Origin of the sequence: Parafrankia discariae, from assembly GCF_000373365.1 — a bacterium.
Classification (GTDB): Bacteria; Actinomycetota; Actinomycetes; order Frankiales; family Frankiaceae; genus Parafrankia; species Parafrankia discariae.
Genome location: NZ_KB891115.1, coordinates 55,512 through 113,182 on the forward strand (window position 1 = coordinate 55,512; position 57,671 = coordinate 113,182).

34 protein-coding genes (1 of these 34 only partly in view) are annotated in these 57,671 nt (G+C 72.8%); 14 read left to right on the top strand and 20 right to left on the bottom strand.

The window, feature by feature from the left end; translation table 11 throughout:
* Positions 1-2,923: 2,923 nt before the first annotated feature.
* Positions 2,924-3,346, bottom strand: a complete 423-nt coding sequence (locus B056_RS0105380; RefSeq protein ID WP_026239361.1) for a helix-turn-helix domain-containing protein — start codon at positions 3,344-3,346, stop codon at positions 2,924-2,926.
* A 112-nt stretch (positions 3,347-3,458) separates the two neighbouring features.
* On the bottom strand, positions 3,459-4,913 hold the full coding sequence (locus B056_RS0105385; protein ID WP_026239362.1) for an MFS transporter: 1,455 nt from the start codon (positions 4,911-4,913) through the stop codon (positions 3,459-3,461).
* Positions 4,914-5,106: 193 nt separating this feature from the next.
* Between B056_RS0105385 and B056_RS35260 the strand changes: the two genes are divergently transcribed.
* Positions 5,107-5,835, top strand: coding sequence for a TetR/AcrR family transcriptional regulator (locus B056_RS35260; protein WP_035750194.1), 729 nt, complete (start codon positions 5,107-5,109; stop codon positions 5,833-5,835).
* A gap of 161 nt (positions 5,836-5,996) precedes the next feature.
* On the opposite strand, the gene B056_RS0105400 is transcribed toward B056_RS35260, so the two are convergent.
* Positions 5,997-6,260, bottom strand: a complete 264-nt coding sequence (locus tag B056_RS0105400; RefSeq protein ID WP_154676844.1) for a hypothetical protein — start codon at positions 6,258-6,260, stop codon at positions 5,997-5,999.
* A 476-nt stretch (positions 6,261-6,736) separates the two neighbouring features.
* On the opposite strand from B056_RS0105400, the gene B056_RS0105405 reads away from it, so the two are divergent.
* Both B056_RS0105405 and B056_RS0105410 read left to right on the top strand, forming a co-directional pair.
* Entirely contained in the window at positions 6,737-7,609 is an 873-nt protein-coding gene (locus B056_RS0105405) for a hypothetical protein (protein ID WP_018500881.1), read from the top strand.
* Positions 7,610-8,012: 403 nt separating this feature from the next.
* Positions 8,013-11,426, top strand: coding sequence for an AAA family ATPase (locus B056_RS0105410; RefSeq protein WP_020572321.1), 3,414 nt, complete (start codon positions 8,013-8,015; stop codon positions 11,424-11,426).
* A gap of 141 nt (positions 11,427-11,567) precedes the next feature.
* On the opposite strand, the gene B056_RS0105415 is transcribed toward B056_RS0105410, so the two are convergent.
* The 5 genes from B056_RS0105415 to B056_RS0105440 form a co-directional block, all read right to left on the bottom strand.
* Positions 11,568-14,477 carry an FtsW/RodA/SpoVE family cell cycle protein gene (locus B056_RS0105415; RefSeq protein ID WP_018500883.1) on the bottom strand — a complete coding sequence of 970 codons (2,910 nt, stop codon included), beginning with the start codon at positions 14,475-14,477 and terminating at the stop codon, positions 11,568-11,570.
* Positions 14,474-17,074 (bottom strand): hypothetical protein, encoded by a 2,601-nt coding sequence (locus B056_RS0105420; RefSeq protein ID WP_026239363.1) that lies wholly within the window; start codon positions 17,072-17,074, stop codon positions 14,474-14,476. The genes B056_RS0105415 and B056_RS0105420 overlap by 4 nt, the downstream gene beginning before the upstream one ends.
* A 1-nt stretch (position 17,075) precedes the next feature.
* Positions 17,076-18,203 carry a hypothetical protein gene (locus B056_RS0105425; protein ID WP_018500884.1) on the bottom strand — a complete coding sequence of 376 codons (1,128 nt, stop codon included), beginning with the start codon at positions 18,201-18,203 and terminating at the stop codon, positions 17,076-17,078.
* Positions 18,204-18,228: 25 nt separating this feature from the next.
* Entirely contained in the window at positions 18,229-19,644 is a 1,416-nt protein-coding gene (locus tag B056_RS0105430; RefSeq protein ID WP_026239364.1) for a protein kinase domain-containing protein, read from the bottom strand.
* Positions 19,645-19,726: 82 nt separating this feature from the next.
* Positions 19,727-20,485 (bottom strand): hypothetical protein, encoded by a 759-nt coding sequence (locus tag B056_RS0105440; RefSeq protein ID WP_154676845.1) that lies wholly within the window; start codon positions 20,483-20,485, stop codon positions 19,727-19,729.
* 267 nt (positions 20,486-20,752) lie between these two features.
* Between B056_RS0105440 and B056_RS0105445 the strand changes: the two genes are divergently transcribed.
* The gene (locus B056_RS0105445) at positions 20,753-21,895 is read left to right on the top strand and encodes a hypothetical protein (RefSeq protein WP_195905839.1); all 1,143 of its coding nucleotides are present in this window, start codon (positions 20,753-20,755) and stop codon (positions 21,893-21,895) included.
* Positions 21,892-24,000 carry a hypothetical protein gene (locus B056_RS0105450; protein ID WP_154676846.1) on the top strand — a complete coding sequence of 703 codons (2,109 nt, stop codon included), beginning with the start codon at positions 21,892-21,894 and terminating at the stop codon, positions 23,998-24,000. The genes B056_RS0105445 and B056_RS0105450 overlap by 4 nt, the downstream gene beginning before the upstream one ends.
* Positions 24,001-24,010: 10 nt before the next feature.
* On the opposite strand, the gene B056_RS35265 is transcribed toward B056_RS0105450, so the two are convergent.
* The 5 genes from B056_RS35265 to B056_RS0105475 form a co-directional block, all read right to left on the bottom strand.
* Entirely contained in the window at positions 24,011-25,864 is a 1,854-nt protein-coding gene (locus B056_RS35265; RefSeq protein WP_035750197.1) for a hypothetical protein, read from the bottom strand.
* Positions 25,861-29,346, bottom strand: coding sequence for a hypothetical protein (locus tag B056_RS0105460; RefSeq protein ID WP_018500888.1), 3,486 nt, complete (start codon positions 29,344-29,346; stop codon positions 25,861-25,863). The genes B056_RS35265 and B056_RS0105460 overlap by 4 nt, the downstream gene beginning before the upstream one ends.
* Positions 29,343-30,389, bottom strand: a complete 1,047-nt coding sequence (locus tag B056_RS0105465) for a hypothetical protein (protein ID WP_230202828.1) — start codon at positions 30,387-30,389, stop codon at positions 29,343-29,345. Before B056_RS0105465 ends, B056_RS0105460 begins: the two co-directional genes overlap by 4 nt.
* 188 nt (positions 30,390-30,577) lie before the next feature.
* Positions 30,578-32,779 carry a hypothetical protein gene (locus B056_RS0105470; protein WP_018500890.1) on the bottom strand — a complete coding sequence of 734 codons (2,202 nt, stop codon included), beginning with the start codon at positions 32,777-32,779 and terminating at the stop codon, positions 30,578-30,580.
* Positions 32,780-33,036: 257 nt separating this feature from the next.
* Positions 33,037-34,605, bottom strand: coding sequence for a DUF4407 domain-containing protein (locus B056_RS0105475; RefSeq protein WP_018500891.1), 1,569 nt, complete (start codon positions 34,603-34,605; stop codon positions 33,037-33,039).
* Between the two features lie 768 nt (positions 34,606-35,373).
* On the opposite strand from B056_RS0105475, the gene B056_RS35270 reads away from it, so the two are divergent.
* Positions 35,374-37,428, top strand: a complete 2,055-nt coding sequence (locus B056_RS35270; protein ID WP_230202829.1) for a WD40 repeat domain-containing serine/threonine protein kinase — start codon at positions 35,374-35,376, stop codon at positions 37,426-37,428.
* Between the two features lie 171 nt (positions 37,429-37,599).
* On the opposite strand, the gene B056_RS35275 is transcribed toward B056_RS35270, so the two are convergent.
* Positions 37,600-37,992, bottom strand: a complete 393-nt coding sequence (locus B056_RS35275) for a choice-of-anchor P family protein (RefSeq protein ID WP_018500894.1) — start codon at positions 37,990-37,992, stop codon at positions 37,600-37,602.
* A gap of 548 nt (positions 37,993-38,540) precedes the next feature.
* Between B056_RS35275 and B056_RS0105490 the strand changes: the two genes are divergently transcribed.
* The 3 genes from B056_RS0105490 to B056_RS0105505 all read left to right on the top strand — a co-directional run bounded on the left by B056_RS0105490 (position 38,541) and on the right by B056_RS0105505 (position 40,943).
* Entirely contained in the window at positions 38,541-38,936 is a 396-nt protein-coding gene (locus tag B056_RS0105490; RefSeq protein WP_018500895.1) for an SRPBCC family protein, read from the top strand.
* Positions 38,937-39,251: 315 nt separating this feature from the next.
* Positions 39,252-40,649, top strand: coding sequence for a sensor histidine kinase (locus B056_RS0105500; protein ID WP_018500897.1), 1,398 nt, complete (start codon positions 39,252-39,254; stop codon positions 40,647-40,649).
* 54 nt (positions 40,650-40,703) lie between these two features.
* A complete protein-coding gene (locus tag B056_RS0105505; RefSeq protein WP_018500898.1) occupies positions 40,704-40,943 on the top strand; it encodes a hypothetical protein in 240 nt (79 codons plus the stop codon).
* Positions 40,944-41,170: 227 nt separating this feature from the next.
* On the opposite strand, the gene B056_RS0105510 is transcribed toward B056_RS0105505, so the two are convergent.
* Entirely contained in the window at positions 41,171-41,764 is a 594-nt protein-coding gene (locus tag B056_RS0105510) for a DUF6624 domain-containing protein (RefSeq protein ID WP_230202830.1), read from the bottom strand.
* Positions 41,765-41,789: 25 nt separating this feature from the next.
* Between B056_RS0105510 and B056_RS0105515 the strand changes: the two genes are divergently transcribed.
* The 4 genes from B056_RS0105515 to B056_RS0105530 all read left to right on the top strand — a co-directional run bounded on the left by B056_RS0105515 (position 41,790) and on the right by B056_RS0105530 (position 46,023).
* Positions 41,790-41,984, top strand: coding sequence for a hypothetical protein (locus B056_RS0105515; protein WP_018500900.1), 195 nt, complete (start codon positions 41,790-41,792; stop codon positions 41,982-41,984).
* A gap of 664 nt (positions 41,985-42,648) precedes the next feature.
* Positions 42,649-43,776, top strand: coding sequence for a sulfotransferase family protein (locus B056_RS0105520; protein ID WP_018500901.1), 1,128 nt, complete (start codon positions 42,649-42,651; stop codon positions 43,774-43,776).
* Positions 43,777-43,801: 25 nt separating this feature from the next.
* On the top strand, positions 43,802-45,052 hold the full coding sequence (locus tag B056_RS0105525; protein WP_018500902.1) for an aminotransferase class I/II-fold pyridoxal phosphate-dependent enzyme: 1,251 nt from the start codon (positions 43,802-43,804) through the stop codon (positions 45,050-45,052).
* A 47-nt stretch (positions 45,053-45,099) separates the two neighbouring features.
* The gene (locus B056_RS0105530; protein WP_018500903.1) at positions 45,100-46,023 is read left to right on the top strand and encodes an SDR family NAD(P)-dependent oxidoreductase; all 924 of its coding nucleotides are present in this window, start codon (positions 45,100-45,102) and stop codon (positions 46,021-46,023) included.
* An 11-nt stretch (positions 46,024-46,034) separates the two neighbouring features.
* Here B056_RS0105530 and B056_RS0105535 read toward each other — a convergent pair whose 3' ends face one another.
* The 5 genes from B056_RS0105535 to B056_RS0105560 form a co-directional block, all read right to left on the bottom strand.
* Positions 46,035-47,462 (bottom strand): TIGR02679 family protein, encoded by a 1,428-nt coding sequence (locus B056_RS0105535; RefSeq protein ID WP_018500904.1) that lies wholly within the window; start codon positions 47,460-47,462, stop codon positions 46,035-46,037.
* Complete coding sequence (locus tag B056_RS0105540; protein WP_020572322.1) at positions 47,459-51,847, bottom strand: TIGR02680 family protein; 4,389 nt, start codon at positions 51,845-51,847, stop codon at positions 47,459-47,461. The genes B056_RS0105535 and B056_RS0105540 overlap by 4 nt, the downstream gene beginning before the upstream one ends.
* Positions 51,848-51,864: 17 nt before the next feature.
* Entirely contained in the window at positions 51,865-53,205 is a 1,341-nt protein-coding gene (locus tag B056_RS0105545) for a TIGR02678 family protein (protein WP_018500906.1), read from the bottom strand.
* On the bottom strand, positions 53,202-54,875 hold the full coding sequence (locus B056_RS0105550; protein ID WP_051105547.1) for a TIGR02677 family protein: 1,674 nt from the start codon (positions 54,873-54,875) through the stop codon (positions 53,202-53,204). Before B056_RS0105550 ends, B056_RS0105545 begins: the two co-directional genes overlap by 4 nt.
* 491 nt (positions 54,876-55,366) lie before the next feature.
* Positions 55,367-56,791: an NAD-dependent succinate-semialdehyde dehydrogenase gene (locus B056_RS0105560; protein ID WP_076784643.1), complete on the bottom strand. Its 1,425-nt coding sequence runs from the start codon at positions 56,789-56,791 to the stop codon at positions 55,367-55,369.
* A gap of 395 nt (positions 56,792-57,186) precedes the next feature.
* Between B056_RS0105560 and B056_RS0105565 the strand changes: the two genes are divergently transcribed.
* A protein-coding gene (locus B056_RS0105565; RefSeq protein ID WP_018500910.1) for an FAD-dependent oxidoreductase crosses the window boundary here: on the top strand, positions 57,187-57,671 show its beginning. It continues 1,219 nt past the right edge of the window; the window shows 485 of its 1,704 coding nt (coding positions 1-485); its start codon is at positions 57,187-57,189; the stop codon falls past the right edge of the window.

A 57,671-nucleotide genomic window follows, 5' to 3' on the forward strand; every position in this document is an offset into this window, starting at 1 on the left:
GCCACGGTCGTACCACCCACGGTCGGCCCGCCAACCGCCGTACCGCCAGCGCCACCGGCGACGGTCGTACCACCCACCGTCGGCCCGCCAACCGCCGTACCGCGGCCACCGGCCACCGTCGTACCACCCACGGTCGGCCCACCAACCGCCGTACCGCCAGCGCCACCGGCGACGGTCGTACCACCCACCGTCGGCCCGCCAACCGCCGTACCGCGGCCACCGGCCACCGTCGTACCACCCACGGTCGGCCCACCAACCGCCGTGCCACCGGCGCCACCGATGGTCGTACCGCCGATGGTCGGCCCGCCGACCGCTATGCCACCGATCGAGACGCCGCCGCCTCGGCCGGAGGCGACGGTCGTACCACCCACGGTCGGCCCGCCAACCGCCACACCACGACCCCGCGAAACCGTCGTACCACCGACAGTGGGCCCGCCAACCGCCACACCACGACCCCGCGAAACCGTCGTACCGCCGACAGTGGGCCCGCCAACCGCCACACCACGGCCACCACCGGCCACGGTCGTACCGCCCACAGTGGGCCCGCCAACCGCCACACCACGGCCACCACCGGCCACGGTCGTACCACCCACAGTGGGCCCGCCAACCGCCGTACCACCGCCACCACCGGCGACAGTCGTACCACCGACGGTCGGCCCGCCAACCGCCGTACCGCCACCACCGGCCACGGTCGTACCACCCACAGTGGGCCCACCAACCGCCGTACCACCGCCACCACCGGCGACAGTCGTACCACCCACGGTCGGCCCACCAACCGCCGTACCACCGCCACCACCGGCCACGGTCGTACCACCCACAGTGGGCCCGCCAACCGCCGTACCACCGCCACCACCGGCGACAGTCGTACCACCCACGGTCGGCCCGCCAACCGCCGTACCACCGCCACCACCGGCGACAGTCGTACCACCCACGGTCGGCCCACCAACCGCCGTACCACCGCCACCACCGGCCACGGTCGTACCACCCACAGTGGGCCCGCCAACCGCCGTACCACCGCCACCACCGGCGACAGTCGTACCACCCACGGTCGGCCCGCCAACCGCCGTACCACCGCCACCACCGGCGACAGTCGTACCACCCACGGTCGGCCCACCAACCGCCGTACCACCGCCACCACCGGCCACGGTCGTACCACCCACAGTGGGCCCGCCAACCGCCGTACCACCGCCACCACCGGCGACAGTCGTACCACCCACGGTCGGCCCGCCAACCGCCGTACCACCGCCACCACCGGCGACAGTCGTGCCACCGACGGTCGGCCCACCGACCGCGGTGCCACCGCCATCGGCGACGGTCGTGCCACCGACGGTCGGCCCGCCAACCGCGGTCTGAGCAGAGGCGGGTGCTGCGAATGCGAAGGTCACAGCCGCCGGAACCGTGGCTAGCATTGCATAAACGCGGCTCTTGTTCAGAGTCATGACACTCCTCTACTCATTTTCTGGCAGGGCCGCCGCCGGAACCACGACTACTTGGCTTTGATCGCTGAACGGCGGCCTACGCTTAACCATCAGATGGAGAAGGGCGATGCACGGCCCGCTCGTCAGTGTCCCCGTCAGATGCGAAAAGAATGTCGAGAGAATGAGAAAAGATCTGCCGAATATCATCCTGGCCAATCGCCGCGCCAAACCTTGGCTCGGCAAAAGGCACCGCCGGCTTGGGTTGTGTCGTCGGGGACAGGGTGCTGTAGGACTTACCCGGAGCCGCCCGGGGTCCACACCCCCCATCGACACTTTCCGCACCCGTCCGACTTCGGAGTGTGCCGGAGGTGAGGCGGGTACACCCAGGCCACGGACCTGCGGCGGAGGGAGTAGACACGCATGACGGGACATAGGCGGTGGACCGCGGCTCCACGACGGCGTCGGACCTTCCGCGCGGGCCCGGATGAGGGCGGCGCTCCGGTTCGAGCCAGCTGGGCCGACCTGGCCCAGCTGGCCGCGTTCATGCTGCTGCTCGCCGCCCCGGACGCGGTCCCTGTCGCCACGGCCACGCCGGGCGACCCGAGGCCCGGGGCCGCGTGCGTGACGCGGATGACTCCGACGGATCCGCCGAGGTTCCTCCAGTCCGGCCCCGGTTGCGGGCGTGACTGAGCCACAGGTCGGCGGTGCGCTTCTCCCCCGAGGTCGATTCCCCCGGGTTCGACACGGCCGTCAACGCCGCACCGCCCGCCTTCTCGCGGATCAGTCGAGCGGGAGGTCGAGGATGGGCCGCGTCTGGCCGGTGATGGCTGTGTGCCAGGCCGGGAGAACCGTGGCGGTGGCGTGCGGGACGGGTACGGGTCACCCGGCCGACGGTCTCGCGGAAGTCGAGCAGCGCGTCGCGGTCACCGACGATCACAGGTATCGGCAGATCCAAGCGGCGCGGGGCGTCATCGGAGAACACCGGCAGACGCTCGGTACGGGGTTTGAAATGACGGTGGGTCAGCACCATGTAGTCGAGAAACTCCTGGGTACACGGCGTCTCCAGGCCGGTGGCGGTCTGTATCGCCGAGAAGAGGCGTTCCACGCGGTCCGGCCGTCGCCTCGCGTAGTCCAGCGCCAGCCACCCGCCGAGCGACGCTCCGACGACGGCCGCGCACGATCCCCAGCGCCCCGAGCACGTCGTCGAGCCGTCGCGCACGGGCCTCGGGGTTCAGCGGGGGACGTCCGGGCTCGCTCAGGCCCGGCTCGCCGATCAGGTCGACCGCGTGGACGCGGAAGTGCTCCGCCCACAGCGGGACGTCACCCATCCACACCGCCGAGTTGCTCCCCGCGCCGTGCGGCGGCAGGAGGGGCGGCGCGCCCGCGGGGCCGGACGCCACGGCAAAGGTCACCCCTTCCCCCATGGACAGGCGCAGGTGCTCGGCCGGCACCGGCCAGTCGTCGAGGATCTCGAGGTAACGCCGCCGGATCTGTTCCCATGGCGGTCATGACTCGAGGACCGCCTTGGCGTGCTCGAGCAGCCACACGGTGTCGTCGATCCCGGCCAGGATAACGATCTTCATGCGGGCTCGCTCGGCGTCGTAGACCGTCTCGATCCGCACGGGCGTGTCGCGGCGATGGGCGGTCGCGGCGGTGAGCAGGGTGCTCACCCGGCTCGCCGTGTCGGGGCTGACCGCCTCGACCTCGACGATGCTCGACACCTCGACGTGCCGCTCGCGCACGACCGTCTCCCGGGCTGGCGACGACAGCGAACGACCGGTGAAGGCCTCCAGATCCTCGTGCGCGATGCGGTACTGCTTGCCGATCCGCACCGCCTTCAGTTGCCCGCCACGCACGTATCCGCGCACTGTCCGCACATGCAGGCTCAGCAGATCGGCAACCTGCTCTACCGAGTAGAGAAGCTCCACAAACGAACCTTAACACGACCTCTATAACGGAATTATAGGTAACGATAAATGCGATTGAGGAAGGAGCCGCACGCCGGCGGGGTGCGGGCGGCGGGGTGCGGTCGGCGCGGGCTCACGCGTCGCTGGGGGCCAGCGGACGGCGGCGGGGCACGAACGTGGTGATGGCCAGGGCGAGCAGGGCCGCGGCCCCGCCGATGACCATGGCCACCCGCAGGCCGTTCTGCCCGGGGACGGTGACCCCGGCGACGGTGATGGTGATGCCGGCCAGTACGGCTCCCCCGACCGCGCTGGCGATGGCGGCGCCGACGGTCCGCATGAGGCTGTTGAGGCTGTTGGCGGCGCCGGTCTCGGAGATCGGGACCGCCGCCATGATGAGCGCCGGCATGGCGCCGTAGGCGAGCCCGATCCCGGCGCCGATGACGGTGGTGACCATCATGAGCTGCCAGATGGCGGACATCAGCCCGATTCCCAGGCCGTAACCGGCGGCGATCAGGACGGCGCCGGCCATCAGGGTCGTCTTCGGCCCCCTGGCGGCGGAGATGCGCGCGGACAGCGGGGAGACGACCATCATCACCAGGCCCGTGGGCGTCAGGACCAGGCCGGTGACCAGCAGCGACTTCCCCAGTCCGTAGCCGGTGGCGGTGGGCAGCTGCAGGATCTGGGGCTGCACCAGCCGAACCGGCATGGTGGCCACCCCGAACATGATCGAGGCGAGGTTGGTGACCAGCACCTGACGTCGCGCGCTGGTGCGCAGGTCCACCAGCGGCTGCCGCGCGCGCAGCTCCCAGCGCCCCCACACCAGCAGGACCGCGACACCCGCGACGGCCAGCCCGAGGGTGCGGCCGCTGCCCCAGCCCCAGTCGGCCCCCTGGGAGATCGCCAGCAGCAGGCACACGAGCACGGTCGACAGCCCGACCGCGCCGACCAGGTCGACCCGCCCGCCGGTGCGGGCCCGGGATTCCGGGACCAGCCACAGCACGAGTGCCGTGGCGAGGACCCCCAGCCCCGCCGAGACCCAGAACAGCAGGTGCCAGCTGGCGTGGTCGGCGATCAGGGCCGCCGTGGGCAGCCCCACGGCACCACCGACGCCGAGCGAGGAGCTCATCGTCGCGGTCGCCGAACCGAGGCGCTCGGGTGGCAGCTCGTCGCGCATGATGCTGATCCCCAGTGGGATGACTCCGGCCGACAGGCCCTGCAGTGTCCGCCCGACGACCAGCGGGATCAGGGTGGTGGACAGCCCGGCGACGGCCGAGCCGACCACCAGTAGGCCGAGGCTGGCCAGCAGCATGCGCCGTTTGCCGTACATGTCCCCGAGCCGGCCCGCCACCGGGGTGGCGACGGCGGAGGCGAGCAGCGTCGCGGTGATCGCCCACACCGCCCCGGACGCCGACGCGTGCACCAGCCGGGGCAGCTCGGGGAGCAGCGGGATCACCAGGCTCTGCATCGACGCGACCACGATCCCCGAGAACGACAGAACCGCTACGACAACCCCCGGCCGCGGCGCCGTGGACGCGACGGCGCCGGCGGGCCTGGCAAGATCGGCGGGGCTGGCAACGGAGTGGGACACAGACGAGCCTCCGACCGCGAGAGCAGCATAAGATCAATTAATTCATTCGATTTACTGGAGTAAATCAAATGACTGACCCTCGCGCCGGAGGTGACGGCGATCATGTGGCGACGACCGGCGCGCACCGCGACGAAGACGGTGCTCATGGCGACGATGGCGGTGCGCACGGTGACGACGATGGTGGGTGAGGTCGATGACGGGCAGGGCGGTGCGGCCGGAGCGGGGCAGCGCGACCCGCGAGATGATCCTCAACACCGCGGAACGACTGTTTGCCGAGCGCGGAATGCACGCGGTCTCCAACCGCCAGGTCAGCGAGGCGGCGGGGCAGAGCAACAACGCCGTGGTCAGCTACCACTTCGGCACGAAGGCCGACCTGGTACGCGCGATCGCGCGCCGGCACGCCGACCAGATGGAGCGGATCCGGGTGACCCTGGTCGCCGAAGCCGCCGGCTCCGCCGACCTCCGCGACTGGGTGGCCTGCCTGGTCCGCCCGTCTACCGAGCACCTGACCGCCCTGGGCAGCCCCACCTGGTACGCGCGATTCCGCGCCCAGGTCGTGAACGACCCCGCCCTGCGCCGGGTCACCGTCGAGGAGTCACTCAGATCCGCCTCGCTGCGCCTGCTCCTGGTGGGCCTGAACCCGTGTCTGCCCGACCTGCCGGCCGACATCCGCGCCGTCCGGTGGGCCATGGCACGTCACCTGATCACGCAGATGTGCGTCGAACGTGAACGCGCCCTCGCCGAGGGCACCCCGACTCACGAACCGAGCTGGGACGCCCTCGCCACCAGCCTGATCGACGCGATCGTCGGGCTGTGGCAGGCCCCGGTGACACCGGTCCCGCCCGGGGGAACCACGACCGGCGAGCTGGGCTGCCACGCCGCCGGCGGCGCGCTCGAACAGGGTCAGCGGCCACCGCACTGACCTGGTTCGCGGGTGCCGAGCGCGGCGACACCGCGGGCCATTCCCGTGATCACGGTGGCCGCGGCGTCCTGCGGCGTGGAGACCACCGTGGAGCCGAGGCCCGGCCTGACGATCGGAGACCCGCCGACGGGGCGCTGCACGCCGGTCGGCCTCGACCAGGGTCAGGCACACGTCGAGGCCCCCTGTGATCCAGCCGTGGCCGCGCCGGCAGCCGGGGCCGGCCCGGTCTCCCGGGCGGTGCCGCCACCGTCGCCCAGGAGAACCGACACCGTGCCGTTCCCGGTGTTGGCGACGGCCAGGCTGTCATTGCCGTCCCCCGCCAGGTCACCCACCGCCACATCGGCCGGACCCGGGCCGGTGACGTGGTTGATCGCGGGGGCGAACAGCCCGGCGACGCGACGCCTCCCCGCCACCCGTGCCCTCATGGACGTCCTCGCGTCGAGGTTCGCTGCCGTGGGCCGAACACGCCCACATCCGGCCTCTCTCTCAGGTGGCCTGCCGCACCGGCCACCGCCCGCGCAGCAGCCCACCCCGCCACCGCCCGCGAGGCCCCAAGGCCGCACATCATGATCACAACGACTGCGCGTCGCCCGCGGGTCCCGGCGGGTTCCGATCACGTAGCTCCCCGGGCTCGCCCCGATCGTGGCCCAGTGTCCACCGTCAGCCACCACGACACTCCCAACCGTCACCACGAGCCCCGGGCGCCCGGCTCGACGGCCGCCGTCCCGCCCGGGGCAACCGGACGAACTCCGCTCGCCGTAACCGTGGATCGGCCGGGCCCGACAGCCCTGCGCCCGACGGCCCTGCGCCCGGCGGCGTCGCGCCGCGCGCGTCGGCGGGACGCGTCGCCGGGTTCCGGGTACTCGTTGACCCCGACCGCGGACAGGGAGAGGTTTCCGGGATGCAGCCGATGGCGGGAGCCGCCGCGGAGTGGGCGGCGGCCCAGGTCGCCGAGGTGCGCGATCACCCTCGGGGGCGGATGGCGCTGTTGTCACGGACCTATCACGGACCGGTCGGGCGCGCGCCGCGGCACCTGCCCTTCCGACGGGCGGCGGTGTCGTTCATGCACTGGCAGATCGAGCGTGGGGTGCTCAATCCCCCGGACGCGGACCCGCCGGGTAGCCGATGGTGGCGGAAGGTCAACGACCGGCTGCTGCTGGACGGCTGTGAGGCCATGGCGCGCTCGGGTGGTCTGCGGGGGGAGCCGTCCTCCCCGGCGATCGACCTGTGGTCGGCGTTCATCAGCGCGCCGACCCCCTGGAGCTGGTATCGCGCCCACAACGCGAGCATCGTCTCCGCCTACCTGGACAACCGGGCGCTCGCCGAGTTGGAACCGGCGGCCGAACGCTTCTTTCTCAACGTCGTCCTGCTCCGTGTTCTGTATGCGCACGCGCTGGTCGCGGCACCGCGGCTGTCACTGGGCAGGTTCGCCGTCCTGGGCCGGGCCGTCGGTGATCCGCGGCTCGGGATGGCGGGAATCTTTCTCTCGCTCGGGCGGGTCCTTCCCGATCGCTATCCGCCCGACGAGAATCTGCGGGACTACCTGGTGACGGAGCATGGCCTCGGGCGGTTTCTCGACTACGACGTGATCCAGCCACGGCTGCGGGAGCTGTACGAGTGGTCCGCCCTGGAACTCGGTCTTCCCGGGCTACGCGACCTCATCCGGGACGGCAGCCCGATCTACGCGTGGCCTTATGAGGAACGGCACGTCTGGGTGTCCGGCCGCGCGTCGCTGCCGGTGCGCGTTCTGCGCCGGGCGACCTCGCCGCGGTGAGCGACTCCCGCGGTTCCCACGACTCCGGCTCACCCGACTGACCGCCCCGGCGGTAGTTGACGATCTGTGGGCTGTTCGCACGCGCGGGCCGATCCGGGACGACGAATCCACTAAGCGTGCACTCTCTGTCAAGGGCGTCGACCTAAGGTAACCGGAGGCATCGGAAACAGCTGAATACGGCCCGCCCCGTTGCGGCGCTTCCACGTCCGGCACGGCCTGCGCGAGCAGGCGCGGAAGCCGTCCCCGCCACCCGATCCCCGTCTCCCGCCCCGGTCCGGCCGGACCGGCGCGGACCGGGGCGGACCGGCGCGGACCGGCGCGGACCGGGGCGGGGCGGGAAAACACTAAGATCATATGGAGAGCGCCCGTCGCGGCGTTCATCCCTTCGGGAGTGGGAACAGGCGTGGCAGTACGGCCATCGTCCGGCGGGCAGCTGTGCCTCCAGATTCTCGGTCCGTTGCGGCTGTGGCGCGACGGTGCCGAGCTGGACGCCGGGCCCCGCCAGCAGGCGTACCTGCTCGCGCTGCTGCTCGCCCGCGCCGGCCGGCCGACCAGCACCAGCGAGCTGATCGACCTGATCTGGGACGACGACGTCCCCGCCTCGGCGGTCAACATCCTGCAGAAGTACGTCGGCGCGCTGCGGCGGCTGCTGGAACCCACGCTGCCCACCCGCGGAACCGGCTCGTACCTGCTGCGGCGCGGCGGCGGCTACCTGTTCGCGGCCGGCCCCGACCTGCTGGACGTCGTCGCCTTCCGGGAACTCGTCGCGGCGGCGCAGGAACGCCTCGCCCGGCAGGACCTCGACGGGGCGCTCGACCGCTACACGGAGGCGCTGGGGTGCTGGCACGGCCCCGCGGGCGACGGGCTGGCCCACGGATCGGGCGCGACGTCCGTCTTCGCCGCGCTCAACGGCGAGTTCTTCGACGCCTGTGTGGCTGCCGCCGAACTCGCGGTCGCGGTCGCGCGGAGCCAGCCCGGGCGGGTGCTCGCGCCGCTGCGCCTGGCCGCGGGAATGGCCCCGCTGCACGAGACCGTGCAGGCGAGCCTCGCCCTCACCCTCGCCGCCGCCGGTCAACAGGCGGAAGCCCTGTCCGTGCTGCGGACGGTCCGGGACCGGCTAGCCGAGGAACTCGGCATCGATCCCGGACCGGCGTTGCGGGCCGCGCACCTGCGGGTCCTGGGTCAGCCTCCGGCGTCCACCGCCTCCACCGCCTCCGCCGACACCGCCGACACCGCCGGCGCCACGGCCTCCGCCGGCGCGGACAGCGCGAACGGCGCGAACGACACCGACAGCACCGGGACGGCGGAGGCCGCGGGCGTGACCGGCGCGACGGGCGGTGCCCCGCCGGGGCAGCCACCGACCGGGCCGCCCCCGCTCGTCGGCCGGGCCGGGGAGACGCCCGCCGGGCGGCCGTGGGTGCCGGCGCCCGGGACGGCGCACACCGACGGCCTGATCGGCCGGGGCGAGGAGCTCGCGACGCTGCGCCACGCGGTGGACGCGGCGTTCGCCGGTGGCGCGGGGCTCGTCGTCGTCGAGGGCGAACCGGGGGTCGGCAAGACCCGCCTGCTGGAGGAGGCCGGCGCCGAGGCGGACCGGCGCGGCGCGCTCGTCGTCTGGGGCGGCTGCCTCGAAGGTGACGGGACACCCTCGATGTGGCCGTGGGTGCAGGCGGTCGGGGTGGTCCTCGACGGCCTGCCGGCGGCGGCCCGCGACGAGTGGCATGCCGGTGAGCTCGGCCGCCTCGTGGAGCCCCGGGGTACCGTCCCCTCGGCGCCGGTCGTGGCGGACACACCGGTGCTGCCGGACAGCGGCGCCCAGTTCCGGCTGTTCGAGCGGGTCGTCGCGCTCGTCGGCCAGGTCGCGGCGCGCCGGCCGGTGGTGCTCGTCGTCGACGACCTGCAGTGGGCCGACGTCGCCTCTCTGCAGATGTTCAGCCATCTGGCGGCCCGGCTGCCCGACAGCACCACGGTCATCGGCGCGTTGCGGGACCGTGTTCCGGTGTCCGGTTCGGAGCTGTCGCGGATGCTGGCCGCGGCGAGCCGGCTGTCCCGGCACCGGCGGATCCGGCTCGGCCCGCTCGGCCCGACGGAGGTGGCCGAACTCGTCCACCGGGAGACCGGCCAGGTCCCGGGTTCCGGTGTCGTTCGCGGCATCCACGCCCGGACCGCCGGCAATCCTTTCTTCGTCCGGGAGCTGGCCCGGTTCCTGGCCGAGGGCGGGGACATCACCGAGGACGCCGTGGCCCGGGCCGGGGTGCCGTCCACCGTGCGCGACGTGGTCCGGGATCGGATGGCCGGGCTCGACGACGACGCCAGAGGCCTGGTGCAGATCGCCGCGCTGATCGGCCGGGAGGTCGATCTCGGGCTGCTCGCGTCGGTGTCCGACCTGGCGGTGCAGACCTGCATCGACCGCCTTGAACCGCTGGACGCGCTGGGTCTGTTCGAGCCCGCGCCCGGCAACCCGTTCTCGTTCCGCTTCGCGCACGACCTGGTCCGCGAGTCGGTCGTCCGGACGACGGCGCCGGCGCGGGCGACCCGGCTGCACCTGCGGGTGGCGGACGCGCTGGAGCGCTCCGGCGCGGACGGCGAGTCCGTGGCCGAACGCCTCGCCCACCATCTGTGGGCCGCCGGCCCGCTGGCGGACCCGGCCCGGACCGCCGGCGCGCTGGAACGGGCCGGGCGGCGCGCCGCGGCCAAGTCGGCGTTCGACGCCGCCGCGCGGCAGCTGGTGTCGGCGGCACGGGTGGCGCGCACGGCGCACCTGGCGGAGCTGGAGCTGTCCGCGCTCTCGCAGCTCACCGCGGCGGTCGGGATGCGGTCCGGTTACGTCGGCTCCACGGCCGACCTGCTGGAACGGGCCGAGCATCTGGCTCGGGGCCTCGGCCGGGAACGGGAGGCCGCCGACTTCCTCTTCTCCCGGTGGGCCGCCTGCTCCCAGGGCATCCAGCTCGACCAGGCCGGGCGGCTGGCCCGCCGGCTGCTCGAGGAGAGCGAGATGTCCACCGACCCGGTCGTCCGCGCGTACGGCCGGCACGCCTGGGGCATCCACCAGTGGGACGTCGGCGACATCGGCGAGGCGGTGCGGTACCTGAGCCAGTCCAACTCGATCGTGCGCGACGGCCTGGCCCAGCGCGAGGAGGACCCGCTGCGGCACGACCTGCAGCTGCTCTCCCCCGTGATGCTCGCGCTGAACACCGCGCTGCACGGTGACGTCGACGGGGCGCGGGTGCTCCTCAAAAGGCTGGAGACCACCGCCGGCGACGACTCCTACGCGATCACGGTCTGGGCCGCGTTCGCCGTCACGGTGGCGGCGCTGGCCGGCGATCCGGCCTGGGCGCTGCGCGCGGCGGAACGCGGGATCGCGGTGGACCCGGAGTTCTCCTTCGTCTTCCTCGGCAGCTACCAGCGGCTGGCCCGGTGCTGGGCGCGAGCCGTCGCCGGCGAGGACCCGGCCGGCGCGGCGGCCGAGGCCGAGCGGATCATCATCGCCGCCCTGCTCGACCCGCCGCGTTCGGGCCTGGCCACCTGGTACGGGCTGCTCGCCGAGATGTGGCTGGCGGCCGGGCGGCCGGCCGAGGCGGCCGCCGCCCTTGACCGGGCCGACTCGGTCCTCGACACCTACGGCCAGCGCTACCCCGAGGGCCTGGTCCTCCTGCTGCGGGCCCGGCTGGCGCAGGCGCGTGGCGAGCCCGCCGCCGCCGTGCGGGCCGCCGCCGAGCGGGCCCGCGCGTTGTCCACCGAACGTGAGGCCCACCTGTTCGCCCACCGCGCCGAGGAACTGCTGGCCGGGCTGGAACGGGCGCCGACCGGCCACTGACCGTCGCACCACGGCGACGCCCGGTGCGGGAATCGCGGAACCGATGCCCGCCCGGGGCCTGGCCCGCTCCCGAAAGCGACCCTGGCGCGGGGCGGAAGAACGGTCACCAGGTGCCGTCGAGTCGACGTCCGCTCATACGCATCAGCAGTGGTCGGCCGTCCCCAGGGCGACCAGCGCGGTCCGCAGGACCGTCGCGGCGGGCGGGGCCGCGTTCCCACCGCCGGTGAGATCACCGCCGGGAGGTGCTTTGAGATAGACCGCCACCACCACCACCGGGTCCCGGGCCGGGGCGAACGCCACCGTCCAGGCATCGTTGTCCAGGTTGGCCGGGTCGGCGCCGACCTCCGGCGTCCCCGTCTTCGCCGCCACCTGGGCGCAGGGGACGGCGGCTCTGGTCGCCGTCCCCGCCTGGACGGCCGCGACCATCCCATCTCTGATCACGGCGGCGTTCTCCGCCGGGATGGCCGGCCGGGGCCGGGCCGCCGGTGCCCGCCAGAGCACCGCGCCATCCCGTTCGACCTGGGCGACCGTGTGGGGCGGACGCAGCTCGCCGCCTTCGGCCACCGCCGCGCCGACCAGCGCCATCTGCAGCGGCGTGGCGGAGACGCATGCCTGGCCCAGCGCCAGCTGCTCCACCAGGCAGGGCCTGCCGTCCGCGGTCCGGGATCCGATGGAGGAGACGGCGAGCGGCAGGCCGTCCAGGTCGCAGAAGTCGTCGCCGCGGGGCGCCAGCCCGAGAGCCGCGCAGGCGGACCGGCCCGCCGGCGCGGAGCCGGGCGTCCCGAATCCGAGGGCGGCGGCCGCGTGAGCGATGCGCTCCGCGCCGAGGTCCTTGCCGACCAGGGCGAAAGCGGTGTTGCAGGACTCGCGCAACGCGTCCACCAGGGCCGGGATGCCGGCCAGCGTGGTGGCTGGGCAGGTGCCGTGACCGAAGTTCCGCAACGACCTGCCGTCTGGCAACGGCACGTCGGAATGCGGGACCAGGTGATAGCCGCCCAGTCTGGCCGGGTCGATCGCGGCGGTGGTGACCATTTTGAACACCGAGCCCGGCTGGATGGGAGTTCCGGGGGAGGTAGCGAGATCGTCATCGTCGGCGATGGCCAGTACTCCGCCGGTACGCGGGTCCAGGGCCACCACGGCGCCGCGGGCGCCCGGGGCGGCGTCCCTCGCCTCCCGTAGCGCGCGGACCGCCGCCTCCTGAATCCTGGTGTCGTACGAGGTCCTCAGGTCGGCGGGCCGGCACCGCCGTCCCAGCGCGCCGTGCGGGCCGGACCGGTCCTCCCCCGGTGGTGAGCCGCATTCGAGCTGCATCGACCAGGCGTACTCCAGCCCGCTGGCGCTGGTGCTTCCCGAGGACGGCCGGAACTCTCCGACAGGCGGGCCCGCCGACGACCGGCGACGAGCCGGGAGCTGGCCGGACCAGTCGGTGGCGGCGAGCACCTGGCCGTCCGCGGTGAGGATCCGGCCCCGGTCGAAGGTCGCCCGCTCCGTGCGGACGATCCCCCCACCCGGGTCGTAGCGATCCAGGCGCGGGCCGGCGGCCAGGAGCTGCGCGTGCAGCAGCGAGAGGGCGGCGACCGCGGCCAGCAGCCCGGCGAGCGCCGGTGCCCGCCAGGACCGCGACGGCCGTCGGCCGGCCGGTGACGCGGCGGGGGCGGCGGGGACGACGGGGGCGGTGTGGACGGGGAACGAGGCGGTGGCGGCTGGTCGCGGCCCGGCGCAGCCCGCCGCCAGCCCGACGATGCCGAGCACCACCAGCATGGAGGTGCCCCCGGCCGAGAGCAGAGGGGTCGTGATGCCGGAGATCGGCAGTACCCGGGTCGTCGCCAGCGCCGGCCAGGCGATGTTGGCCGCCAACATGACGGACAGCCCCACCAGCCAGGCCCGCAGCCAGGACTCCTCCCCGGCCCGCCGGGCGAGCCTGAACAGCTGGACGAGCAGCAGGACGTAGAGCGCGCCGGTCAGCAGGGTGCCGATGAGGCCGAACTCCTCGCCGAGCACCGCCAGGATGAAGTCGTTGCGCCGCTCCAGCCCGATGCTGTCCACTCTGCCGAGGCCCGGCCCGGCACCGAGCACCCCGCCGCGCGCGTAGGCGAGCAGCGCCATCCCGGGCTGGTGGAGTGTCGCTCCCGCGCCGTGACCACCCCGGTAGAAGGGGTCCTTCCACAGGGCGAGCCGCTCCCCCAGCACCCCGAGGTGGACGATCATCGCCAGCACGGCCAGCAGCAGGAACCCCACGGTCGCCATGGCGGCGTAACGCCAGCGGCTGGTGACGTGGACGACGACGCCGACGATGCCGATGAAGAGCACCACGGCGGGCCCGAGGTCACTGAGTTTCACGAAGATCAGGGTGGCCAGAACCGCCGGCACCAGCGCGTACTCGGCCAGCATCCAGACAGCCCGGGACGACCGGTGGGCCCCCCACAGGCGAGGGACGTCCGAGGGCGCCCTCAGCCGGAAGGCGATCCAGCCGAGAAGACAGAACCGGAACACCTCGGTCGGCTGGATATGCAGCGGGCCCAGGGAGAGGCCGATCTGGGCACCCCGGTCGACCGGACTGGCCAGCGCCAGCGCGCAGGAACCCACTGTCAGGGCGAGCAGCACCACGTTCGTGCGCTGGATCCGCCGGTTGCGGGCCGGCCCCTCCGGCAGCCGGTCGGCCGCCGCGAGCGACCGGCCCAGAGAGAACAGCGCGGCACCGGCGCCGACGGCGGTCAGGTAGGCGGCGAGGGAGCCCAACGTCTCGACGCCGACCCGCATCCGCAGGACGAAGCCGATCGCCGCGAGCACCTGGATGGTGATCACCAGCGGGACAAGGGCCGGATCGCCGACGCGCCGGGCGCCCCGGAGCAGAAACACCGTGGTCGCCGTGTGCACACCGACGGTGACGACGGCCGGCACCGGGTCGACCATGGCCGGCCGGTGCCACCACAGGGCGAAGACCAGCCCGGAGAGGAGCACGCCCGGCCCCGCGGCGCCCGGCAGCATCGGCGAACCCGCCGACCACTGCCTGTCCGCCCGACCGGAGAGACCGGTGGCGGTGGCCGTCACGGCAGAAGGTACTGAGCGAGGAGCCACATGACCACGACGGCCACGCTGAGCAGCCCCGCCGCCAGCGCGACCGTGACGATCCAGTCCCCGGGCGCGGACCGGTCCAGGGGACTGCCGCCGCTCCAGGCAGCGGTCAGGTCGTCATCGGCCGCGTCGTAGTCGCTGTAGGCCGGGCTGTCCGCGTACGCCGGGTTGTCGCGCTGCGCCGGGTTGTCGCGCTGCGCCGGGCCGCCGTGGCCGGCTGGACCGGCCCCGGCCGGCGCGCCAGCCGACGGGGCTGCCGCCGGGTAGGGGTACGGCGCCTGCCCGCCCTCTCGCCACGGATCCTGGCGGGCACCGGCGTGGCTCCCGTCCGCGGGAGCGAGCGGCCCGGCGCTCGCCCCGGGGGCAGCCGTCGAGGCTGGCAGTGCGGCCTGCGGCGGCCCGGCCGGGACGGCCTGTCTGCTTTTCCGGCGGGGCGGGAGCGCCGGGCGGCCGATCGACCCCCGCCACAGGTCGACGACATGATCGACAAGGACCTGCTCGGCCCGCACCGAGGCCGTCTCCCGCGCGGCGTCCAGGAGGTCGGAGATCAGGCCTGACGGGAGGCCCTGTCTGAGGAGCCTGCGCAGCTCCTCGATGAACTGACGATCCGTGGCGACACGCGGATCCACGAGATCCGGCCGGAACAGCAGGTCGACCACCAGTCGACGCTCCGGGACGGGGTCGAGAAGCCCCTCGGGCTCCGCCCACAGCGGACCGAGGCGCTCACCGGTGAGGTGACGGCGGACGCGCCCACGCCGTCTGATGGCCTCCGGCCCGTGCTCGGCCGCGCTTCGACCGCTCCGGCCGGCCTGCAGGAACCGGATTTCGAGCACGTGCAGCGTGACCGCGAGGATGATCGGCTGGGTGGGGACGTCCGCGCCGGCGGGGAGCCGCTGGGCGATGTGGTCCACCGACACTCCAGCGAGCAGGCGTTCGAGCGCCGCCGCGAACTCCCGTCGTTGCGCCGAGTCCGGCGGCGGAGCCGACGAATGGTCCCTGGCCCGCGGGCCGTCCCGTTCGGGCCGGCCGGCCTCGGCCCAGATCTCGACGGCGGTCCGCGCGGCGCGCAGCCGCCCGGCGGCGCTCGGCTGCCCGGCCTCGAACCGGCCCAACCAGCTTTCCACGGCCACCCGCACCTCGGTCGGACCGAGGCCGCATTCGTTCACGGCCTGCTGGATCGCGACCTCCACGTTCTTGCCGAGACCGCTGTCATCCGCGGCGGCGCCGCCACCCACCGCGAAATGGTCACTCACGGTGACACCATCCGCGGCGGCACCGTCCGGCACCGCGCCGAGCGACTTGTCGAGAACGGCCTCGATGGTTCGCTCTCCGAGGACCAGCCGCACGCGCTGGGCGGACGTCGGCAGCAAGGAGGTCGTCCCCAGCTTCCACCCGGTCCGCACCCATCGGAGCCCGGCCGCGTCGAGGCGCCGCAGCTCCGCGCACAGGGAGTCCATGGTCTCCGGCCGATCGAGCTCCGCCCGGTCGCGCTCGCCGCCACGCCCCTGCAGCACGCTGCGCAGGGAATAGAGAGGACGGGAGACCGCCTCGGGCGCGCCCGAGGCACGGACGACCCATGAGGCGACGTCCGCCGGCGACTCGGGAAGTGGCCCGGTGATCATGCGAGCCACCTCGGCGTACCCGCCGTCCTGGTAGGCCGCCACCAGATCGGCCGCGATCTCCCCGGCGGCGCCGGACTCCTCGGGGGGCCGCCCCGGCGGATAGCGCACGCGCAGGCGGTTCAGTTCGAAGTCCGACTGGCCGGTGCGGGCCAGGAAGATGTGGCGCAGCGAGGACTGCTGTTCCGCCGTCTCGCCGGTGGAGAACGACCAGTCATGGTCGGGCACCCGGCTCAGCAGCTTGGTGAGCACCATGATGAGGCCGAACATCAGCGGTTCAGGCCGGCCTTGATAGCCGACGATGCTGACCTGGCGGGTCGGGTCGGCCAGGAGCGCGGCCACCAGATGGACGAGCGGGTCACCGAGCCCGGACGCGGCCTGGTCGAGCTCCGCGTACGACGCCCCGACCTCCGCGGTGTTCAGCTCCGCCATCACCAGCGGCTGGCTGACGGCGTGGGCGTCGACCTGCTCGGCCGCCGGCCCGGACTCGCCGGACCGCCGGCCACCGAACCAGCCCGGCCAGGCCTGCAGCGCGAGCGCCCGCAGCGGCCGGAGGTGCGCCGCCGGGCCGACGAGGGCGTGCGCGAGAACCGACGAGCGGCCCAGCGGGTCGCGCGCGACGACCCTGCGGATGACGGCCGCCTCCGCCCCGGCCAGGCCGCACCGCAGGTAACACAGCGATCCGTCCGACATCCGTGGTCGCGCCGGCCCGGCCTGAGCGGCACCAGCCGGGGCAGCGCTCGCCGAGGTGGCGCCGGGTGGGACGGTGCCGGCCAGGACGGCGCCGAGCAGCCGGTCGTTCCAGACGGAGAGCCGGCGCTGGTCGGAGAGCGAGGTCGAGGCGGGCCCGATGCCCTCCAGGCCGAGTGGCGACCGCTGCCCCGGCACCCAGTGGAAGACGATCTGATCGATCAGATCGCTCTGGTCCGAGGCGGCGTCCGGGCCGCTGCCCATGTCAGACGCCCACCGATCCGGTCCGCTGGGCGACGAAGGCTTCGCGATCGATGATTCCGCCCATCGCGAACACCGCCACCAGTACCTCCAGCACCCGGTTGGGCTGAACCCGGCGGCGGAACGAGCCGGACCCGTCGAGGGCCTTCTCCGCCCCGGTCGCCGAGGCGAAGTGCAGAGTCGCCCGCTGGCATTCACGCACGGGCGCGAGCCAGGCCGTCGCGTCCCGGCTGTACAGGAGCGCGTACGCGAAAGAGCTCTCGTCGTGGATGTCGTCCAGGTTCACCCACTCCCGCAGGCGTTCCTTGCGATACCAGTCCTGGACCGGCGGCTGAAACCGCAGGACGTCGGCCTTGTTCACCACGACCGCGGCGTTGACGTCGTACAGACCGGTGTTGAGGTTCTTACGGCCGACGAGCTTGAGCTGACCGAGGACCGCGTTGAACGCCTCGTCCTCAAGTTTCTGCCGGTCGCCCACCAGACCGCTGTGGTGCGGGTCGACGACGAAGACGAGGGCCCCGGCGGCGTTCACGAAGTCGGCCGAGCGCTTGTTACGGACGAAGCTCTCGCCACTGATGTCATAGAAGGTGACGAGGCGGTCGCGCCCGGTCCGCAGATTGCTGACGATCACGGCGTCGATGAACTCCACCGGCTGGTCCGGCGTCTGGGTGGCCGCCAGGACCTTCGAGTCGACCAGCAGCGGGTCGACCTGCTTGGTTACGTAGTCCTGGTGTCGGCGCGGGTCCGCCACCGTCACCGACAGGCCGAGATCGTCGAGGCCGCGCTGGTTCACGAGCTGGCCGATCATCGCCGCCAGCAGATGACTCTTCCCCACCCCCGTCGCGCCGACCATCCCGATCATGAACGGCTCGCCGTACCAGCCGTAGGGATAGAACAGGTAGTGCGGCTGGTCCTTGTACGGGTTGGGGCATTTCACGTACTTGGTCGCCAGCCAGGCCTGGAACCGCCGCCGCTGCGGGTCCTGGTCCTCCTCCCGGAAGCGCCGGAGAAGGTTCTCGTCGACGGGCTCGTACTTCTCCTGCTCGGCGTTGTACTCGTGGAACTCGCCCTCGTAGGCGTCCGGCCACTCCTCGAAGACGTACAGGCAGATCGGGCATCGCACCTCGGACACGGCTGTCCCCCGTTTCCAGTTACCGCTACAGGCCGCGCAGACCGACGATGACCACAACCACGAGCACCAGGGCCGCGATCAGCGGGATCGCGTACCGGGCCCACTGGTCCGCCCTGGTTTCCGGCCACGGCTGCGGTGCGGTGCCGTGCGACGGCTGTGGCGGCGTGTCCCGCCCGGTGCGGCGTCGTTCCTTGTCGTCCCGCAGGGCTTTGAACTGCTCGAGCCCAGCCACCATCCCCGCGGGGTCGTGCCGAGTCCGATGCGCGGGCTGTGCCGCACCCAGCCGTTTGAGCATCTCGCCCGCGGTCACCCGGGAGTTGGGCCGGAAGACCCCGGAGAAGAAGTAGTCGTCGAACCATTCCGTTGTGATGGGCGGGTCGGCGTCGAACCGCCCGGGGCCGGACTGGCCCGGCCCGAACTGGTCGGTGTCGAACTGCCCGGGGCCGGACTGGCCCGGGCCGAACTGGTCGTCTCGGCGCTGGTTCCCGCGGGCGCCGTCCAGCAGGCCGGCCAGGGCCTCCGGCGGCTGGCCGGTGGCGAGGTGCAGGATGATCAGGCAGGCTCGGGAGACGTCCTCGGTGTGGTCGGCGTAGAGGTCGTCCCGGGGCGGATCAAGGGTGCTCCACGGCGGCGTGTCGACATGCAGGCGGCGTTCCCCCGCCCAGCAGGCATGGCTGAAGTCGAGGATGAGGGCGGTCTCGCCGTCCCAGAGGATGTTCTCCGGGGTCAGGTCCCGGTGCACGATCCCGGCGGTGTGCAGCCAGTACAGACCCATGAGAAGACTGACCGCGAAGCGGCGGCCCTCCTCGCGGCCCAGCCGTCCCCCGCTCCGCAGCCGCCGCCCCAGCGTCTCGCCCCGGGGCAGCGACGTCGTCAGGAGGAAGGGGGCGTCGCCCTCGCCGTAGCAGATCAGGCGGACCAGCTCGTCCGGGTACGGGTGGCCCCGGCCGGGGCTCGGGCCGTCCCGGCGCATGGCGTGCCAGAGAGTGAGGAGAATCTCGATCTCTCCGCGGAGTTCCTCCGCCACCCGCCCGTCGGCCGGGGCGACCAGTTTGCGGGCCACGGCCTGACGATGACCGTCCGGGGTGACCAGCGTGCCGCGCCGCACCTGGTACGGCGGGCCGCTGACCTCGCTGGTGGACCGGAACCGCACCCACCAGCTCTCCTGACGGCCCTCCGGAGTGTCGCCGGTGACACGCTCGTCGTTCTCGGGCATGCCGTTCCCCGGTATGCCGTGCTCAGGCGTCTCGTGCTCGGGTGCGCCGCTTTCGGGCGTGTCGTACTCGGGAACGCCGTAACTGGGAACGCCGTAGTCGGGTGTGCCGTAGTCGGACGCCGCGTAGTCGGGCGTGCCGTAGTCGGGAGTGTTGTAGTCAGGAGTGCTGTAGTCGGGAGTTTCGTTCTCGGATATGTAGTATTCGGGCACCTCGTGCTCACTCATTCCGGTGCACCGCCCACCAGGCGACGCCCGCGACATTCCCGAGCAGGAGTGCCAGCAGGATCATCTGCATGATCATATTTGTTCACCGGTGCCCCCTGGCCTGCGCTGCCGGCGTCCGCCCGAGCACCCCGCCGAGAACGAACCAGCCCGGCTCCCAGTAGAGATCCAGCCAGGTGTGCCCGACCTTCAGCGGGTACCCCCAGTCGTGCGGATCCAGCACGAGCTTCTCGGTCAGTGGCGTCTCGCCGACGACCACCTCATGGCGCGGGTTCGACGACGGCGTGATCGTGAGCTGACCGTGCGGATCGACGCGCACCGCGGCGTGCCTGCGAGTCGAGATGTGCTGGTCCCGCCGACCCGAGACGAGCAGGACCAGCTCCTGGTTGATGTCGGTGGCCGGCCCCAGTGCCCGGGGCCGGCTGCGGTCCAGCGGGTTGGCGATGTACGCCTGCAGCCCCAGGTCGACGGGCACCAGCGGCTGGCACTCCGGGCGACCTGGCCGGACGTCGGTGCTGCTCTCCAGCTCCACGACGAAACGGTCGTGGAACCGGACCGGCGGCCGGCCCTCCCGCTCCAGGATCGCCGTCAGCGTGTCCCGGACGGCCCGGCTCAGCCCGACCCGGCGAGCCCCCAGTGTCTGCGTGATCTGCCGGTGGTCATCCGGATTGACCCGCGCCAGGACCGAGCCGGGCGCGACAAGGCCGCGGTCGTACGTCGCCCGCAGGCTTGCGTCATACGTCTGCATGGCGAGCTGGTCCAGCAGGTCAGATGAACGCTGACCGCCCGCGAGCAGGTGGCTCGCCCATTCCCGCCTGCGTCTCCATTGCGCCTCGGCGCTCACACGCGTCTGTCACTTGAATACACGGCCGCCCCCCAACGACACGAACAGTGCATTGTCAGCATACGGTACAGCCACCGCCCTCGGCGGGGCACCCAGCCGGCGGTCAGATAACTGTTGGGCGGTTGGACGTCGACCGACCCGGTGGCGATGACAGCGGTGGTAGGTTTGCCGGGCCGCCGGCGGTTTCACCTCGGTCGGGGCGGCGCGGGGGGGCTATGAGTACGACCAGCAAAAAGCACACGAGGTCCGGGCACACGAGGTCCGGCCGTGGCGGCTGACGCCCCGCCAGACCCGCCGGTGCCGGCGGGCCCGGCGGTGCCGGCGGGCCCGGCGGCATCGTCCCGGCGGCGGATCGGGCTGTGGGGAGCCACCCAGAGCGGCAAGACGACTCTGCTGGCGGCACTGCAGATCGCCGCCGGCCAGCAGTCCGCGGGCAGCGACTGGATGGTCGTCGGCGCCGACCAGACGTCGTCGGAGTTCCTGGGCCGCAACATCGACATCCTGATCAAAGACAAGAAGTTCCCTGAGGGGACAATGGGTCCCGAGCCGCTCTCGTGGCTCTTCTACCGGCCCGACCCACCACACCGCGGGTTGACCCGATGGCTGCGCGAGCGGTTCCGCCGTCCGTTGGCCACCGGCCAGCAGACGTTCGAGATCAACACGCTGGACGTCGGCGGGTACATGTTCCTCAACCATCCCGGCGAGGTGCTGGACGACCCGAACGAGCTGTACTACGACGACGAGGACGCGGGGATCCCGCTCTTCGAAGGCCAGCGGACCTCGAGCGAGGAGGCCGACGAGGTAATCCGCAAACTGGCGGACTGCGACGGGCTGATCTACCTGTTCGACCCGGTAATCGAGTACCAGGAAAAGAACTCCTACCAGTACTTCGCGCGCGTCCTCAACGAGATCGCGCGGCTGTCCCACGACTCCGGGCGGATCCGGGACGGCAGGCTGCCGCACTACCTGGCCGTCTGCGTCAACAAAATCGACGATCCGGCCGTTTACCGGAGGGCGTACCAGGCCGGCTACCTGCTCACCGGCGACAACGAGCTGCTGCTGCCCGAGGTTCCCGCCGACTACGCCCAGGAGCTGTTCGAGACCCTGTGCGTAGGCCAGGAGGCGGGCACCGCCGAACAGGTTCTCGGCGTCATCCGGCAGTACTTCGACCCGAGCCGGGTGTCCTACTTCGCGACGTCGTCCATCGGGTTCTACGTGCGCCCGGGCCGGCTGTTCCGGCACAGCGACTACCGGAACGTGGCCGAGGGAGATGACGGGCACCCCCGGATCCGCGGGGAGATCCGGCCGATCAACGTCCTCGAGCCGTTCCTGTGGCTGGAGCACGCGATCCGGCGGAACCCGCCGCCGCAGCCGGCGCAGCCACAGCCACCGGAGCCCGCGGCGCCGTGAGCCGACCGCCGGTCCCGGCCGATCGCACTCTGGCGGCGGGCTGGGCGCTGATGGGCAAGGAACGGGGCGGCTACACCGACTACGTCGTGCTCCGTTCGAACGAGGCCTACTTCAGCAGGTCCGCCTACCAGTCGATCCTGCACCGGTACTCCCCGGGGACACCGCCCCCGGCGCAGCGGCCCAACCTGCCGGGCGCGCTGCCCTGGGTGACGGTCAGCTACGCCCCGCGCGGCCGTGGCAGCGGGGACACCGTGCTCGGGATCGCCGAGCGCGCCTGGTCCGACGAGGTCGACGCGTCGGGCCGCCGGGTCGCCCGGACGCTCCTGCTCTGCGTACCGTTCAGCGCGCTCGCCGCCGCGCCGGTCTCCTATCTGGGCCTGCACGCCGCCCTGGCCGGCCCGGAACTCCGGCACGCGACGACCGCGGACGACCGCGGTGACGACGGGACCGCCGGAGGTGGGGGTGCGGGAGGTGGGGGTACGGGGGACGGCCCGGACGGGCTACCGGTGGCCGTGCCGCGTCTCGACCCGGCCGGCATCGGCGACTACCTGGCCCGCGGGGGCGAGCGGCTGTTCCTGCTGGCCGCCGAGACGGCGGCGCTCGTCCTCGCCGGCCGGGTGGCCATCGTCGGCGCCCCGGTCACCGGGCCCGACGAACGGCCCGCGCGGGCACGGCTGCGGTTCCTCGACGCGGTCGCCGCGCTGCTGCCCTACGGCCACCGGGCCCGGCTGACCGCCAGCACCTGGGCGGTCAGCGGCGCCGCGCACCGCATCCGGCTCGCCTTCACCGACCGGCCCCGCCGGGGTGACCTGGTGATGCGCTGGCGCGACCCGCACGAACACCCCGCGGAGCTGCTGGGCCCGTCCGCCGACTACTACAACCTGCTGCTGCGGCTGCGCGACCAGATGGGCAGCTCACCGGCCGACCTCGTCGCCCACCTCGCCGGGTACCCCGCCGGCCGGCGCCGGGTCGGCCCGCCCGAGCACGCCTACTTCTGCCTCTTCCGACTGACCGGCAGTGGCGTCGCGGACGCGATGGGCGATCTGATCGCCCGGCGGCTGAACCCGCGACGGGTGTGGCCCGGCACCGAGTCCGCCGAGCCCGCGGCGCGGGAGGCCGCCTGGGAACAGGCGTTGGAGGACGCCGCCGGGCTGGTACGGACCGCCCGGGACGACATCCCGCCCCCTGACGCCGCGTCCCCCGGACGCACGCCACCCGGCAGCACCAGAGCGCGGACGTTCGACGACGAACTACGGGCCCGGGTCGCCCAGGTCCCGGTCGCGGGGGACGGCCTCGTGCTCGAGCTGATGCGCCTGGCCATCCTGGACGACGTCCAGACCGACAACGCCCGGCCCGCCCACACCCGGATCCGCCACGTCGACCACGGCGCGGCGGAGTCGACGCGACGCTGGCTGAGCTGGCTCGAGGGCGCGCCCGAGCTCGCCGAGCGGACGCGTCTCTTCCGCGGCGTGCTCGACGGCTCTCCCGTCTCGGATGTCGTCGCCGCGCTCGACGGCCAGGACAGGTATCTGCTGTCGCTCTCCCAGCTCGCCAGGCTCGTCGGCGCCGGCCCCGTCCTGGTGAGCCTGCTGACTCCGTGGTTGTGGCGGGTCGCCCCGACCCTGTCGCCACGCCACCAGCGGGAGTGGGCCGCCGAGATCCGCGGCTTTCGGATCGGGTCCGCCGGCGAAGCCGCCGACTACGACCTGCTCCTGCTGATGATGGGCGAGGCGCCCGGCAGGCCGTTGCGGCACCGGATTCACCGGATGGAAGCCGACTACGTGACCGCCCTGGGGGACCGCTTCGCCGACCTGGTGCGGGAACAGGGCGTCGACGGGCGGGTCGACCAGGTCCTGAGCACGCTGGCCCGGTCCGTCGGCGACACCGACGCCGACTGGCCGAAGGATCCGGCGAAGGCGGACCTCATGCTCCAGGCCCTGGAGCCGTTCGTGCGCCAGGTACGGGCGGGCGCGGACGCCCGCCGCCGGCCTCCCGGGCTGACCGCGCTGACCGACGCGGTCAGCCGCTACCTGCGGGACAACCCGCGGGCCAGACGGCGGCCGGCCGGCAGGCGCTGGCTCGACGCATGGCTACCCACCGGATAGGACCCGGTTCCTATCCCAACGGCAGCACGGTGGACGGCCCGCCGTCGGCCGGGCTGAGCAGCAGCACGCCCAGGCGGGAGCGATCCACCCGGATCCCGACGTGGTATTCACCGGGCGCCAGCCCGACCGGCAGCGGGACGCGCACCGCCTCCGGGCTGGCGCCGCCACCGACCCGGACGTCCACGGCCAGCACCTCACCGGCGGACCCGTCATGGTGGACGGTGACCGGCCGGCCGGCGTGCTCACCCCGTTCCAGGGGGACATCGCCCGCCGAGATCACCCGCAGGTTCCCCGCGCCCAGCCGCCCGGCCAGGACGCGGTGGACGCGCACGCTCACCGTGTGCGGGTAGAGCTCGACGGCACGGACCCTCCCCGCGGCGAGCAGCGCGGCCCCCCGGGCAGCCGCGTACTCCGGTTCGGCGACCGGCCGCACCGCCACCTCCGCCGCCGCGCCGCCCGGTGGGTCGACGGGCCAGGTCTCGGCGATGGCCTGCCGGACCGCCATCGCCGCCAGCGGCAGGAAGCCCAGACCACCGACGATGATCACCTCGAGCCAGGGCTCGTCCGCGGCCGGCCGCGGGGCCCCGGCTCCCGGCGGTGTGTCGTCCGGCGGCGCGGAGGGGCGGCGCAGGTCGTCCCGGTGGCGCAGCAGCCCACCGACGGCGGCCCGCACCGTCCGGGCCACTGGTTGGAAGGCGGCCAGCGTCTCGCCCGCGGTCAGCCGCCGGCCGGAACCGAAGACCAACGCACCGGCGCCCAGCCGACGGGGATCCCCGGCAGCTCTCGCCAGCACCGCGACGGCCCGCTCCCGGCTGGCGCGGACACCGTCCAGGAACGTCAGGACCAGTTCTGTCTCCGCCCCGACCCGAGCCGAGTCATCCGCCCGAGCCGGGTCGCCTCTCGACCAGGTGTCCCCCAGCCGCGCCGGGTAGCTCAGCGGCCACGTTGTTCCAGGCGGGGCCGCGTCCCCCGGCGGCCACATGTTCCGCGGTGCCGGGCCGCCCAGTGGCAGCGGGCCGCTGACCCGCGCGGTCCTGTCGTCCGATGTCGGTCCGCTGATCAGTGGGGTCTCGTCGCCCGGGGGCGTCGCCGCTTCGCCGTCCGGGCCGCTGTCGTCCAGATCAGGATCGTCCGGGTCGGCATCGTCCAGGTCGGCATCGTCCGGGTCGCTGTCGTCCGGGCCGCCGGGGCCGGCGCGGCGGACGGCATCCGCGGCGAAGCGGCGGCCGGCGTACCCGGGCTGGAGACGGCGTTCCAGCAGCCGAACGGTCGCGACACCCACCGGAGCGGTGTCGGCCAGGTCAGGGCAGATCTCCACCAGCGCGGCCTCCACGGCGTCCGCGCCGATGTCGCAGACTAGGACGAGGCGTCCCGCCGGGGCGAGGTCTCCGGCGGCCGCGAGCCGGGCGGCCCGGACGGCCGCGGCGCAGACCGCGGTGCTGTGAACAGTGACCGCGCCCGGGGGCAGCCGGAGGCTGTCGGCCAGCGTCCGCCGGACCCGGGCCCGGGTCCGGGCACCCGCCTCGTCGCGGAAACTGTCGCCGGCCACGGCGACGGTGAGGCCGGCGACCGATGCCAGGTCCCGCGCGCCGGCCTCTCCCATGATCATGAATCCGGTGTCACCGGTCAGTTCCGCGAGGAGTTCCCGTCCGGCCGCCGACGGGTCCCGCCGCGCGTTGGCGTGACCGGTGACCAGCCACGTCCCCGGCCGGACGGGGGCGGACCCGATGTCGCCGGTCCAGGAACGACCGCGTCCCAGGACGTCTCCCGGGGCACCCGCCGAGACGGCGTCCAGGACGACGATCCTGGTGAACTGAGTGCCGAGGTCGACGCCCGCACGGCGGCCGGGCGGTGCCGCGCTCATCTGGTCGACCCGGCCAGGCCGGCGCCGGCCTGGCCGGGCGCGCCCGAGCCGGCGGCGATGCCCGCGGCCCCGGTCCGGAGGAACGCCGCCACCAGGTCCGGGCGCACGGCCTGGAGCAGCTTCAGCAGGTGGGCGAGCCGCCCGGACGGCCGCTGCCGCTCCCGGTAGCGGACGATCTGCAGCGCCGCCAACAGTGCCTCGTCCCCGAAGGGCACCAGAACCCGCAGGTCGGGGATCTTGTTGTCCGGGCCCGCCAGCGCCGTCTGGAAGACGTGCAGGGCCGGCGGTGGCCCGTTCGACGGCGTGAGCCAGCTCAGCCAGCCGTTGTCGGGGGCACCCAGCGCGGTGAACACACCCGCCCGGGTCAACTGGATGACCAGGCTGACCGCGGCCGCGGGCAGCTCCCGCAGCGCCGCCTGGACGGCGTCGCCACCACCCGCGAGACGCACCAGCAGCAGGGCTCCCTCGTGCACCCGGGCCACCCGGGCGGCGTCCTTCCCCCCGGTACGGATCATCCGGGCGAGGGCGGGGTCGAGTCGCTCGAAGACCGCCAGGCGGTCGGCGAACGTGACGGCGTCCTGCACGTCGGCCATGGTGCCGTCGGAGAGCAGGGTCGCGAGCGCGTCGGCCTCGTCGGACTCCCGGCCGAACCGGCCGGCGAGCACGGTCTGCCGCCGGCCGCGTGCCTTCTCCAGGCTTCTACCGGCTGTCAGCGGCGAGAGGAAGGCCGGGTTCGCGTCGGTCAGCACCTCGAGCAGGTCGTCGGCCTGGTCGAAGTCCAGCGCGTCGTGCCAGATCGACATCGCCTGTATCAGGCCCGCCGTGTCCTGGAAGAGGGTGCGGGCCGCCAGCAGCCGGCCGAAGTAGTCCTGACCGTAGCCCGTCCGTGGCTGGGTGGCCTCCGGCAGGTCGTCCCAGCGCACGATCAGCCTGGGCCGGCGGCCGGACGTCTGCGCCCCGGTCGTGAACGCGAGCCGGAAAGGGGCCGGGTCGCTGGCCGCGGTGGCCGCGGTCATCCCGGCGAGCAGGCCGGCCGGCAACAGGGCCAGCACCGCCTCGACGAAGGCCAGGCGCTGCCCCACGGACAGCGTCGCCGGGGCGCCCACCACCGACACCGGCCCGTCGAGCAGGCCGGCCGCGACGGCGGCGACCGCGCCGAAACCGAACGCGTCGACGTCGTGGGCGATCCGGTGCTGGTCGGCGGTGACCAGCGGCAGCCGGCTCGGCCGGGTTCCCGCCGCGGCCTGGGCCTGGAGACACAGGTCGACCAGGCTGACACCCGATTCCAGGAACCGCTGGTATCCGGTGTGGCAACACCAGCCCGAGCCACGCACCGCGATCCGTCCGCCGCCGTCGCCGAACAGCACCAAACCGTCATCACCGGCGGCGGACGTGTACAGCCGGGCGAGCTCCCAGATCCCCCGGCCGTCGCCCGAGCCGGGCGGCGGGGCCGGGGCCGGGTCCACCCAGCCCGCTCCGAGCGCCGCCCGGCTGCCCGCGGCCGGCCGGGGCGGGCCGGCTTCCGGGTCACCGGCCGGATCACCGGCCGGGTCGCCGGCCGCGGCCACCGGGTTCCTCCGCAGCAGGCCGCGTCTGGGCCTGGGCTCACCGATCAGCTCGCCCAGCCGCTGCCGCTCCTCGGCGCGGCGGTTCGGCGACAGATCGTCCAGGATGGCCGTCCAGAACCTGCGACGGGCCGTGCTGAACGGTGCCTGGTCGGCTTCGGCCCGCAGCCAGTCCTCGAGTGCCGGCACGAGGGCCGCCGCCCAGCCCTGCCACGCGGCGAGCCGGGCGAGGGTCTGCAGCGCGCGCTCGCCGATCCCGGCCTGGGCGCCGACCGCGGCCAGATCCGGGTAGCCGACAGCCTCCCGGCCCTCCCAGACGAGCAGCACCTTGAACGGACGCAGCACGGCCTCGCTCTGCGGCCTCCCGGCGGCGGCCAACCACTCCACCAGCTCCAGCAGCCCGGGCGTTCCGCGGGTGTCGAAGTACCGCACCAGCACCTGCAGGGTGCACACCGGGTCGAGGGCCAGCCTGTCCCGCACAGGTGCCCAGGCGTCACCCTGGCCGGCCGGCCCTCCGTGCTCCCGGATGATGTCCGTGGCGAGGGTGATCGCGTCCGCCGGCGGCGAGGTGTCGCCGGGCCAGGGAGTCAGCAGCCCGCCGACCATCGCGGCGGACATCGCCCCGGGAGCCCGCTGCAGATGGGGCGCCAGCTGGTGGTACTCCCGTCCACCGGCGACGCAGAGCTGTACGGCGAGGTCGGCCACCGGACGGGCCAGCGCCGGGGTCCAGTGGCGGGCGACACGCGCCAGGTCGTCCGGCCGGGCGTGCGGGACGAGCCGCGGCACCAGGATGCCGGCCGGGTCCGCCAGCCCCGGCAGGGCGTCCAGGTAGCGCCGGATGGTCTCCAGGCCGGCCTCGCCGGCGGCGACCCGGGTGTCCAGGTCCCGCGCGGCGGCCTCGGCGAGGGCCTGGACGATCTCACCGGGGCGGCTGAAGCTGCGCGGCACGGTGTCCGACGCGAGCCAGCCCAGGAGGGCGCGCAGCCGTGCCTCGTCAGGCTCCCGGTGCTCGGGGGTGGGCACCCAGGCGACGTCGGCCGGCTGGTCGCCGTCGAGCAGGTAGGTCAGCAGGGCGGCGTAGCGCGCGCCCCATCCGTCGGACGCACCGGGCCCGCCGGACGGACCCGGCGGGCTGGACGGACCCGGCGGGTCGTCGAGGTCGAAGCGCGGCGGGGCCAGGGGGTCGACCTGCCGGCCGGTGCCGCCGAGCTGCTGCCCGAAGGCGACGCGGACCCGGTGGCTGGTCGTGACGTCCACCCAGGTGCCAGCGGCGAGGACACCCTCGGCACCGGCCGGCAACAGCGCGACGACCAGGTCGAGGAAGGCGATCCGGGCCGGTTGGGCCGCCAGCTCGGGGACGGCGCGCAGCGTGATCGGGCCATCCAGCGCCAGCCCGGCGGCGGCGATCGCGCCGCGCAGGTAGCGCGGGGCGGGTCCGGCCAGGGCTCCGGCCCGGCGGTCGGGCCAGCCGGGGACCGACAGGTGCAGCGGCTGCTCGCCGTACATCTGGTGCACCCGCCCGAGGTCGCTCACCGTCACGTCCCGCACCGTCTCGTACAGCGCCGCGAAACTCCCCAGCCCCCAGCGGAAGTCGTCCAGTGGAAGGCAGAAGAAGCGGGTGGGGACGACGACCCGGTTGGTGGCGTCGACCGCCGTGGACGGCTCCGCGGGCCACTCACGGATCGCCACGCCCACGTAGGGGGTGTCGCCCGAGGTGGCCGCGGTGAAGGTGATCCAGGGCAGCGCGTCCGGCTCGTCCGGGTGCTCGCCGGCCGGCGAGCCGGGCGAGAAATGCTGAATGATCCGTTCCAGCGCGGCCGGCCGCAGCCGGGCGGCGGAGGAGCACAGGATCTGGTAGTCGTCGCGCTGCCCGGGTTCCTTGCCCAGCAGCGCCCAGTCGAGGTCGACGCCGGTCACGACGCCGGCCCCGACGCCGCCTGGGTGATCCGGGTCACCAGGCTCACGATCGGCTCCAGCACGTTCATCGGCCGCACCAGACCGCGGACGCGGGCCTGCCCACCGGTCATCACCACGTTCGCGTAGTCGGCAGGACTGAACCTCCCGTCCTGGTCGAGGTGGAAGCCGATGGACGAGGTCGCGTAGTAGCGAACCCGATCCTTCTGGAAGAGTCCGTCGATCGCGCCGCGCAGGTAGGAGGCGCTCGGCGAGCTCGCGCAGAGCTGCTCGAAATAGCGGCTGGCGACCTTGTCGTCCAGCCTGGGCGACCCGGGCCGGGCAGCCAGCTCGGCGAGCTGGGTGGGATCCAGTGCCACCCCGAGGACCCTCGGGTCGTCGAACTTCGTGATGCAGACGGAGAGATGGTGCGGCAGCGCCCCGCCCTGGGTGTCCCCCGCGGCGCGGACCCGCCGGAACACCCGGTTGATCATGGCGTCGAAGTAGGCGAGGTTGTCGCGGTCCTCCCGCTCCCGGATCGGGTCCAGGAGCAGGACGATCCCGTCGCAGCGGACAAGGTAGTCCATGAGCTCGGTCTGCGCCGCGAGCCGCGGCCCCGGCGAGGGGCCGGCCAGGGTGCTCGGCCCGGGGTCGTCGTCGAACCTCAGGTCGTCGCCGCCGCGACCGACGACAGCGAGGCCGTTGCCGACGCCGTTGCCGCGACTGTCGCCGTTGCCGCGACTGTCGCCACGCGTGCCGTTTCGGGTGTCCCCGGCCCCGGCGTCTCTGAAGAAGCTGCCGGGGACGTCCAGGAAGTCGAGCGAGAAATCGATCGGTCTCGGGCTGCTCGGCCCGGACGGCCGCACCCGGCCCTGGAAGTCGAGCCGCAGCTTGGTCGTGGCCTGGGTCGCCTTCGGGAAGGTGTGCGTCTGGAGCAGCGTGTTCTTCAGCTCCTCGAAGGCGACCTCTGTCGTGGTGTCCCCGTTGGAGACGGTCCACTGGACGGATCTGCCCCGCGGCTGGCGGGCCGCGTGCTGCATGGCCGCGAGCTGTATGACGGCCATCATGGTCGTCTTCCCGCTGCTCGCCGCTCCCCACAGCCCGATGCGCACCTGCTTCGGGGACCGCCGGTCCCGCCGGGGCGGGGGGGCCGGCGGGACCGGCGGGACCGGGGAAAGCCGGTCAGACGGCACAGTCCCTCCAGACCGGGAGTAGCGACCGCTGGACCCGGAGAACCGGCCGGACGTCGGACGTGTCACCACACACCGCCCGTCGCGGCCCCGGCGGCCGGGCCGGCGGCGCCGGCGGCCGAACTGGCGGCGTCGGTGCACAGCGGCAGCGGCAGCGGCCGGCCGGCCGGCCCGGCGAGCACCCCCAGCGCTTCGGCGACCTGCCTTGCCGACGCCGTCCCGAGGCGGAGCAGCGCGTCCGCGCCCAGTACGTTCCAGGCCGTCCCGGCCCGGGCCGGGACGGCCGCGCCCGCCTGGGCGAGGTCGGTGCTCAGTTCCCCCCGCACGGCCACCCGGCGCGGGCCCCGTTCGGCGACCAGGTCGTCCATGATCCTTCTCCAGTCGTGACGGACCAGGCAGGGCAGCGTCAGGTCGTCCGCCTCCTGCCTCGGCGGATGCGGCGGCCGGGCGCCGATGGTCACCAACGCGGCGGCGGCCCCGCGGCGCCAGGGCAGCCGGGCCGCGGCGGCCAGTGCGTCCTCCAGGGCCGCGGCGAAGTCATGCTGCGGTGCGCTCGGACGCCAGTCCCGCAGCACCGCGCGGACCCGCGTCACCGTTCCCGGCCCCGCGGCGCGCACCGTCGGCTCCCGCCCGCGCCGCGACCGGCCCAGAAAATCGTGATCGTCGAAACCGAGCACCGTGAACCGGAGCGACTCCGGGTCGGCGTGCTCGGCCTCGACCAGGGCGAGCAGGTCCTCGACCAGCCGCAGCCGGGGGGCGACGGCCTGGGCCGTCCCGGCCGTCTCCACCAGGCAGACGACGTCCACCGGGCTGGCGCCGTAGTACCGAGGGAGGCCGGCCAGCAGCTCCGGCCAACCCGAACCCGGGTTGTCGACCCGGATGCCGTCGGGTTCGAGGAAGCGAACCCGGCCCGGCCCGTCCAGGGCCAGCCGCAGCCGCAGCTCGGTGCCCGGGGCCACCGCGGCCCAGCCGAGGGCGATCGGCGCCCAGCGGTACGGATCCGAATCGGTGTGGGCGCTGACCGGCCCGCCGGCCACGATCGCCAGCGCCAGCTCGGCCGGAGCGAAGCCGGGCGCCGTGACGGTGACCTCGGCGGTCGGCGGCTGCCCACCGGTGGCGACGGCCCCGGGGTGGAACAGATCCCGGGTGCGCAGGCGCACCTGCCGGGTGGCCTGGTCGACCTCCGCCACGACCAGCCCGTAGCTGACGGCGAGCGGCACCCGCCGCAGCGCCGTGTCGAAGGCGACGACGAGGCTCTCCCCGCGGCGGGCGCGGGCCTGATGAACCCCCGGGCCACCGCCGGCCCGGCGCTGGTTGTCAGCCTGGCGCCGCTCGTGCCCGTCAGCCCCGCGCCGCCCGTCAGCCCGTCGCGGATTGTCGGCCCGGCGCAGGCTGTCGGCCAGGGCGTTCCCGGCCTGGCTGATCATCGGCCAGTCGACCGCCGGCCGGACCAGCAGGATCTCGGCGGCCCGCGTCCCGTCCACCGCGGCGAGCACCGGGGCGAGCGAAGCGGGTCGGATGTCGTCCCCCAGGCCGCCGGCGAGGCTCAGGCGGCGGGCGTCCCGGTCCGCGGGCAGGGCGGGGAGCAGCTCCGACCAGTCCCAGGCCCGGGTCGCCACCGGTCGGCCGGGCACCCCGCCTGGGCCGGGCGCCAGCGAGCTGACGACCACGGCGTCGGGCTGGAGCTCCACGACCGTGATCCGTCCGGCCTCGCCCGGCCCCATCCGGCGAAGCAGCGAGCTGAGCACGACCGCCAGCTCCGGCGCCGACGGCCGGCCGGACGCGCCCACCGGGCCGGTGGAGGTCGCGATCGCCGCCCGCTCAGCGCCGCGCGCCGCCCGCTCAGCCGCAAGCGCCGCCCGCTCGGCGGCGAGGGCGGCCGCGCTCGGTGGCCCGCCGTGGACGAGCGCAGCGAGGCGGGCCGGCAGATCCGGGTCGGCATGTTCCAGGGCGGTGTGCTCCAGGGCCGCGAGCACCCGGGCGACCGCCCGCAGATCGCGGCGGCGCCGGGCCCGCGTCAACCGCTCGTCGAACGCCCGCCGCAGCTCCGCCGTCACCTCGCCGAGGACGTAGTCGCCACGCAACTGCCAGCCGCAGCGCGGGCAGGTGACGTCCTGCCGCTCGACCCGCCGGTGGCAGACCGGACAGCCGGCCGCCGCTGCTGCCGTTGTCGCCGGGGCGGGGTTCCAGGCCACCGGAGTCGTCTCCCCCATCATCTGGTGATCGCGGACATCGCCCGCGCCGGGGCCGGGGGCGACGCTCAGCACGTCGCCGTTCGGCCGTTCGGCCGGACGGCCGCCGCGAGCCGGGCCGCGACGGGCCTCCGGCCGCGGTGGACGTCCCCGACCACCCGGCAGGCGTCCCGAAGCGGGGATCCTCGCGCAGCCACGGAGACGGGCCGGCGGGCTCGGGCACCGACACGCCTACCCCACGGAAGGCGGAGCGGGCGGACTGCCGGATGACGGCGACAGCAGCCGTGTCCGTGGTCGTTCCGGTTGGGCGCCGGCCGGCGCCGGCGGACCGCTCAGTGCCCCCATCGACCATAGGTGTCGCCGGAGTCGCCGTCGAAGAACGGACCCGGGGGCTGGACCGGATCGCCGCTCGGGTAGGGCTGCCGGCCATCGTCCTGCCGCACGGCGGTGACCGGTTGTGACCGGGGACGTCCCAGCAGACTGTCGAGCCAGGACCGCCGAGACACGGTCTGCTGCGCCGGGACAGCGGGCCCGGTCGAGAACGACTGGGGGAACAGGAACTGCTCCGGGTTGCGCCTGGCCTGCCGGAGCGCCCGGCGTTTGTACTGTTCGAGGGCGGCCTCGCTGGCCTGCTCGACCGCCTCGGCCCCCATCTCCCAGCCCAGTTGTCGGCGGCGGTGCAGGCCGGTGTTCTCCAGGATGGTGTCCGCCCGCCGCTGCCGGATGCGATCCTCCTCGGCCCGCAGCCGGCTCCTCCCGTCGAGGGCGACCGCCTGCTCGTAGTCGGTCGGTGGGCCGATCGAGATGAAGAACTTGACGATGATGGGCAGGCACTCGATCGCCGTGATGAACACCAGCAGGAAGCGGTGGGCGAGCCCCAGCGCCGGCCGGTGCGCGGTCAGGTTGTCCAGCGCCTCCATGCGAATGAGCAGGCCGTTTTCCTTGCCGTTCTCTTTCCGGAAGCTGTTGACGGACTCGGTGCGCTGCCCGGTTAGGGTCTCCAGCTCCGCGGACACCTCGGTCAGCCGGGAGCGCGCGGTCGTCACCTCGGCTCCACGGGTGCTCTCGCCCGCCGTCCGCGCGTTCTGCTGGGCCGTGGTGAGCTGCCGTTTCAGCTCGTCCAGCTCACCTTTGAGGCGATCACGGATCGCCACCTTCTCCGCGTAGGCGGGACCCCGGCCGACCCTGGTGCTGCCGCAGGTGCCCTCGTTCTCGCAGACGACGTTCTGCTCGGCCTGGTTGTACTCGGTCTGCTTGGCGTCAACCAGCCCCTGAACGCGGATGACCTCGGGATCCTTGCTGACGTCCACGGAGGCGTCGGAGTCGATCGTGTTCTGCAGCTGGTCCCGCTCCGCGGTCAGCGCCGTGATTCGCCGGCCGCGTTCGTCGGTCTGCGAGGTCGCCAGGAACGCGCTCTCCCGCTCGCTGCGCATCTGCGCGAGCTCGGTCGTGATCTCCGCCTCGAAGATGCGCAGCACCAGCGGGGTGGAGATGACCACGCCGATCAGCAGCGCGAGAACGAGCCGGGGAAGGGCGACCGGCAGGATCTGGTACCAGTGATCCCGACGCTGCATCGAGACCACGAGCCACCGGTCCAGGCTCATGATGGCAAAACCCCAGGCCAGGCCGAGGATCAGGTAGAAGAACGGGTTCAGACCCAGCGCCATGCGCAGCGCGAACGCGCAGGAGATGGCAGCCATGGTCGACGTCGTGAGCACGGCGCCGCCGATACCCACGTACTTCGCCACGTCGGACGGAAACCGGTTCAGTATCTCCGTGTTGGCACCGGACAGCCACAGCAGGATGCGCGTGACCCGCGACTGGCGGCGGGTGACGTCCGGCGTGGCGGTGCCCGGCGGACCGCCCGGCCCCGGGCTGCCCAGAAAAAAATTGTTTGACATGACGCTCCCCGTTAACGTCATTACCCGGCACCGCGGCGGCTTGACAGCCCGCCCAGCCGGATGAAGTGGCCCATCAGAACACTACCCGTAGACCGGATCCCGCGGCCGGCCGCGGCTCGTTTCCGGCCGGCTCGTCACGGCCGGCTCGTTCCGGCCGGCATCGTCACAACCGGCATCGTCACGGCCGGCGCCGCGATGGCCGCAGGGCCAGGCGAAACGACAGGTGTGGCAGCGCCCGCCGGCGGAAAATCCGTGCTGTGCCCCCCATGCTGTTCCCCCGCCCACAGCGCCGCCACCGGGCAGCCGGCAACCGCCCCGGTGTCAGGCTCGATGCCCGTGCCCTCGACGCCCGTCCCCAGATGCCCGCGCGGCGGCTCCGCCGATTGAACGTACCGCATACTGACGGCGAACCACAGGCGTATTCAGGGTCAGTTGTGCGTTCGGCAGCTGACCAGGCCCGCCGGCCGCTCGCGGTGGTCCGTGGTTGACCCGAACCCGACCAACGCCGGTGACACGACACAGAGTGACGGCGGACGGGATGACGGCGAACTCAACGACACCTGGCAGGGTTCGCTGGCTGGATGAATGTCCGGCCGGTACGGGCACGACCGACCGGACGGTTCGCCCCGTCGGTTGCGCCGAGTGGCCACTATGATGCCGTCACCATGACGCGGCCGGGGGGAGAACGAGGCGAACGGGCCTCACCACGACATGATGTCTGATTCGGAGTTGCTTCGTAGATGGCTCAGCACGCACATACCAGAGGCGGTGGCGGCTAGGCGGCCCGAGTACAGCCTGGGCGAGGAGCTGGGCTCGGGCGGCTACGGGCTTGTCCTCATGGCCACCCATCGGGAAATGGGAAGCCCGAGTGCGATCAAGGGAATGCCCGGCACAACCGCCGAGGCGCGACTCCTGGCCGGACTTGATCACCCGCACGTGGTGCGAGTGTACGACTCCTTCAAGTATTCCGTCCAACATTCCGGCGGTCCCGGCGATCTTTATCTGATCGTGATGGAATACCTGCCCGGCGGCACCCTGCAGACGCGGCGGAACAGCCTCTCCCCCGAGCAGTCCTGCGCGGTCGGGCTCGCGGCCGCCGCCGGACTGGAACACGCCCACGAACGCGGCCTGCTGCACCGCGACGTCAAACCCGCCAATATCCTCTTCGCGGAGGATGGCACGTTGAAGGTCTGCGACTTCGGACTCGCGAAGCTGTTCGAGGGGTCGCCCGTCCGCACCAGCAATGTGGTCGGCACCGAACCGTACATGGCACCCGAGCAGTTCACCAGGGACGGCCTCACCCGGGCCACCGACGTCTACGCCCTCGGCGTTGTGCTCTATCAGCTCCTGACGCGCCGCCTCCCCTTCGACCCCAGGGGGCCCAAGCCGATGTGGCGTGCGCACATCGAGGACGAGCCCCCGCACATGACCGGTGTGCACGACCGACTGGCCCAGGTCATCCTGCGCGCCCTGGAGAAAAACCCGGCCGACCGCCACGCCCACGCCGCCGAGTTCGCCATGGACCTCGCCCAGGCCGCCACCGACATCTATCAGCCGGGCTGGGCCGGCAAGTCCCGCACCGGGCTGCCCCTGAACCTGACAGGCCTGCCGGAAGAGCTGATCGACATCATCCGCGGCCCGACCGGGCCGCACAAGGCGGCTGTCCCCCACGTCAGTCAGGTCGACCAGATCAGCCGGGTCACGCAACGCACCCGTTCACTCACGGAAAACCGGTCGCCGGTCTGGCCCACAGGTGAGACCAGACGACCGGATCCCGGCGTGCCCGCCTCGCGCGCCTTCGGCGGCCCTCTGCGCGGTCACGAGGAGTCCGTCCACGCGGTGGCGTTCTCCTCGGCGAGGCCCATCCTCGCCAGCGCCGGCGCCGACCAGACCATTCGGCTGTGGAATCTGACCAGCCCAGCCGATCCGCGGATCTTCGGCAGACCACTACCCGGCCACACCGGCGCTGTCCTCTCGTTGGCGTTCTCCCCGGAAGCGGAGATCCTCGCCAGCGCGGGCGCTGACAGCGTGATCCGACTGTGGGATCTGACCGACCCGACCGCCCCCGTCCACGTCGGCAAGGCACTGCGAGGACACACCGGCCAGGTGAACTCGGTGGCCTTCTCACCCGATGGACGCACGCTCGCCAGCGGCGGCAAGGACGAGACCGTCCGGCTGTGGGACGTGACCAACCCGGCCACCACGCGCCCGATCCGCGCGCCACTTCGCGGCCACACCGGCCGGGTGCTTTCAGTGGCCTTCTCCCGGGACGGGCAGACCCTCGCCAGCGCCAGCGCCGACCGGACGGTCCGGCTGTGGGATCTGACCGACCGCGCCGCCCCCCAGCTCCTCGGCGAACGGCTCGACGGCCACGTCGGCTGGGTTTATTCGGTGGCGTTCTCCCCGCATCAGAGCATCCTCGCCAGCTCCAGCATCAACGTCTCCCTGCGGGCGACGTCCACGGTGTCGTTGTGGGATGTGGCCAGCCCGGCGGCCCCCCGCTTTCTCAGCGAGCCGTTGCGGGCCAGACGTGCGGCGGTCAACGCGGTGGCCTTCTCGCCGGCCGGGAACATTCTCGCCAGCGCCGGGTGCGACCAGGTGGTGCGGCTGTGGGACACGACCGCACCGGCTGACCCCCGCCCCCTCGGCGAGCCGCTGCGCGGCCACGCCGGCTGGGTGAACTCGGTGGCCTTCTCCCAGTACGGCGACGTCCTCGCCAGCGCGGGCGAGGACGGCACGGTACGTCTATGGCCGACGCGACATCACGGGGCCGGTCCGCACACCTCGTTTCAGGGTCGCTCAGGTGATGACCGGCGAAGTTAGAGTGCGCGGCGACACGGCACGCGCGTGGGCGATGGCCAGGCCAGGCGGGGCCGCCAGGGCATCATCGTCCAGGGGTCCGTCGACCGGTGGAACGGGCGCCGTTCCGGGCCGTGTGCTCTCCCGAGCCGGGAGTAGGCAGCGCACACGGCCTCGGATCGGGCTGTCGTCAGGTCAGGGCGCGTCGATGCAGACCGACCTCGCGATCACCACGTTCTCGAGCCCTCCGAGCAGGTTGATCGCGACCGCGTCGACCGTGAGGGTGCCGTCAGGCGCGGTGGACTGCTGATTGAGGGTTATCGTGCCCAGGCCGGCGGGCAGGGCCACCGTGGTGTTCGGGACCGGGCCGACCTGGAGCGGGATCGGGATGCCGAGCAGATGGAGCTCCCCGTCCGCGATCACCGTCTTTCCGGTGACGTTTCCGGTGGCGGGGTCGTAGGCGCAGGACGAATCGACCGCGCCGACCGTCACACCGGCGAGGGTCGACAGGGAGACGGACAGCCCGGCGACCGCGGCGTGGGCGGTCGTCGGACCCGCCTCGGCACCGATGGCCCCAGTGCTGAGCAACGGCGGCAGGTTGAGGCCGGCCAGATAGCTCGGTGAGGTGCCCGGGAAGTTGCTGACGACGAGCGGGCCGATGGGGAGGACCCCCGTCGCCTGGATGCCGACCGCCGTGTTCGGCGCCGCCGCGGAGGCGGGCGCGCTCGTCGCGATCGCCGTGCCGCCGGCGACGGCGAGAACGCCGGCGCAGCTGCACGCGCCGTGTCCACATTTTCATGAATGTTCCCTTCTGCGGGTTCGGGGAACAATTTCCACGACAGCACCGGGCCGACGGAAACTCTTTTTCGGACCTTCGGCCCGGGGTTGTCGCGGACTAGTTCCCGGGCAGAAAGTAACGGGCACCCCATCCGGACACGGGCTTCACATCGGGAGATGGAGGTTCATCACCGAAGACGCGATCGGATTTTTATCAGCTCACATGAGTCGCCTCGGTGACGAAGACGGCCGCGCCGGGCCAGCCCCGCCGAGATGCGCCATCCCAGATCAGGTCGATCAGTTCGCTCGCGCCGATCGCCCGGCCCGCCAGGGCCGAGCGGGCCGCGTAGCCTGGTCGGATGACATGGCGAGCGCTGCACCTCTCACAGCCCATCGAGCGCGCCCCCGAGGCCGTCACGGCCTTCGCCGGGAACCCGGAGAACCTTCCCCGGTGGGCGGCGGGCCTGAGCAACGGCATCCGGTTCGAGGAAGGGCGCTGGGTGACGGACTCACCGATGGGAACGGTCGAGGTCGCCTTCACGGGCCCGGTGCGGCACGGTGTGCTCGACCATGATGTAACGCTCCCGGACGGAACGGTGGTGCACAATCCGCTCCGGGTACTGCGCAACAACGAGGGCAGCGAAGTCGTGTTCACGCTCTACCGGCTGCCCGGCGTGACGGACGACGACTTCGACCGGGACACGGCGCTCATCCGCGCGGACCTCGGACGCCTACGGAGCATCCTGGAGTCCTGACGGTGCCCGGCTGCGGGCTCTCGGGCACCGCCAGCCGGAGCGTCGGCTCAGAGGTCCGCCGCGGCGGCGGTGTACTGGTTGTCGGTGACGTGTTCGAGCCAGGTGGCGCCGTCGCCGTCGGAGGTTCCTTCGTAGAGCGCCAGGTGGACCATGAAGGCGGTGGGTGTCGCGCCGTGCCAGTGCTCCTCGCCCGGTGGGGTATGGCGGCCGGCGCCGGGCGGAGGCCCGATAGGTTCGACTCATGGGCGATTCACCGAACTCGGCGGCCGAGCGTGGACGTGTCGGTGCGCGTCGCCACGGCCGGGGGACGATGTGATGCGGCTCGAGGACCTGCGCGGCCTGGACCTGTTCGCCGGGTTGAGCGACGAGCAGCTCGCGGAGCTCGCCGGGGGAGGCGCTGAACTCCGGATCGAGCCGGGTGTGGTGCTGTTCCGCGAAGGCGAACCCGCCGATTTCTGGTGGGTGCTGATCGACGGTGCCATCGACCTGGTGCGTCAGCTCGGTGGTGAACCGTCCGTGGTTGGCCAGCTCACCGTCCCGGGACGGTGGGCCGGTGGTTTCCGGGCGTGGGACGAGCAGGGCGTGTACCTCGCCACCGGGCGTGGCGCGGCGGCCGGTCGGATACTGCGGATGCCCACCGACGTGCTGCGGGCCAGGGTCGACTCCTGGTTTCCGCTCGGCGGCCACCTCATCCGGGGTGTGTACGGCACGGCACGGTCCATCGAGGCGACGGCCCGCCACCGTGAGTCACTCGCCGCCCTTGGCACGCTCGCCGCCGGCCTGGCACACGAGATCAACAATCCGGCGGCGGCCGCCACCCGCGCCGCCGCCGACGTCACGGACATCTTCCAGACAATGCTGGCCGCCCTACCCCGGCTCGCGTCCGGTGGGCTCACCGCCGGCCAGTTCGCCGAACTCGACGCCCTGCGCGCCGCGATCAGACCATTCACGGAGCCCCCGTCCCCGCTGGCCATGGCCGACCTGGAGGACGACCTTTCGGCATGGCTCGCCGACCACGGCGTCGAGGACGAGTGGGCGATCGCGGCGCCGCTCGCCGCGGCCGGAGCGGACGTCGCCTGGTGCGACCGGGCGGGGGGCATCCTCGGCGACGGACCGTCGCTCCACGCGGGTCTGCAATGGGTCGCCGGCGCCCTGGCCGCCACCGGCATGCTCGAGGAACTCGGCGAAGCGACCCGGCGGATCTCCGGGCTGGTCACCGCGATCACGTCCTACTCGCAGATGGACCGGGGCTCGCTGCAACTCGTCGACATCACCGAGGGCCTCGAGAGCACCGTGGCGGTCCTCGGCCATCGGCTCGGCGCCGGCATCGCGGTCGTCCGTGACTATGCGACCGACGTGCCCCGCCTCCAGGTACATGCCGGCGAACTGAACCAGGTCTGGACGAATCTCATCGACAACGCCGTCGACGCGATGAACGGCACCGGGACCCTCACCCTGACCACCCGTACCGAACCAGGCACGGTCCTCGTCGACATCACCGACACCGGCCACGGCATGCCCCCCGAGGTCGCGGCCCGCGCGTTCGACGCGTTCTTCACCACCAGGAACGTCGGCCAGGGCGCCGGCCTCGACATCGCACGTCGCATCGTCACCGAACGCCACGCCGGCACCATCGGCATCACCTCCCGCCCCGGCCGCACCACACTCCACGTCCGCCTTCCCAGCACCCGCGCCGCGGCGAGCAACGGCTGACCGACGCGCCCCGGACGGCCCGAGCGACCATCAGCAGCCGGCCTGGCGCGGCGGGTGCCGGTCAAGAAGGTCGAGACGGCGGTGCGAGTGCTGTTCGACGCGGGTGGCACGCTGGCGACCACCGTCGTCGCCGAGCGGGCCGGGGAGTTGGCCCATCGCGCCGCCGGCTTCGCCGTCAACCTGCAACGCGTCTTCAACGTCGACAACTACCCGGTGCTGGATCCGGTCGACGACGGGCACACGTCGCGGCTCAACGTGGACCTGCTGCGCCAGCAGTTCGGGCTGCCCTCGTGACCGGCGCCGCCGTCAGTCCCCCTCCGGGAACATCACCGCGACCGCCGCACGGACGGACGCCTCCGGGAGGCGAGCACCGGCAGGAGGCGTGGGTCGCCCGCCTCGTGACGCACAACCCGCGCCGTCTCTGTTCGAACAGGCCGGCGTCGACTTCGCTTTTGCGGGTTTGCGGGTTTGCGGGCTTGCGGGCTTGGCGGCTTGCGAGCGGCGCTCGCGGGGATCTCGGATCAGTCGCGCGGGTTCGTCATCAGGGCCCGATACTCGTCGAACGGTCCGAGCCCGGCGGCGGCTCGCCGTTCGTCGAGACGGTCTGGTTCGGCGATCGGTTGGGGCCGCAGCTCACCCAAGCCGTCGGCTCCACGCCAGAACTGAGTGCCGTAGAGCTGTAGATCACCGCGGGCACGCCGGACCCGATCCGTCAGATACGCCAGGTCAGCTGGGGACGCCGCACCGGAGTCGACCGCCGCGGCCAGCAGCTCCAGGCATTCGGCCTGGAAGACGGGATCGTGATCGGCGTGTTGCGCCAGCAGCCAGGCATCATGCGCGCCCGCCTCACCCACCAGCGAACTGTCCGGCCAGCCGTGCTCGGCGACAACGTTCCTCAGCCAGGCTGTGTTGTCCTCGTCGACCGCGCCGAGCCTCGCGAGCTCGTCCTCGTCAGCGTCGTCGCCGGGACGGGCTGGCCAGGCCCGACGCATCGCCTGGTCAGCTTCGACCCGCCGCGCCAACTCCGCCCGCAACACCTCGTCCATACGGCCAGTGTGCAGGTGAGGCGAAACACGTAACAGCCCGGTCTGTTCGGACGGACGAACCGCCGTCACGCCGTGGGCGATCAGTTCGCCCGACGTGGGACTACGCCGCCTCGGGCTCCGTCCGGCGCAGGCCGTCGCCGGCGTGGGTCAGGTGCTCGCCCGCGCGATCTGGACCAACGACCTCGCCTTCATTCCGTTCACCGCCTACTGGCTCTGGACCGCCGTCGTGTCCGTACTGCTGCTCAGCGGACGGCTGGCCGTCGTAGAAGCAGACAGAGCGGGCCGGTGAAGATTCCGGGGAGGCGGGGGCACTCAACCACGGCCCGAAACAGCGCTTGTCCGTCTCCCCCGCCAACGGGGACCGCCTACACATCCAGAGCGAGGCGAGGAAGCCGACGGCTGACACCGTCCGATCCTCGGTTTCGCGACGGTACTTCGGCCCGAGTTCCGCGGTCAGCCCTGTCTCCACCGCTCAGTTCAGCTATCCTTGGTCGCCCGACGCGCTGATCCCGGTCTCGATCGGCAGCACGGCGCCACCGAGACGCTATAGCTGTCCGGCCGGTCACTACCGGGCCCCGACCAGGGACGATGCCCAGTTACCACGCCGACCGTAACATCATCTACCGAATCGAACGGACGTTCCGTACACCTGGCGGTCGCCGGCCTATCGCTCAGCAGCCGACAACCATCGGTGCCTGTAGGCGATCCATATCCTGATCGACCAAAGACCGGTCACCCCTGAAATGAGCCGGAGCCGGAACCCGGAGCCTCCCCCTGGTGGCGATGATGCGCGAGCCGTCCGGCCGCGCTGGAGCACGAGACGATGGGTCGATTGCGGATACGAATCGGTTCGACGCATTGCTTGCCAGAGGTTTTCGGCGCCTGCGAACATGCGCTGGAAGGGATCCCGCTTCTCGAGAAACGGTGACCGGCGAATCACGGGAGCGTCCGCAGTGAACAAGGTCGGAAAAGTTGACGACATTCACGCCGCCGCCACGGCCCTGACCGGCCTCACCGATTTCGGCCCACCCGACTATCATGAGGGGCTTGAGATCATCCTGGCCGCCTACCAGGACGAGGCCGACCTTACGCCGCTCGGCGTCGCGATGGCCCGCGACGAGTTGCGCGACATTCTGGTGGCCCGTCTGTTCAGCGAGGCCGGCTGGCGGCGCTATCCCGAGTACGCCGAGGTTCCGATCGAACGGCCACTGTTCATCGTCGGAATGCCCCGCACCGGCACGACCACGCTGCACCGGCTGCTGACCGCCGATCCGGCCCACCAGGGCCTGGAACTGTGGCTGGGCGCGGCTCCGCGTCCCCGTCCGCCACGCCCGAGCTGGGCCGACGATCCGATCTTCCAGCTCGTCCAGGGGGCGATCCAGGCATTTCTGGATCGGAACCCGGGCTATCTCGGTATCCACAACCGGGACGCGGCGAAGGTCGAGGAATGCTGGCTGCTCACCCGTCAGTCGATGCTGTCGGCCTTCTTCGAGTTCACCGGGCACGTGCCGACCTACTCGAGCTGGCTGGCCGGGCAGGACTGGACCGCCGCCTACGAGCGCCACCGCCGCAACCTGCAGCTGATCGGACTGCCCACACCCGACCGGACCTGGGTGCTCAAGTACTCCGGCCACATGCTGTGCCTGGACGCTCTGCTGGCCACCTATCCGGACGCGTTGATCGTGCACACCCACCGCCGGCCGGCCAGCACCGTGCTCGGCTCGGCCTGCAGCATGGTGAGCCGGCTCGCGGCGGGCAAGTCCACCAGCTTCCACGGCGACGCGATCGGCCCGGCCCTGCTGGAGCTGGCCGACCGCGCCCTGACCCGCTTCGCGGCGGACCGGGCCCGCCACGACCAGGCCCATTTCCACGACGTGGAGTTCGACGAGTTCACCGCCGACCCCCACGGGGTCATCGCCGGGATCTACGACCGGCTCGGCCGCCCGGTGCCCGAGCACGCCCGCGCCGCCATGGCCGAGGTCCTCGCCGAGGACGACCGGCTGCGGTCCCACCGTTATGACCTGGCCGAGTTCGGCGTCACCGCCGAGCAGGCCAACGCCCGCCTCGCCGGTGTGGTCTGACCGCCCACCGCACCGAACGGAGGACATGATGACCACGACGGCGCCCACCCGGACGGCGAACGCGGCCCTGGCCCGGTGGGGGTTCTCCGAATGGACCGCGCGGACCCGACGGACCGGCGAGTTCATCGACACCCCTGAGCTGGACGGGGTCAACGACGCGGTCATCAGCGTCGACGGCCGCCCTATGGTCAACTTCTCCGGCATCGGCATCCTGGGCTGGCAGCACGACCCGGAGGTCCGCGAGGTCTTTGCCGCCGCGGCGGCCGAGTACGGCCTGGTCGTCGGCGGTTCGCGGCTGGTCCAGGGCCTCTCCCGGCCGCACCTGGAACTCGAGAAGCTCGTGGCCGAGATCACCGGCCAGGAGAAGGCGCTCACCTTCGCCACCGGCCTGCTGGCGAACCTCGGTTTCGTCCACGCGATGAAGGCCCGGTTCTCGTTCGCCGGCGAACCCGGGGTGAACAACGCCGACATGGTCCTGGTGCTCGACTGGGACAGCCACTGGAGCATGTGGAAGGCCGCCGACGGGTTCAAGTACGGGCGCAACCTGTTCGCCTTCCAGCACAACGACGTCGCGGAGCTGCGGACGCTGCTGGCCGAGCTGGGCGACCGGCGGGTCGTGGTCGGTTTCGAGACGGTCTACTCGTCCGACGGCTCGATCGCCCCGGTGGGTGAGATCCTTGATGCCTGCGAGGAGTTCGGGGCGGTCAGTTTCGTCGACGACGCCAACGGGTTCATGGCGTACGGCAACGGTGGCCACCGGTTCGCGGCGGAATACGAGGCGCTGCGCCGCGCCACCTTCCGGATGGTGTCGTTCGGAAAGGCCGTCGGTCTGTCCGGCGGCGCCATCGTCGGGCCGGCGGACGCCATCGACGCGTTCCGTTTCCTGTCAGGCACGTCGATTTTCACGACGAACATCCAGCCACCAACCGCGCAGGCCATCAGGCACGTGCTCGAGCGGATGCGGCGCGACCCGTCGGTGATGGAGCGCTATCTCGACCGGATTGACCGGCTGCGGGAACGTCTGATCGCGATCGGTTGCTCCATTAATTCCACGCCAACCTTCGTCACCTCGATCGCCGTCGGTTCCAACGAGACCGCCGTGCGGGTGCGGCGGGACTTTTTCGAGCGCGGCTACCTGGTGCCGATTTTCGTCTATCCGGCGGTCCGGAAAAACGAGGCGGTGATCCGCCTGCTCGTGAACGACCGGCTGTCCGACGAGCAGCTCGACGGTTTCGTCGACACGCTGGCCGAGCTCCGGACGATCCACGGCTTCTGACACCGCCCAGCCCGCCGCGGGCCGGGCCGGGTCGAGCGAGGGGCACCATGAATTCCCAGTCACCAGATCCCGCGTCACCGTCCGCGGCGGTCGCCCGGCCGCTCGCCCCGTCGGTCGCCCGGCCGCTCGCCCGGCCAGCACCTCGGCCAGTCGCCCTGGTCACCGGGTGTTCGAGCGGCATCGGCCTGCGCAGCGTCCCGGCGCTGGTCCGGCGGGGGTTCCACGTCGTCGCCACCCTGCGCGACCTGGACCGCCGCGGGGCACTCGACAAGGTCGCCGACGAGCACGTCACGGTGCTCCGGGTGGACGTCACCGACCAGCGGACGATCGACGAGACCGTCGCCGCCGTCCTGGCCGCGACCGGCCGTATCGACGTACTGGTCAACAACGCGGGGACGGCGCCGCCGAACTTCGTCGAGGAGGCACCGCTGGCGCAGTGGCGATCGGTGTTCGAGACCAACCTGTTCGGCCAGGTCGCGATGACCAACGCCGTCCTGCCCGCGATGCGGGCACGGGGCCGGGGCCGGGTGGTGATGGTCTCCAGCGTGGGCGGGCGGGCTCCGACTCCCATGCTCGGCGTCTACTGCGCCTCGAAGTTCGCCCTCGAGGGGTACGCCGAGACCCTGCGGCTGGAACTGCGGCACTCGGGCATCGACGTGGTGCTGGTCGAACCGGGCTCCTACCGGACGGCGATCTACGACACGCCGCTGCTGGACGCCCCCGTCCCGGTCGAGTCGCCCTACGCGGACGACTTCGTCCGGCTGCGCGCCTTCTACGGCGAGTACATCGCCCACCACCTGCGCGACCCCGACGAGGTCGCGGAACTGGTCGCGACCCTGGCCGCCCGGCCGCGCCGGCGCCTGCGCCATCCGGTCGGCACCGACGCCTGGATCAAGCTCGCACTGCACGCCCTGCTCCCCTGGCCGGCCTACGAGCGGCTGACCCGGCGGCTGATCGGCCTGCGGCCGTAGACGCCGCCGAGTCAGCCGGGCCATCCGGCCAAGCCCGCCTTTTCCGCCAGTTCAGCCAGTCCCGCCAGATCCGCCAGTCCCGCCAGATCCGCCAGCAGGATCGGCACGAGGCGCTCCTCGTAGATCGCGATGTTGTGCGCGCGGACGGCCTGGGCCAGACCGGCGTCCCAGGGCGCTTCACTGACCTGCCCGGGCCGCGCTGTCCGTCCGTCCTCGATGCCGGGCCCGGACGTAGCCGCGCCCGGGAGCGCGGCGACGTAGTCGGCGGTGCTCATGCGCCACGGCACGGCGCCGGAGCGGGCCATGACGTGGGCGGCGATGCGCAGCCCGTCGCCATCGAAGTCGCCGTGGTAGCGCAGGCGCAGACCTGCCTGCGTGAGCTGGTGCAGGAGCAGAACGGCGGCGCTGGACGGCCAGCCCGAGGTACACACCAGCGGTGGGCAGCGCGCGCCGAAGCGCCCGATCGCCATCGCGATGACCGACGGGTTCTCCACGACCCCCACCGTCACCGCACCCCCACGCTCCTCGCCGGTGCCGGTGCCGGCGTCACCGTTGGCCCCGCGGCCCCGGCCGGCCCCGGCCTCCCCGCCCGCTCGGGCCGTTCCCGCTCCCGCCATCCGCAGGCCGGGGCAGGCCCGGAGCTGGGCCAGGGTGACGATGCTGGCCTGGCCCACGTCAGCCCACAGCCGCAGCGCGCGGCTCAGCGCGTCGTCGCCGGTGGGGCGCAGACCCGCGACGAGCGCCTGGGCGGAAAGTGCGTCGCGGGCGACCCCGGCGCGTTCCCACAGCATGCGGCGTTCCCCCGCGCCGGTCGGCGCGGGCACACCGTACCGGGCGGCGAGACCGCGCAGGACCAGGGTCGACAGCCGTGTCCCGTCGTCGAGCGCGTGGGTGCGGCCGAGCAGCGCGTCGGCGAGGGCAGGCAGCGGACGTCCGTCCGCCGGGCAGGCGGCGAGGACGCGGAGCGCGGCGTCGAGCAGGGCGCGGGTGTCGTCCACCGAACCGCCGACGAGCCCGGCCCGCCGCGCGTCGGCGGCCCAGGGGCGCAGCGCCGGCTCGGCGACGACGACGGGGTGCGCGGTCAGCCAGTCCCACAGCTCGCTCCGGGCGTGCGCGGCGGCGGCGCGGGAGCCGGCCCGGTCACCGATCGGGCCCAGCAGTGCCTCGGCGACGGCGCGGGTGTCGACGCCGAAGGTGGCGGCCAGCAGGGCGTCGAGGCGGTCCAGACGGATGGTGGTGTGCGGGCCGGGCAGCCGGTCCAGGCCGAACAGGTCGGCGAGCGCGGACTGCTGGTCCTCGTCGAGGGGCCCGACCCGCACCGAGGTGACCGGACGTCCGGTCGAAAGGCGGTCGTGCACTGCACCCCACAGCGGTGCGAGCGCCGGGCCACCGAGGGCGTCGATGATCGCGGCACGTCCCGGCGGCTGTGCCGACGTCACAGGGCCCGGCCGTCGGCATCGGTGAGCCGCTGACCATTCCAGGTGAAGCGGGCGGTGGTGACCGCGTCGTCAGTGCCGTCCCCGGTGATGAGCGTGTGGATCGCGATCCCGTCGAGCTCGCGGTACGTGCACCACTCGTGATCCGAAGTGATCATCAAGTCGAGGTCGAGGGAGGCGAGCAGCTCGAAGACCTGGCCGCGGTTCGTGCTGTCGACACCGACGAAGACCTCGTCGAGAAGGATCAGGCGGGGTGCGGTCGGTGCGGACTGGTAGTGCGCGGCGAGGGCCGCGAACAGCGGCAGATGCAGCGCGATGGCCTTCTCCCCGCCGGACAGCGCGCCGTGCAGCTTCTTGGTCAGCGGCTGCCAGCCCTGCTCGGTCCCCCGGTCGATGCGGACGATGAACTGGTGCCACGCCGTGTAGTCGAAGACCTGCAGCAGCAGCTCCTCCCATCCCGTGGTGTCGTCCTTGTCGCGGGCATCGTCGAGGCGCCCGCGCAGGAAGGTGTGCAGGGCGTCGCGGTCGGCGGCACCGAGCTGGGTCGGGTCACGCAGGAGCAGGTCACGGGCCTGGCGGGTCGCGGCGGGCAGCGCCGGGTCGACCCGCCACAGGATCTGAACGGCGATCTTCGACGCGGTGCGCACCTTCTCCAGGCGGCTGTTCATGTCGGCGACGAGCGCGTTCGCCTGGCGGATCCGGTCAGCGAGGTGCCGGCGGGTGTTGCCGGTCAGGGTGCGGTCGAACAGGTCGCGCTCACCCTCGGTGATCTCGGTGCGGGCACGGTCGCGTTCGTCGCGGATGCCGTCGTGCAGATGGGCGACGCCGACCCGGATGCCGTCGACCGCCGCGGTGAGGATCTGGATGTCCTCGTCGGGATCGACGACGAGCTCGGCCCGATCGGCGAGGATCTGCCGGCACTGGTGCAAGGCGTCGGTCAGCCGGGTCTCGGCATCCTTGATGTTGCGCACGGTGTGCGGGACGGACCCGAGCGTGGCCGCGACGGAACGCGCCTGGTCGAGGGTCGCGCGCACCCCGTCGGCCGGGGACAGCCGCAGGTCCAGCCGCGCGTCGGCGGCCAGGGTGCTGATGCCGAGCCGCCGGAATCCGCCGGCCTGGGCGTCTCGGCTTTCGACGGCTTCGCGCCGCCGCTCCTGGTCGACGACGCGCTGGGTGTTGAGCTCGCCGACGCGGGCGTCGAGTGTGCGCAGCGACCCACGCATCGTCATCCGTGCCGTCGCCAGCTCCCCCATCCGGTTGCGCAGGCCGGTGATCTCGTCGAGGACCTGGCGGTACCCGGGACCGATCGCCGCCTCGACGCCGGCGAGCTTGGCGGCGACCCGCTCGGCCTCACCGTCCCGTTCCGCGGACGACTCCGCGAGCGTCTGCGCGGCCTCCCGGGAGGTGGCCGCCACCTCGGCGGCGGCGACCGCGGCCGCGCCGGTCGCGACGGCATGCTGGTGACGGTCGAACCAGTCGTCGGCGAGCCGGCGGAAGATGTCGACGGCCTCCTCGACGGTGTCGAGGGCGGCCCGTTCGGTCGGCAGCCCGTGCTCGGCGCCCACGGCGGTCAGGGCCCGGGTCGCGACGCTGACGGCCGCAGCCGCCTCCCGCAGCCCTTCGACGGACCGGCTGACCAGGTCGGCACGCGCGCCGAGGTTCGCCTCCGCGGTGTCGAGGGCGGCACGGGCGTCGTGGACGGCCTGATGCGCGGGCTGGGCCCGACGGTCGGCCGCGATCCGTTCCCGCCGTGCGCGCAGCTCGCCGCGCTCCCGGTCCAGGCCGGCGAGGATGTCGTCCAGCGTGCTGATCAGTGCGGTCAGCTCGGCGAGGCGGCGGCGCCGGGCCCGGTCGCGGGCGAGCGCGCCGATGTGGGCGGGTTCGGTTTTCGACCAGCTGCCGCGCAGCGCGGCCAGCCGCCAGGTGCCGTCGGCACCGACCGCGATCGGATGCCCACCGGCGACACCGGCGACACCGGAGAGGCCGGACGCGCCGGACGCACCGGGGAGGTCGGACACACCGGCGGGGCCGGGCGCGGCCACCTCGGGCACAGTTCCCTCGGACGCACTTCCCATGGCCGCAGCCGCCTCGGGCGTTCCGGCGGCGAAGGCGATTGTGGCGATCAGGCGCCGTACCCGGTCGGCGGGCACGGCGGCGTCCGGCTCGGGTTCGAGTACCGTACTCAGGCCACCTCCCGGGGCCGACGGGAGAAGATCGACATCGAGATCGGTGTCATGCCCGGCGACGACCAGCCGGCCCGTCGGGAACACCCAGGAGTCGAGCAGGCCGGAAGCCTCCAGCGCCGCCTCGACGCCTGCCTGCGTGGCAGGGTCGACGCCGTCCCGGAAGGACACCAGCCGCCACAACGGGGCGCCGGGACGTCCGGTGCGGTCGGCGGTGCGGGTCGGCGGGGCGGCCGGCGGCAGCTCGGTGGCAGTCGCGAGATCGTCCCGTTCGGCGGTGTGCCCGGCGTGTTCGGTGGCCCGCTCGGCCTGGTCCCGGGTCAGCTCGGCGGTCCGGGCCGCGATCGCCTCCAGCAGCGGGCCGGCGGTCGCTTCGACGAGCCGCAGCACGTCGGGTTCGCTCTCCACCGCGGCGAGCAGCGCGGCCGGGTCGTCGAAGCGCAGCTCAGTACAGCCGGCGGCCCACCGGGCCAGTGCCTCGCCGAGCGCCGTCACCTCGTCGGCGTACGCCGCGGCCGCGGCGTCGCGGTCCGCCGTGGCGGCGGCCAGTGCCTCGCGGGCGTGTTCGAGGCGCCGCTCGGCACCGGTCCGCGCGATGACCGCCGACTCGCGGTCGCCCAGCGCGCGGCGCACGGCGCGAAGCTGCCGGACCCGGGCGTCGACCGCCGCACGGACCAGGACCCGCGGCCGCACCGCGTCGGCCCGCTCCATGCGAGCCCGCTCCATGCCGGCCTGCCCCGCCCCGGCGCCGACCGGCCCGGGCCGCGCCACCCCGGCCGCCTGATCGGCCACGATGGCGGCGATGGAGTCGTAGGTGATGGCCAGGCCGGCCCGGTCGGCGGCACCGCGGGCGTGGTCGCGCGCCGCCGCGCTCTCGGCCGCGGCCCGCGCGGCGGCCGCCTGGCTCCTCCCGGCGGTCTCCTGATCGGTATCCGCTCGGGTCCGCGCCTGTCGGGCCTGCCGGCGGGCGTCCTCGGCGCGCCCGGCCGCGTCCCGGGCGTCCCGGCGCAGCTCGTCGAGCTGGCCGCCGGCCCGGTAGGCCTCGCTGAGTATCAGGCCCTCGATGCGCGCCTCGAGCCGCTCCCGCTCGCTTTCGGCGGCGGTGACGCGCTCGTCGAGCGCGTCACGTTCCGCCACGACGCGTTCGTACTCCGCCTGGCTCTCCCGAGCCGTGCGGGTGATGTCGTCCAAAGTGCTGGTGGCGGAGATGAGCCCACCGGCGGCCGCCCGCAGCACCCGGCCCGCGTAGGCACGCTGGCGGTCGGCGAGCAGCCGGGCAGCCTCCACCTCCTCGTCGAGGCGGCGGATGTTCTCCCGCTGGCGGTCCAGGCGTTCGAACCCCTCGGCGAGCTCGGCGATCTCGGCGGTGCCCAGCGGCGGCAGGGCCCGGGAGAGCAGCGTCGACAGCAGGGACGGGTCGAGCCGCTCCGACAGCTTGGGGGTGCGCAGCTGCAGCATGGCGGTGATCAGAGCGCTGTAGCGCTGCTCGTTCAGCCCACCGAACAGCGCGGCGCGGACGACCGCCCGGTAGTCCGCCGCGCTGTCGTACACCTGGCCGGTGTCCCCGAGGTCGGCCGCGAGCCGCTTGCGAGTCAGTGGGGCGTTCGCCTCGTCGACCACGCTCAGCCCACCGGGCTGGCCGATCCGCCGGCTGGTCGTGAAGTAGTCCGCCGACACCGTGGTCGTGTGCTGGGATGCCTGGAGCCGTGCACCGCAGGTGAACCAGCGCCCACCGTCGCCGTCGGACGCCTCGCCCGAGCCGGCGGACGCGGCGGCGCGCACGCCCTTCCCGGCGTCCGCGGCCGCGCCGACGTCTATGTCGGCGTGGGCGTCGGTGTCAGTGCCGGTGCCGGTGTCGGTGTCGGTGTCGGTGTCGAAGCGGAACTCGATCCAGACGTAGCCGACGCGGGTCCGGCCGCTGGCGCCGTCTCCCATCAGGTTCCAGTGCATGGTGCGTTCCGAACCACCGAACGTCGACAGCCTCCGGGCCTGCAGGTTGGCGTCCAGCAGGTAGGGCAGCAGCAGTTCGAGCGCCTTGGACTTGCCCGTCCCGTTGCGTCCGCGCAGCAGCAGCCGGCCACGGTGGAAGCCGAAGGTCTCGTCGTAGTACCGCCAGACGTTGACGATCCCGGCGCGGTGCGGCCGCCAGCGTGCGGCTCGGTCGGCCGGCGTGAGCTGGACCGGGCGGAGGGGTGGGTGAATCACTTCCACGATTCGTCCTCCTAGCCCGCCCCGTCGCCCGCCGGGCGGGGCGGCAGATTCTCCAGCCGCGAACGGTCCTCGTGATGGACGCGGTAGCGCTCCGCCGCGGGCAGCGCCCGTACCAGGGCCGACCCCGCGGGGTGGCCCGCGTCCACCGCGGCGAGGCCGAACATGCGCAGTTCGGCGAGCGCGTCCCCGGCGAGCCGCCGGGCACCGTCGTCCGAGCGATACGTCCTGCCCCAGGACGGCAGCCGGTCGAGCAGTCGTCCCGCCGCGACCGTGAGCTGTTCGGCGGTGAGACCGGCCGGCGCGGCACGCAGCGCGTCGAGCAGTGTCAGCGCGGCTATCTTGGCGGTGCTTGTGTCGTCGGGGAACCGGCTGTCGGTCGCGAGGCCGTCCGGGTCGACGAGCAGGTAGCCCTCCGCTCGTTCCTCCAGCTCGAACCCGGCCAGCTCGGCGGCCCGCCGGACCTGCGCCCGGCCGGTCGTGGTGGCGAGGTACGCCAGCTGTGCCTCCGTGAGCTCCGCGCGGTACACGACCGGGTCGTCGACCAGGCGCCGGATCACGGAGTGACGCAGCCACAGGTTCCGGCGGGCGTCGGAGACCGTCGGCGCCGCGGACGCCGCGTCCCCGTAACGCGGCTCGACGAGCATCCCGGCGATGAACCGGTCGACATCAATGCCGTCCTCCGTCTCCTTGCCCGCCTCCGTCCCCGTCCCCGCCCCGGCCGGGGCGGTGGCCTCCGTCCCGGCCGGGGCCACCCGTGACGGCGCGGTCGGTGCGGCGAGCAGGCCCACCAGGCGGGTGGTGTCAACCCGGTACAGCACCTTCGCGTCCTCGGACTGCACGTAGGCGTCGGTGACACCGTCCACCGCGCTCACCATGCCGAGCTGCTCCAGGTGCTTCAGGGCGTCGACGTACGCCATCCGCTCCGCCCGGACCGCCGGGTCGAACGGCGGCAGCGCCGCGTCCGCCGCGCAGGCCGCAGAGACCCGGTCGGCCAGCAGCCCGATCGTCGTGACAGGCCCGCCCATCAGCTCCGCGGCGACGACGCAGAAGAGCACGTACCGGCGACGGTCGAACGGCGCCCGCGTCGACCGGGCCCGCCGCGCCGGGCGGGACGGATCCGGCTCCGAACGGATCTTCACGAGCCGCGCGTAGCCGGCCCGCGGTTCGACCAGGACCTGCCAGCCGCAGTAGTAGTCGAACCAGTCGCGGATCGGCCCGCGCCGGCGCCGCACGACCGCGAACCCCTCCGGGCTGCCGGTGGACGTCAGCAGCGGACTGCCGAGCAGCAGCCGGATTCCGCGCGCGACGTCCTCCCTCTCGTCCCGGACGTGCTGGTTCGCCGACGAGCTCATCGTCCGGCGCTGGATCCGGGCGCGACCGGAGTCAGGATCGGAGATCCGGCCGGCGCGCTCCGTGCCGGCGGCGCAGGCGGCGGGGGCAGCCCAGGCGGCACGGGCGGCACGGGCGGCACGGGCACACTCACGATCGAGGGCTGGATGCCGCGGGCCACCGGCCGGCCGAGGAGCGCGATGTCGACAATGTGATCAGGCGCGGTGAGGACACCGCGGGGCGTGCGGATCACCGCCAGCCGGCCGTCGCCGGTCGGCCGGGCCACGATCTCCACCTGTCCGTCGGAGGTCGTCGCGCGCCGCGCCCCCGAGCTGTCGACCGGCCCGTCGAGCGCCTGGCCCAGCAGGTCCAGCAGGCGGGCGAGCGCCTCATGATCCAGCGTGCCCAACGCCGACAGCCGGACCGGGCCGTCAGTACGCAGCCGCGCCCACACGGCTTCCAGCTCGGCCCGTTCGCGCCGAGCCCGTTCCTCCCGCTCGCGGCGGACCGCGGCGACGTCGCGGACCCGGCCCGTCCGGCTGAAACGCTCGGCCCGGCCGCCGCGCCGCAGCAGTGTGGACACCTCGACGGACGGCGCCGCCGCCCAGCTCATCCCGACGGGGATCAGTTCCGGGTCGGTGTGGCGCAGGTGGGCGTGGCGGGCCGGGGTCAGCCCGAAGGCGGCGCCCCACAGCCGGTGCAGATCGTCCTCGGCGGGGGCGGCTGCGAACACGCGGGCGAGCACCTGGAAGTCACGCGCCGCGCTCGACGAACGCCGCCGCGACTCTCCGATGCGTTCCAGGGTCGCGAGCAGGGCGACGATCGCGCGCCGTGCCACCGTGTGCAGCTCGTCCGCCCGCGGCCGGGCGCCGTCACCCGGGTCGAACCACAGCCGCAGCCCTTCCCAGCGCAGCCGGCGATGCTCCAGCCAGGCCGGCACCGGGTCCTGCGCGCCCATCGGCGACAGCTCGGCGCCGAGCAGCGCCCGCCGCCGCAAGGTGGCGACGCCCAGCGACTCGACCCGCCGGATCGCGTCCCGGATGGCCCGCGACCGGTGGTCGAGGTCGGTCACGAACTCCTGCAGGTAGGTCACCGTCGCCCGTTTCACCTCATGGAAGGTGTCGAGGTCGGCGTTCTCCGCGCGCAGCAGCCGCTGCAGCTCGCCGTTGAACTGCTTGGTGTTCGACCGCAGTGCCTCCAGGTGGCTCTCCAGCTCGCTGAGCGTGGTGAAAACCCGACGGTCCGCGGACGTCGGCTCGAGCAGCAGGCCGTACAGGGCGTCGAGCCGGTCCGTGATGGCGTCCAGAACGGCGGTCTGCAGAGCTCCCGCCGACGCGAGCACCTCCAGGGCGTGCTGGACACCGGCGAACGCGGCCTCCCCGCGCCGGGTCAGCGAGTAATGCAGGTTGCCGCGCTCGTACTCGGCGGCGGTGGAGTAGTCCGCGCTGTGGTTCTGGATGACGTCGAGCAGCTGCCACTTACCCAGCTGCGCCAGCGCCCGGCCGAGCTCGTCCGGGTCGAGGTCGCGGAAGAACCCGACGGAGGCCAGCCGCCCGTCGATGTCGTCGAGCCCGAGGGCGGTCTCCAGTCGCTCGTTGGCGTCGCCGAACACGTGCAGAATCGCGGTGTACAGATCAGCGTTCTGCTCGGTCGCGAAGCGGAACATCTCCGGCGGCACGCGACGCGCGGCCATCGACGCCTCCCCGCACTCGCGCACTCCCGCGAGAACTCCGCGAATCCGGCAGCCTTGGTGATCGGCCGCCCGTCTCAGTGTAGGCAGACGACATCCTGGGCCGGACCAGGGTGGTGCGGTGGGTACGGAGCAGATCCGCATGAGGGCGAACGGCGGTCAGGCAGTCGACTCGGCGGGTGCCGCGCGGACACGCGGGATGACATCGTCGCCGAAGCGCCGGATCTGATCGACGGTTTCGGTCCGGGGCACGAGGTTGATGGTGTCGAAACGTTCGTCGGCGGCGAACTCGGTGATGATCCGGGGCCGGGGCCGGGGCCGGGGCCGGGGCCGGGGCCGGGCCGCCGGCGGCGTCGGTGAGCGGGTAGTGGCCGCCGGACACGCTCACCACCCCGTCGGACGTCCACAACGCCCGCATCGTGTCGATGGCCTCGCTCGTCGCCGCGACGGTCTGACCGGGGGTAGTGAGCAGGAGCATACCGCCCGAGCGGGCATCAACCCAGAGCATCGGTGATCGGCGCGTCCGTCCCCATCGTCACGATCAGCTTCCGGTTGGCGAACTCCTTGATGCCGAGGTGGGACAGCTCCCGGCCGTAGCCGGACCGCTTGATGCCGCCGAAGGGCAGTTCCGGCTCGGATGACGTCGGATGGTTAATCCACACCATGCCGCTCTCGATCCGACTGGCGACTGCACGCGCCCGGGAGATGTCGCCGCTGAACACCGCGCCGCCGAGACCGTAAGGCGAGTCGTTCGCCAAGGAGACCGCCTCGTCATCGTCTTGTACCCGATAGACGACCGCGATCGGTCCGAACAGCTCCTCGCGAAAGGCGCGCATCTTCGGCGTCACGCCGACGAGGACCGTGGGTTGCACGAACGCTCCGGGGCGGTCGACGTGCCCGCCGCCGACGACCGCGGTCGCTCCCTCGTCCAGCGCGTCGCGGACCTGGTCCACCAGCGTCTGGGCGGCCTGCTCGGAGCACACCGGTGCCAGCGTGGTGGCCTCGTCAACGGGGTCACCCGGAACCAGCTCGCGCATCCGTTCGGCCAGCGCGGTCACGAACCGGTCGAATACCTCGGATATCACGATCATCCGCTTGGCGCTCACGCAGCTTTGCCCCATGTTGTGCAGGCGGCCGACCAGGGCAGCTTCGACGGTGCGGTCAAGGTTGTTGTCATCGAGCACGATGAACGGGTCGCTGCCGCCCAGCTCGAGGACGCTCTTCTTCACGTTTCGGCCGGCGGTCTCACCGACGCTGACGCCGGCCCGGTCGCTTCCGGTCAGCGAGGCGCCCCGAACGACATCCGACTCGATCACCCGGTAGACCTCGCGGCCGGGAACCAGGAGGTTTGTGTACACACCTCGCGGCACGCCCGCGTCGGCGAACAGCTGCTCGACGGCTAGCGCCGACTGCGGCGTATTACTTGCGGGCTTCAGCAGAACGGTGTTCCCCAACACCAGGTTGGGCGCCGCGAACCGGACTGTCTGGTAAACCGGGAAGTTCCAGGGCTGAACACCAAGGATCACCCCCAGTGGATCATTGACGATGGCGGCCGAACCGTCCCTGAAATCCAACGGCTCGTCGGCGAGCAGCACGGGGGCCTTGTCGGCGTAGTACTGCAGGATCCGCGCGGAAAGGTCAATCTCGGCGCGGCTGTGCCGGATGAGCTTGCCCATCTCAAGAGTCACCAGCCGGGCCAGGTGCTCGCTGCGCTCACGCATCAGCTGCGCGGCTCGACCGACCAGCGTGGCCCGTTCGTCAACGCTGGTACCGCGCCAGGACTGGAATGCCTGATGTGCCTCTCGGACCGCGTGGTCGACGGCCTGCTCGCGCATGGGAGAGAATTCACGCATAATTTCGTTATTATATGGGTTGATGCTGGCGATTGGACTATGTCGGACGGCAGAAGACGTAGGCATGGACTGTTCCCCCCTCGACGTTCCGGACACATACGTCCTTACCGCGAACACCGGACAAAGTCGAATGTGTACCTCAGCATGACCTAGCCTGGTTTACCCGGTGGTCTTGGTGGTATTCCGCCAGGACGTAGCCAGCCGACGTGTACGGGTCGATGAAGCGGGTAGCCCAGCCAGTATTTGGGGCTTCGAGTCTGGTGCGGTCGGTCTGACGCGAGGCGCGGTGTCCGTCGTCGCCCACGTGTGCTGTCTGGCCGGATTCGGATTACTGCCGAGATGCGGTGATGGATGTCGCGGACTGCGGAGGTCCGGCAGCGGCCCGGCGGGCAGGGACCGAGGACGGCCGCGGGCGCCGGCTCCCGAGACCGCCCCGCGGCGCACCCGGATCGGAGAAGTTCATGACGATTACGGACACAGCCGGAGTCACCGAGTCTCCAGACAGCTACGGCGCGTACCCGCGGCTGTCGACCGCCCAGATCGAGACCCTCGCGACCCGAGGTGACCGCCAAGACGCCGCGCCCGGCGAAGTGCTGATCCGGGAGGGTGAACCGAGCGATCGGTTCGTGGTCATCCTGCGGGGTTCGGTGCAGGTGATCACGGGTTACGGCAGCGACGAGCCCCAGCGGCTCCTCGTCCACGGAACTGGGCGCTTCCTCGGTGAGCTCGGCCTCCTGGCCGGGCAGCCGTCTTTCTACACCGCCGTCGCCGGCGAGGGCACCGAGATCCTCATCGTCCCAGTGGAGCAGCTTGCGGAACTCCTGCAGTGCGACGCCCGACTCGGCGACCTGATCGTGCGGGCCTTCTTCATCCGGCGAGAGATACTCATCGGCCTCGATGCGGGTTTCCGGATTATTGGCTCCCGCTACAGCCCGGACACCCGACG

What these genes read in the sequence shown, in the direction of transcription:
- B056_RS35260 (WP_035750194.1), top strand. Translation starts at nt 5,107, where the DNA reads ATGACGGGCAGGGCGGTGCGGCCGGAGCGGGGCAGCGCGACCCGCGAG.
- B056_RS0105400 (WP_154676844.1), bottom strand. Translation starts at nt 6,260, where the DNA reads ATGAGGGCACGGGTGGCGGGGAGGCGTCGCGTCGCCGGGCTGTTCGCC.
- B056_RS0105405 (WP_018500881.1), top strand. Translation starts at nt 6,737, where the DNA reads ATGCAGCCGATGGCGGGAGCCGCCGCGGAGTGGGCGGCGGCCCAGGTC.
- B056_RS0105420 (WP_026239363.1), bottom strand. Translation starts at nt 17,074, where the DNA reads ATGGGCAGCGGCCCGGACGCCGCCTCGGACCAGAGCGATCTGATCGAT.
- B056_RS0105430 (WP_026239364.1), bottom strand. Translation starts at nt 19,644, where the DNA reads ATGAGTGAGCACGAGGTGCCCGAATACTACATATCCGAGAACGAAACT.
- B056_RS35265 (WP_035750197.1), bottom strand. Translation starts at nt 25,864, where the DNA reads ATGAGCGCGGCACCGCCCGGCCGCCGTGCGGGCGTCGACCTCGGCACT.
- B056_RS0105465 (WP_230202828.1), bottom strand. Translation starts at nt 30,389, where the DNA reads ATGATGGCCGTCATACAGCTCGCGGCCATGCAGCACGCGGCCCGCCAG.
- B056_RS0105475 (WP_018500891.1), bottom strand. Translation starts at nt 34,605, where the DNA reads ATGTCAAACAATTTTTTTCTGGGCAGCCCGGGGCCGGGCGGTCCGCCG.
- B056_RS0105490 (WP_018500895.1), top strand. Translation starts at nt 38,541, where the DNA reads ATGACATGGCGAGCGCTGCACCTCTCACAGCCCATCGAGCGCGCCCCC.
- B056_RS0105500 (WP_018500897.1), top strand. Translation starts at nt 39,252, where the DNA reads ATGCGGCTCGAGGACCTGCGCGGCCTGGACCTGTTCGCCGGGTTGAGC.
- B056_RS0105525 (WP_018500902.1), top strand. Translation starts at nt 43,802, where the DNA reads ATGATGACCACGACGGCGCCCACCCGGACGGCGAACGCGGCCCTGGCC.
- B056_RS0105530 (WP_018500903.1), top strand. Translation starts at nt 45,100, where the DNA reads ATGAATTCCCAGTCACCAGATCCCGCGTCACCGTCCGCGGCGGTCGCC.
- B056_RS0105545 (WP_018500906.1), bottom strand. Translation starts at nt 53,205, where the DNA reads ATGAGCTCGTCGGCGAACCAGCACGTCCGGGACGAGAGGGAGGACGTC.
- B056_RS0105550 (WP_051105547.1), bottom strand. Translation starts at nt 54,875, where the DNA reads ATGGCCGCGCGTCGCGTGCCGCCGGAGATGTTCCGCTTCGCGACCGAG.
- B056_RS0105560 (WP_076784643.1), bottom strand. Translation starts at nt 56,791, where the DNA reads ATGCCTACGTCTTCTGCCGTCCGACATAGTCCAATCGCCAGCATCAAC.